The sequence below is a fragment of the Pseudidiomarina sp. PP-1MA genome (assembly GCF_041200125.1).
Lineage (GTDB): Bacteria > Pseudomonadota > Gammaproteobacteria > Enterobacterales > Alteromonadaceae > Pseudidiomarina > Pseudidiomarina fusca.
This window is the reverse complement of the sequence record NZ_CP165718.1, coordinates 1,146,668-1,203,376: the sequence shown is the minus strand read 5'-3', so window position 1 is coordinate 1,203,376 and position 56,709 is coordinate 1,146,668. Positions and strand designations below refer to the sequence as shown.

53 protein-coding genes, 1 tRNA gene and 9 pseudogenes (2 of these 63 only partly in view) are annotated in these 56,709 nt (G+C 49.8%); 22 read left to right on the top strand and 41 right to left on the bottom strand.

Translation table 11 applies throughout. The features are described 5' to 3' along the window. The 7 genes from AB8S08_RS05805 to thrS all read right to left on the bottom strand — a co-directional run. Window positions 1–73: the 5' portion of an integration host factor subunit alpha gene (locus tag AB8S08_RS05805; protein ID WP_110074962.1), read on the bottom strand. Its footprint begins 224 nt before the window's first position; 73 of the gene's 297 nt are visible here — the first part of the coding sequence; its start codon is at window positions 71–73; its stop codon lies off the left edge, out of view. Window positions 74–77: 4 nt separating this feature from the next. Then, window positions 78–2,465 (bottom strand): phenylalanine--tRNA ligase subunit beta, encoded by a 2,388-nt coding sequence (gene pheT, locus AB8S08_RS05800; protein WP_369744077.1) that lies wholly within the window; start codon window positions 2,463–2,465, stop codon window positions 78–80. A 13-nt stretch (window positions 2,466–2,478) separates the two neighbouring features. Continuing rightward, window positions 2,479–3,459 (bottom strand): phenylalanine--tRNA ligase subunit alpha, encoded by a 981-nt coding sequence (gene pheS / locus AB8S08_RS05795; protein ID WP_110074960.1) that lies wholly within the window; start codon window positions 3,457–3,459, stop codon window positions 2,479–2,481. 115 nt (window positions 3,460–3,574) lie between these two features. Continuing rightward, complete coding sequence (gene rplT, locus AB8S08_RS05790) at window positions 3,575–3,928, bottom strand: 50S ribosomal protein L20 (RefSeq protein ID WP_110074959.1); 354 nt, start codon at window positions 3,926–3,928, stop codon at window positions 3,575–3,577. 18 nt (window positions 3,929–3,946) lie between these two features. Then, window positions 3,947–4,144 (bottom strand): 50S ribosomal protein L35, encoded by a 198-nt coding sequence (gene rpmI / locus AB8S08_RS05785; protein WP_110074958.1) that lies wholly within the window; start codon window positions 4,142–4,144, stop codon window positions 3,947–3,949. 90 nt (window positions 4,145–4,234) lie between these two features. Then, window positions 4,235–4,777 carry a translation initiation factor IF-3 gene (infC, locus tag AB8S08_RS05780; protein WP_110074957.1) on the bottom strand — a complete coding sequence of 181 codons (543 nt, stop codon included), beginning with the start codon at window positions 4,775–4,777 and terminating at the stop codon, window positions 4,235–4,237. A gap of 19 nt (window positions 4,778–4,796) precedes the next feature. Next, window positions 4,797–6,713: a threonine--tRNA ligase gene (gene thrS / locus AB8S08_RS05775; RefSeq protein ID WP_369744076.1), complete on the bottom strand. Its 1,917-nt coding sequence runs from the start codon at window positions 6,711–6,713 to the stop codon at window positions 4,797–4,799. Window positions 6,714–6,857: 144 nt separating this feature from the next. Between thrS and AB8S08_RS05770 the strand changes: the two genes are divergently transcribed. Continuing rightward, entirely contained in the window at window positions 6,858–7,760 is a 903-nt protein-coding gene (locus AB8S08_RS05770) for an EamA family transporter (RefSeq protein ID WP_369744075.1), read from the top strand. A 102-nt stretch (window positions 7,761–7,862) separates the two neighbouring features. Next, window positions 7,863–8,072, top strand: coding sequence for a CPXCG motif-containing cysteine-rich protein (locus tag AB8S08_RS05765; protein WP_369744074.1), 210 nt, complete (start codon window positions 7,863–7,865; stop codon window positions 8,070–8,072). A 32-nt stretch (window positions 8,073–8,104) separates the two neighbouring features. Here AB8S08_RS05765 and AB8S08_RS05760 read toward each other — a convergent pair whose 3' ends face one another. Next, window positions 8,105–8,707, bottom strand: coding sequence for a riboflavin synthase subunit alpha (locus AB8S08_RS05760; RefSeq protein WP_369744073.1), 603 nt, complete (start codon window positions 8,705–8,707; stop codon window positions 8,105–8,107). Window positions 8,708–8,820: 113 nt separating this feature from the next. On the opposite strand from AB8S08_RS05760, the gene AB8S08_RS05755 reads away from it, so the two are divergent. The 4 genes from AB8S08_RS05755 to AB8S08_RS05740 all read left to right on the top strand — a co-directional run bounded on the left by AB8S08_RS05755 (window position 8,821) and on the right by AB8S08_RS05740 (window position 12,440). Continuing rightward, on the top strand, window positions 8,821–9,927 hold the full coding sequence (locus tag AB8S08_RS05755; RefSeq protein WP_369744072.1) for a DUF3080 family protein: 1,107 nt from the start codon (window positions 8,821–8,823) through the stop codon (window positions 9,925–9,927). A 107-nt stretch (window positions 9,928–10,034) separates the two neighbouring features. After that, window positions 10,035–10,427: a DUF6746 family protein gene (locus AB8S08_RS05750; RefSeq protein ID WP_313932378.1), complete on the top strand. Its 393-nt coding sequence runs from the start codon at window positions 10,035–10,037 to the stop codon at window positions 10,425–10,427. 1 nt (window position 10,428) lies between these two features. Next, window positions 10,429–11,262: a MoxR family ATPase gene (locus AB8S08_RS05745; protein WP_110076897.1), complete on the top strand. Its 834-nt coding sequence runs from the start codon at window positions 10,429–10,431 to the stop codon at window positions 11,260–11,262. Then, window positions 11,262–12,440, top strand: coding sequence for a VWA domain-containing protein (locus tag AB8S08_RS05740; protein ID WP_369744071.1), 1,179 nt, complete (start codon window positions 11,262–11,264; stop codon window positions 12,438–12,440). The genes AB8S08_RS05745 and AB8S08_RS05740 overlap by 1 nt, the downstream gene beginning before the upstream one ends. Before the next feature lie 67 nt (window positions 12,441–12,507). Here AB8S08_RS05740 and AB8S08_RS05735 read toward each other — a convergent pair whose 3' ends face one another. Continuing rightward, window positions 12,508–16,632, bottom strand: a complete 4,125-nt coding sequence (locus tag AB8S08_RS05735) for a S8 family serine peptidase (RefSeq protein ID WP_369744070.1) — start codon at window positions 16,630–16,632, stop codon at window positions 12,508–12,510. A 325-nt stretch (window positions 16,633–16,957) separates the two neighbouring features. On the opposite strand from AB8S08_RS05735, the gene AB8S08_RS05730 reads away from it, so the two are divergent. The 4 genes from AB8S08_RS05730 (at window position 16,958) to AB8S08_RS05715 (ending at window position 22,543) form a co-directional block, all read left to right on the top strand. Beyond that, a complete protein-coding gene (locus tag AB8S08_RS05730; RefSeq protein WP_369744069.1) occupies window positions 16,958–17,605 on the top strand; it encodes a TetR/AcrR family transcriptional regulator in 648 nt (215 codons plus the stop codon). Window positions 17,606–17,627: 22 nt separating this feature from the next. After that, window positions 17,628–19,292: an isovaleryl-CoA dehydrogenase gene (locus AB8S08_RS05725; RefSeq protein ID WP_369744068.1), complete on the top strand. Its 1,665-nt coding sequence runs from the start codon at window positions 17,628–17,630 to the stop codon at window positions 19,290–19,292. A 10-nt stretch (window positions 19,293–19,302) separates the two neighbouring features. Continuing rightward, window positions 19,303–20,826: a class I adenylate-forming enzyme family protein gene (locus tag AB8S08_RS05720; RefSeq protein ID WP_369744067.1), complete on the top strand. Its 1,524-nt coding sequence runs from the start codon at window positions 19,303–19,305 to the stop codon at window positions 20,824–20,826. Window positions 20,827–20,989: 163 nt separating this feature from the next. Continuing rightward, window positions 20,990–22,543 (top strand): AbgT family transporter, encoded by a 1,554-nt coding sequence (locus AB8S08_RS05715; protein ID WP_110076903.1) that lies wholly within the window; start codon window positions 20,990–20,992, stop codon window positions 22,541–22,543. Between the two features lie 28 nt (window positions 22,544–22,571). On the opposite strand, the gene AB8S08_RS05710 is transcribed toward AB8S08_RS05715, so the two are convergent. Then, entirely contained in the window at window positions 22,572–23,027 is a 456-nt protein-coding gene (locus AB8S08_RS05710) for an Rrf2 family transcriptional regulator (protein ID WP_110076904.1), read from the bottom strand. 137 nt (window positions 23,028–23,164) lie between these two features. Between AB8S08_RS05710 and AB8S08_RS05705 the strand changes: the two genes are divergently transcribed. Continuing rightward, entirely contained in the window at window positions 23,165–23,482 is a 318-nt protein-coding gene (locus tag AB8S08_RS05705; RefSeq protein WP_110076905.1) for a hypothetical protein, read from the top strand. 630 nt (window positions 23,483–24,112) lie between these two features. Here the strand turns inward: AB8S08_RS05705 and AB8S08_RS05700 are convergent. The 9 genes and pseudogenes from AB8S08_RS05700 to AB8S08_RS05660 form a co-directional block, all read right to left on the bottom strand. After that, window positions 24,113–24,364, bottom strand: a complete 252-nt coding sequence (locus AB8S08_RS05700; RefSeq protein WP_313933513.1) for an Imm31 family immunity protein — start codon at window positions 24,362–24,364, stop codon at window positions 24,113–24,115. 13 nt (window positions 24,365–24,377) lie between these two features. Then, a pseudogene (locus AB8S08_RS05695) lies at window positions 24,378–24,485 on the bottom strand (polymorphic toxin type 17 domain-containing protein); the annotation flags it as partial. 404 nt (window positions 24,486–24,889) lie between these two features. Next, window positions 24,890–25,156, bottom strand: a complete 267-nt coding sequence (locus AB8S08_RS05690) for a hypothetical protein (RefSeq protein WP_369744066.1) — start codon at window positions 25,154–25,156, stop codon at window positions 24,890–24,892. A 408-nt stretch (window positions 25,157–25,564) separates the two neighbouring features. Beyond that, entirely contained in the window at window positions 25,565–26,020 is a 456-nt protein-coding gene (locus AB8S08_RS05685; protein ID WP_313933466.1) for a hypothetical protein, read from the bottom strand. Further along, window positions 26,020–26,535 (bottom strand): hypothetical protein, encoded by a 516-nt coding sequence (locus AB8S08_RS05680; RefSeq protein WP_313933465.1) that lies wholly within the window; start codon window positions 26,533–26,535, stop codon window positions 26,020–26,022. Before AB8S08_RS05680 ends, AB8S08_RS05685 begins: the two co-directional genes overlap by 1 nt. Window positions 26,536–26,546: 11 nt before the next feature. Continuing rightward, complete coding sequence (locus AB8S08_RS05675; protein WP_369744065.1) at window positions 26,547–27,338, bottom strand: RHS repeat domain-containing protein; 792 nt, start codon at window positions 27,336–27,338, stop codon at window positions 26,547–26,549. 17 nt (window positions 27,339–27,355) lie between these two features. Next, on the bottom strand, window positions 27,356–27,640 hold the full coding sequence (locus AB8S08_RS05670; protein ID WP_110076907.1) for a hypothetical protein: 285 nt from the start codon (window positions 27,638–27,640) through the stop codon (window positions 27,356–27,358). Window positions 27,641–27,715: 75 nt separating this feature from the next. After that, window positions 27,716–28,096, bottom strand: coding sequence for a hypothetical protein (locus AB8S08_RS05665; RefSeq protein ID WP_110076908.1), 381 nt, complete (start codon window positions 28,094–28,096; stop codon window positions 27,716–27,718). Then, on the bottom strand, window positions 28,093–29,112 hold the full coding sequence (locus AB8S08_RS05660; RefSeq protein WP_369744064.1) for an RHS repeat domain-containing protein: 1,020 nt from the start codon (window positions 29,110–29,112) through the stop codon (window positions 28,093–28,095). The genes AB8S08_RS05665 and AB8S08_RS05660 overlap by 4 nt, the downstream gene beginning before the upstream one ends. On the opposite strand from AB8S08_RS05660, the gene AB8S08_RS05655 reads away from it, so the two are divergent. Then, a complete protein-coding gene (locus AB8S08_RS05655) occupies window positions 29,014–29,367 on the top strand; it encodes an MBL fold metallo-hydrolase RNA specificity domain-containing protein (protein WP_369744062.1) in 354 nt (117 codons plus the stop codon). The genes AB8S08_RS05660 and AB8S08_RS05655 overlap by 99 nt on opposite strands. 45 nt (window positions 29,368–29,412) lie before the next feature. Here the strand turns inward: AB8S08_RS05655 and AB8S08_RS05650 are convergent, their stop codons facing one another. Then, window positions 29,413–29,925: a hypothetical protein gene (locus AB8S08_RS05650; RefSeq protein ID WP_153825494.1), complete on the bottom strand. Its 513-nt coding sequence runs from the start codon at window positions 29,923–29,925 to the stop codon at window positions 29,413–29,415. Between the two features lie 766 nt (window positions 29,926–30,691). Then, a pseudogene (locus tag AB8S08_RS05645) lies at window positions 30,692–30,889 on the bottom strand (RHS repeat-associated core domain-containing protein); the annotation flags it as partial. Between the two features lie 370 nt (window positions 30,890–31,259). Here AB8S08_RS05645 and AB8S08_RS05640 point away from each other — a divergent pair. Further along, window positions 31,260–31,336, top strand: a tRNA-Val gene (locus AB8S08_RS05640). 290 nt (window positions 31,337–31,626) lie between these two features. Next, complete coding sequence (locus tag AB8S08_RS05635; RefSeq protein ID WP_276567244.1) at window positions 31,627–31,755, top strand: hypothetical protein; 129 nt, start codon at window positions 31,627–31,629, stop codon at window positions 31,753–31,755. A 318-nt stretch (window positions 31,756–32,073) separates the two neighbouring features. Here AB8S08_RS05635 and cadR (AB8S08_RS05630) read toward each other — a convergent pair whose 3' ends face one another. Further along, entirely contained in the window at window positions 32,074–32,481 is a 408-nt protein-coding gene (gene cadR / locus AB8S08_RS05630) for a Cd(II)/Pb(II)-responsive transcriptional regulator (RefSeq protein WP_126758675.1), read from the bottom strand. A gap of 95 nt (window positions 32,482–32,576) precedes the next feature. On the opposite strand from cadR (AB8S08_RS05630), the gene AB8S08_RS05625 reads away from it, so the two are divergent. Together AB8S08_RS05625 and lspA (AB8S08_RS05620) are read left to right on the top strand one after the other, a co-directional pair. Continuing rightward, window positions 32,577–33,473, top strand: coding sequence for a cation transporter (locus tag AB8S08_RS05625; RefSeq protein ID WP_064130583.1), 897 nt, complete (start codon window positions 32,577–32,579; stop codon window positions 33,471–33,473). A gap of 3 nt (window positions 33,474–33,476) precedes the next feature. Continuing rightward, window positions 33,477–34,022, top strand: coding sequence for a signal peptidase II (gene lspA / locus AB8S08_RS05620; RefSeq protein WP_369744060.1), 546 nt, complete (start codon window positions 33,477–33,479; stop codon window positions 34,020–34,022). A gap of 18 nt (window positions 34,023–34,040) precedes the next feature. Here the strand turns inward: lspA (AB8S08_RS05620) and AB8S08_RS05615 are convergent, their stop codons facing one another. The 5 genes and pseudogenes from AB8S08_RS05615 to aadA1 form a co-directional block, all read right to left on the bottom strand. Beyond that, the gene (locus AB8S08_RS05615) at window positions 34,041–34,805 is read right to left on the bottom strand and encodes an IS6-like element IS6100 family transposase (protein WP_369744059.1); all 765 of its coding nucleotides are present in this window, start codon (window positions 34,803–34,805) and stop codon (window positions 34,041–34,043) included. Window positions 34,806–35,311: 506 nt separating this feature from the next. Further along, the gene (locus tag AB8S08_RS05610; RefSeq protein WP_000376623.1) at window positions 35,312–35,812 is read right to left on the bottom strand and encodes a GNAT family N-acetyltransferase; all 501 of its coding nucleotides are present in this window, start codon (window positions 35,810–35,812) and stop codon (window positions 35,312–35,314) included. 127 nt (window positions 35,813–35,939) lie between these two features. Beyond that, on the bottom strand, window positions 35,940–36,779 hold the full coding sequence (sul1, locus tag AB8S08_RS05605; protein ID WP_000259031.1) for a sulfonamide-resistant dihydropteroate synthase Sul1: 840 nt from the start codon (window positions 36,777–36,779) through the stop codon (window positions 35,940–35,942). Beyond that, on the bottom strand, window positions 36,773–37,120 hold the full coding sequence (locus AB8S08_RS05600; RefSeq protein ID WP_000679427.1) for a quaternary ammonium compound efflux SMR transporter QacE delta 1: 348 nt from the start codon (window positions 37,118–37,120) through the stop codon (window positions 36,773–36,775). Before AB8S08_RS05600 ends, sul1 begins: the two co-directional genes overlap by 7 nt. A gap of 116 nt (window positions 37,121–37,236) precedes the next feature. Further along, window positions 37,237–38,075 (bottom strand): annotated as a pseudogene (aadA1, locus tag AB8S08_RS05595) (ANT(3'')-Ia family aminoglycoside nucleotidyltransferase AadA1). A 145-nt stretch (window positions 38,076–38,220) separates the two neighbouring features. Between aadA1 and intI1 the strand changes: the two are divergent. Continuing rightward, window positions 38,221–39,234, top strand: a complete 1,014-nt coding sequence (intI1, locus tag AB8S08_RS05590; RefSeq protein ID WP_000845039.1) for a class 1 integron integrase IntI1 — start codon at window positions 38,221–38,223, stop codon at window positions 39,232–39,234. A 454-nt stretch (window positions 39,235–39,688) separates the two neighbouring features. Here the strand turns inward: intI1 and cadR (AB8S08_RS05585) are convergent, their stop codons facing one another. Continuing rightward, window positions 39,689–40,096 (bottom strand): Cd(II)/Pb(II)-responsive transcriptional regulator, encoded by a 408-nt coding sequence (gene cadR / locus AB8S08_RS05585; protein WP_009403731.1) that lies wholly within the window; start codon window positions 40,094–40,096, stop codon window positions 39,689–39,691. Window positions 40,097–40,191: 95 nt separating this feature from the next. Here cadR (AB8S08_RS05585) and AB8S08_RS05580 point away from each other — a divergent pair. Next, window positions 40,192–40,674, top strand: a pseudogene (locus tag AB8S08_RS05580) (sodium:proton antiporter); the annotation flags it as partial. Between the two features lie 42 nt (window positions 40,675–40,716). Here AB8S08_RS05580 and AB8S08_RS05575 read toward each other — a convergent pair. After that, window positions 40,717–41,804 (bottom strand): IS3 family transposase gene (locus AB8S08_RS05575; RefSeq protein ID WP_153950439.1). Its coding sequence is split into 2 segments (ribosomal slippage): window positions 40,717–41,552 and window positions 41,552–41,804, totalling 1,089 coding nucleotides; the frame shifts between segments, so codons are not numbered across the junction. 64 nt (window positions 41,805–41,868) lie between these two features. On the opposite strand from AB8S08_RS05575, the pseudogene AB8S08_RS05570 reads away from it, so the two are divergent. The 3 genes and pseudogenes from AB8S08_RS05570 to AB8S08_RS05560 all read left to right on the top strand — a co-directional run. Next, a pseudogene (locus AB8S08_RS05570) lies at window positions 41,869–42,285 on the top strand (cation transporter); the annotation flags it as partial. Between the two features lie 3 nt (window positions 42,286–42,288). Beyond that, entirely contained in the window at window positions 42,289–42,801 is a 513-nt protein-coding gene (gene lspA, locus AB8S08_RS05565) for a signal peptidase II (protein WP_369744054.1), read from the top strand. Beyond that, window positions 42,788–43,465: pseudogene (locus AB8S08_RS05560) on the top strand (transposase); the annotation flags it as partial. The gene lspA (AB8S08_RS05565) and the pseudogene AB8S08_RS05560, both read left to right, overlap by 14 nt. Window positions 43,466–43,737: 272 nt before the next feature. Here the strand turns inward: AB8S08_RS05560 and AB8S08_RS05555 are convergent. Genes AB8S08_RS05555 through AB8S08_RS05540 form a run of 4 tightly spaced genes read right to left on the bottom strand, consistent with a single transcriptional unit; the run spans window position 43,738 to window position 49,388 of the window. After that, complete coding sequence (locus tag AB8S08_RS05555; protein ID WP_369744053.1) at window positions 43,738–46,857, bottom strand: efflux RND transporter permease subunit; 3,120 nt, start codon at window positions 46,855–46,857, stop codon at window positions 43,738–43,740. Between the two features lie 12 nt (window positions 46,858–46,869). Next, on the bottom strand, window positions 46,870–47,775 hold the full coding sequence (locus tag AB8S08_RS05550) for an efflux RND transporter periplasmic adaptor subunit (protein ID WP_126758673.1): 906 nt from the start codon (window positions 47,773–47,775) through the stop codon (window positions 46,870–46,872). Then, on the bottom strand, window positions 47,772–49,019 hold the full coding sequence (locus tag AB8S08_RS05545) for a TolC family protein (protein ID WP_369744052.1): 1,248 nt from the start codon (window positions 49,017–49,019) through the stop codon (window positions 47,772–47,774). The genes AB8S08_RS05550 and AB8S08_RS05545 overlap by 4 nt, the downstream gene beginning before the upstream one ends. A 45-nt stretch (window positions 49,020–49,064) precedes the next feature. Beyond that, window positions 49,065–49,388 (bottom strand): hypothetical protein, encoded by a 324-nt coding sequence (locus AB8S08_RS05540; RefSeq protein WP_369744050.1) that lies wholly within the window; start codon window positions 49,386–49,388, stop codon window positions 49,065–49,067. Between the two features lie 180 nt (window positions 49,389–49,568). On the opposite strand from AB8S08_RS05540, the pseudogene AB8S08_RS05535 reads away from it, so the two are divergent. Further along, a pseudogene (locus tag AB8S08_RS05535) lies at window positions 49,569–50,644 on the top strand (IS3 family transposase). A gap of 217 nt (window positions 50,645–50,861) precedes the next feature. Here AB8S08_RS05535 and AB8S08_RS05530 read toward each other — a convergent pair. The 8 genes and pseudogenes from AB8S08_RS05530 to AB8S08_RS05495 form a co-directional block, all read right to left on the bottom strand. Beyond that, window positions 50,862–53,195: a heavy metal translocating P-type ATPase gene (locus AB8S08_RS05530; protein ID WP_369744049.1), complete on the bottom strand. Its 2,334-nt coding sequence runs from the start codon at window positions 53,193–53,195 to the stop codon at window positions 50,862–50,864. 113 nt (window positions 53,196–53,308) lie between these two features. Next, window positions 53,309–54,145 (bottom strand): annotated as a pseudogene (locus tag AB8S08_RS05525) (IS3 family transposase); the annotation flags it as partial. A 1-nt stretch (window position 54,146) separates the two neighbouring features. After that, a pseudogene (locus AB8S08_RS05520) lies at window positions 54,147–54,341 on the bottom strand (transposase); the annotation flags it as partial. A gap of 45 nt (window positions 54,342–54,386) precedes the next feature. After that, window positions 54,387–54,845: an ATPase gene (locus tag AB8S08_RS05515; RefSeq protein WP_126758670.1), complete on the bottom strand. Its 459-nt coding sequence runs from the start codon at window positions 54,843–54,845 to the stop codon at window positions 54,387–54,389. Between the two features lie 27 nt (window positions 54,846–54,872). Continuing rightward, entirely contained in the window at window positions 54,873–55,244 is a 372-nt protein-coding gene (locus AB8S08_RS05510; protein WP_369744047.1) for a cation transporter, read from the bottom strand. A gap of 57 nt (window positions 55,245–55,301) precedes the next feature. Then, window positions 55,302–55,640 (bottom strand): P-II family nitrogen regulator, encoded by a 339-nt coding sequence (locus AB8S08_RS05505; RefSeq protein ID WP_369744045.1) that lies wholly within the window; start codon window positions 55,638–55,640, stop codon window positions 55,302–55,304. A 96-nt stretch (window positions 55,641–55,736) separates the two neighbouring features. Continuing rightward, a complete protein-coding gene (locus AB8S08_RS05500; protein ID WP_369744043.1) occupies window positions 55,737–56,105 on the bottom strand; it encodes a hypothetical protein in 369 nt (122 codons plus the stop codon). 99 nt (window positions 56,106–56,204) lie between these two features. Further along, window positions 56,205–56,709: the final stretch of an efflux RND transporter permease subunit gene (locus AB8S08_RS05495; protein WP_369744041.1), read on the bottom strand. The gene runs 2,621 nt beyond the window's last position; the window shows 505 of its 3,126 coding nt (coding positions 2,622–3,126); the start codon falls outside the window, past its right edge; its stop codon occupies window positions 56,205–56,207.

Here is a 56,709-nt window from a genome sequence, read left to right as displayed (position 1 = left end):
CTTTTGCATCACGTTTGTGCATGCCAAACTTTTCATTTAATTGTTCAGCTAATTCAGCCTTGGTCAGCGCCATAGCATCACTCCCTTAGGGTTGCCCCAAATTCAGATGTCAGCATGTCAACCACTGCCGCCACGGCAGCGTTGATTTCTTGTTCTTCGAGCGTGCGCTCAGCGTGCTGTAACGTCATCGATAAAGCTAAACTGCGATGACCTTCGGCAACACCAGCACCTTGGTACACGTCAAACAAGTTTAGGCCAACTAAATGATTTACGCCAATATTTTCAATTGCAGCCAAAATCTCACCGGCGGCAATGCTCTGTTTCACCACAATCGCCAAATCACGACGAATGGATGGGTATTTAGAGACTGCTTGAGCTTCTGGTACCGCACGGTTTACCAAACCGTCTAGCTCTAGCTCAAATACGTAGGTGCGACCGTTCAAGCCCAGTTTTTTCTCAAACTGCGGATGAATCGCGCCCAAGTAACCGATGCGCTTATCCCCGCGGAACACAGCTGCAGTTTGCCCTGGATGCAAGGCTGGATGCTGATCCGCCACAAAGCGAAACTCGCCCGCCGCGCCGGTCATGGCTAACAAAGCTTCCACATCACCTTTAAGGTCATAAAAATCGACCGCACGTTCCCCATCACTCCAATGCTCTGGATGCGCTTTACCAGCCCGAATACCAGCAATCATCGGCTGTTGGCGAACGCCATTTTCAGCATCCTCCGCAGGAATGAAACGTAACCCAGTTTCACAGAAAGCTAACGATTGTTGCTGGCGTTTCTGGTTGTGCGCCACGGCACCTACTAAGCCTGGCCACAAACTCACACGCATCGATGACATCTCTACCGAAATCGGGTGCGGCAGCGTCAACGCAGCCACGTCATCAAATAGCATCGCTTGATGTTTAGGATCAACAAAGCTGTAAGTGATAGCTTCTTGATAGCCACGGTCAATCAAAGTGCGCTTTAATGAAACAGCACTAAGCTTGCCTTCTTGGCGGGCAATCATGCGCAATTGTGCTGCTGGAGCAGCAGCTTGAATGCGATGATAGCCATAGATGCGGGCCACTTCTTCAATCAGATCTTCTTCAATGGCCATATCAAAGCGGAAGGTTGGTACAGTCACCTGCCAAGCATCTGCATCTTCTTCAACAGCAAAACCTAAGCGGGTTAAGATGTCAGTTACTTCTGCTGCAGCAATGCTAATCCCCAACACTTTGGCTAAGCGAGCTTTACGTAACACAATCTGTGCTGCTTGCGGCAGATGTTCAGGGCTTAATGCCTCAACAATCGGACCTGCTTCACCACCGCAAATCTCGATCAACAACGCAGTGGCTCGCTCCATCGCCGTACGTTGGAGTTCAGGATCAACCCCACGCTCGTAACGATGCGATGCATCTGTATGCAAACCAAACCGACGTGCCCGACCAGCGATCGCCGCTGGTGCAAAAAACGCACTCTCTAAGAAGACATCCGTGGTGGTATTGGTCACACCGCTATCGGCACCACCAAAAATACCTGCCATGGCCAGTGCTTTTGCTTCATCAGCAATAACCAACACGTCATCAGTTAAGGTCACTTGGTTACCATCTAACAAAGTTAGTTGCTCGCCAGCGGTTGCCATTCGTACCTGCACGGCACCTTCTAACTTAGCGTTATCAAAGGCGTGCATAGGGTGACCCAGCTCTAACAACACGTAATTTGTCACGTCCACCACAGGATCAATACTACGCACACCACTGCGACGCAGACGTTCACGCAACCACAATGGTGATTCGGCTTGCACGTTAAGATCACGTACAATTCGACCCAAATAACGAGGACAAGCTGCCGGTGCTGCTAAGATTACCGCGCGCTCTTGGTCATGGGTTACCGTAACTGGAGCCATAGCTGGTTCAGTTACTGTTAATCGATTCAACACACCCACTTCGCGAGCAATACCACGAATGCCTAAGCAATCAGCGCGGTTTGGGGTTAAATCTACATCTAAAGTTACATCATTAAGTTCAAGATAATCGCGATAATCCATGCCTACCGGCGCATCGGCTGGCAATTCAATAATGCCATCGTGATCATCACTTAAACCAAGCTCAGAGTTCGAACATAACATGCCGTGCGAAGGCTGACCGCGTAATTTGGCTTTCTTGATTTTAAAATCACCTGGTAGCACAGCACCCACAGTGGCTACCGCTACTTTTAAACCCAATCGACAGTTCGGCGCACCACAGACGATATCAACCGGCTCATCAGCACCGATATCAACCTTAGTGACTTGTAATTTATCGGCATCAGGATGCGGACCACAGGCAATAACTTCGCCCACCACGACGGCACTAAAATCTTCCGCTACCGCATCAATACTGTCTACTTCCAGGCCCGCCATGCTTAATTGCTCTGACAACGCCACACTATCTAAGGCCGGGTTAACCCAGCTACGTAACCACTTTTCACTAAATTTCATCTGCGTACCCGGCTTAGTTAAATTGTTTTAAGAAGCGTACGTCATTTTCGAAGAACGCACGTAAATCGTTCACGCCGTAGCGGAGCATAGTTAAACGCTCAACGCCCATACCAAACGCAAACCCGGTGTATTTTTCGCTATCAATGCCAACTGCTTGCAACACACTTGGATGCACCATGCCGCAACCTAGTACTTCTAACCATTGACCATTTTTACGACGCACGTCCACTTCTGCGGACGGCTCGGTAAATGGGAAGTAAGAAGGACGGAAACGTACTTCTAGCTCTTCTTCAAAGAAGTTCACCAAAAAGTCTTCTAGAATGCCTTTAAGCTGGGTAAAACTCACATCCGTATCTACCATCAAGCCTTCAACCTGATGGAACATCGGCGTATGGGTCTGATCGTAGTCATTACGATACACGCGCCCTGGCGAAATAATCCGCAGCGGTGGCTGTTCCTGTTCCATGGTGCGGATCTGCACCCCTGAAGTTTGGGTGCGCAACATGGTCTTTGGGGTAAAATAAAAGGTATCGTGGTCGGCTCGAGCTGGGTGATTCGCAGGAATATTGAGCGCATCAAAGTTATGAAAGTCATCTTCCACTTCCGGGCCTTCGACAGTACGAAAACCTAAATCACCAAAAAACGCTTCAATTCGTGCAATGGTCTGACTGACCGGATGCATGCCGCCACGCTCAGCACGCCGACCCGGTAAACTAACATCAATCCGTTCAGCCGCTAACTTAGCCGCCAATTCTGCTTGTTTTAGTTCATCGTTACGCGCGTTAATCACAGCTTGCACTTGCTGCTTGGCTTCGTTAATCGCTTGTCCGGCAGCTGGACGCTCTTCAGCACTTAGTTTGCCGAGGCTTTTCAGCTGCTCGGTAAGAGCCCCTTTCTTACCCAAGTAATCAACTCGTACTTGGTCCAATTGTTGCGCGGTAGTGGCCGCCGCAACCGCCGCTTCAGCTGCAGCTACAATGTCAGATAACGCCATGAGTTTCCTCGGTTATGACTAAAACATAAAAGTGAATAGTTAATTGCGCCTATGATAACGAAAAAGCATAAAAAAAGGGAGCTAGAAAGCCCCCTTTTTATGTATTTCAACTAGCTTACAGAGCGCTTTTAGCTTTCTCTACCAGCGCAGCAAAACCAGCTTGGTCATGAACTGCGATGTCGGCCAGGATTTTACGATCGATTTCTACCGATGCTTTTTTCAAGCCATTGATAAAACGGCTGTACGACAAACCACTTTGACGCGCTGCAGCATTGATACGAACGATCCATAATTGACGGAACGTACGTTTCTTAGCTTTGCGGTCACGGTATGCGTATTGACCCGCTTTGATAACGGCTTGCTTCGCTACGCGATAAACGCGTGAACGAGCACCATAATAACCTTTCGCCTGCTTCAGGACTTTCTTGTGACGCGCTCGCGCGATCACACCACGTTTTACTCGTGCCATTTGCTATCTCCTTTCCTTTTACGCGAACGGTAACATGCGCGCGACTAACGCTACATCAGACTCGTGCACCATGCTTTTCGCACGTAAGTGACGTTTCCGCTTTGAGCTTTTCTTAGTCAGAATGTGACGCAAATGTGATTGCTTGCATTTAAAGCCGCCTGAAGCGGTTTTCTTAAAGCGCTTTGAGGCGCCTTTTTTGGATTTCATTTTCGGCATGAAAATTACTCCGCATTGTTAGTTAACAGTGTAACAGGGTGAGTTTGGTGAACTTCAATTGAAGCCCGCCGCCCTACTTGAAAACCACAGCTACTTCTTAGTAGGTGCCAGAACCATAATCATCTGACGACCTTCAGCCCGTCTTGGGAACGACTCGCAAGTTGAGATCTCTTCTAAATCGGTTTTGATCCGGTTTAGTAGGTCAATACCCAACTCTTGGTGCGCCATTTCTCGGCCACGGAAACGAACGGTGACTTTAGTTTTGTCACCTCCCTCCAGAAAACGAGTCAGGTTGCGTAGTTTTACCTGATAATCGCCTTCATCAGTTCCAGGACGGAATTTAACTTCCTTCACCTGGATCTGCTTCTGGTTTTTCTTTTGCTCTTTAGCGTTCTTAGCTTTCTCGTAGACAAACTTCCCGTAATCCATCAAACGACAGACTGGCGGCTCAGCGTTAGGGCTGATTTCAACCAGATCAACGCCCGCTTCTTCAGCTGCATTAATTGCATCCTGAATAGCGACAACACCGATTTGTTCACCTTCAACACCGATTAATCGTACTTCTTTGACACGAATTTCTTCGTTAATCCGATTCTTATCACCAGCTTTCTGAGTTTTTTTTCCGCCTTTAATGGGTCATTCCTCCAATCAATTAACTAATCTTGCGACTACGTACTTCTTCGTTAAGCTCAGCAATAAACTGCTGTAGCCCTTTAACACCGTGGTCTTCACCACGTCGAGTACGTACCGCAACCGCTTGGTTCTCGACTTCTTTATCGCCAACAACCAACAAATATGGAACACGTTTTAAAGTGTGCTCGCGAATTTTAAAGCCTATTTTCTCATTTCTCAAGTCGGCTGTCGCCCTAAATCCGAGTTTATTCAACTCTTTTACGATTTCTTTTGCATAATCAGCCTGATTATCGGTGATATTCATCACCACAACTTGATTTGGTGCCAACCATAATGGGAAGTAACCCGCATATTCTTCAATGATAATTCCCATAAAGCGCTCTAACGAGCCCAAAATAGCACGGTGAATCATCACGGGCGTATGGCGTTCATTATCTTCGCCCACATAAGTAGCACCTAAACGGCCCGGTAACGCGAAATCTAACTGTACCGTACCACATTGCCATGCCCGACCTAAACAGTCGTGCAGGGTAAATTCAATTTTCGGACCGTAGAAAGCGCCCTCACCCGGCAAGTATTCAAACTCAATGCCGTGATTCTTTAACGCATCGGCCAAGGCTTGTTCAGCATGGTCCCAAGTTGCGTCATCGCCTAGACGATGTTCTGGACGAGTTGACAGTTTCACTACGATATCTTCAAAACCAAAAGTTTTGTAGGTTTCGTAAACCATCTTAATGCAGCCACTAACTTCTTGCTGCACCTGTGCATCCGTACAGAAAATATGCGCATCGTCTTGGGTAAAGCCACGAACGCGCATTAGGCCATGCAAGGCACCTGACGGTTCGTTACGATGGCACGAGCCGAATTCAGCCATCCGCAACGGTAAATCACGGTAAGATTTTAAACCTTGATTAAAAATCTGCACATGACCCGGACAGTTCATGGGTTTAATAGCATATTCACGGTTTTCTGAAGCCGTAGTAAACATCAGCTCAGAAAACTTTTCCCAGTGCCCTGAACGTTCCCACAACACTCGGTCCATCATCAATGGGCCTTTTACTTCTTGGTATTTGTACTCGCGTAATTTTTCGCGAATGAAACGCTCAAGTTCTAGGAAAATGGTCCAGCCATTGTGGTGCCAAAATACCATACCTGGCGCTTCTTCTTGCCAGTGAAACAAATCTTGGGTTTTACCAATTTTACGGTGGTCACGCTTTTCTGCTTCTTCTAATCGTTGCAGATAAGCTTTTAACGCTTTTTTATCCGCCCAGGCCGTACCATAAATACGCTGTAGCATCTTATTATCTGAATTGCCACGCCAGTAAGCACCGGCTACCTTCATGATCTTGAAGTGTTGGCAAAAACGCATGTTCGGCACGTGCGGACCACGGCACATATCGATGTATTCTTCATGGTGATACAAGCCAGGCTGATCATCTTGGCTGATATCATCATCTAAAATCTCAACCTTATAAGGTTCATGACGGCTGACAAAAGTCTCGCGAGCTTGTTGCCAGCTTACCTTTTTCTTCACCACTGGATATTCAGTTTTTGCCAACTCTAGCATGCGTTTTTCTAACGCCTGCAAATCGTCTGCAGTGAGCGTATGCTCCATATCCACATCGTAGTAAAAGCCATTATCAATGACCGGACCAATAGCCATCTTCACATCAGGGAACATCTGCTTTAAGGCATGGCCGAGCAAGTGCGCACAAGAGTGACGAATAATATGCACACCATCATCGTCTTTTGGCGTGATGATCTGTACATGGGCGTCTTCAGTAATGAGGTCACACGCGTCGTGCAAATCACCGTTAATTCGTCCAGCTACCGTCGCTTTGGCTAAACCAGGGCCAATATCTTGGGCAACATCGAGAATGGAAACGGGGCCATCAAAGGCGCGTTGACTACCATCAGGAAGGGTTACTACAGGCATGACTGAATCCTTTTTTACAGTGGTGGCACCTACCAAGTGTCACTTGTGATTTTAGAAAGCAGCACTATAGCGTATGATGCCCCTCAAGGAAAGGCCTGCACCGCAATCGCACCTAAAACTTAGCCGTTACCAGAGACAGTAATCATGGAAAACCTCATTGGCCCACTAGCGGCTTTAACCGCAGCCTTATTTTGGACTCTTGCCACCTTACTTTATAGTCAAGCTGGCAGTTATTTGTCGGCCACCCAATTAAACTTGGTCAAAGGCATTGTGGCCTGTCCGCTACTGCTCATCGCCGGCTGGTTTACCGGGCAACTACTCACCTTAGAAGCTAACCCAGCCACCTACCTGCTGCTTGCCAGTGGCGTGATTGGTATTACCTTAGGCGATACCTTGTACTTCTCCGCACTGCGCCGACTTGGCCCATGGCATACCATGCTACTTGAATACCTAGCACCGCCTTTTGCCGCGCTGCTAGCTTGGGTGCTGTTGGCACAGGGCATGAGGCTACAAGAAGTAGTCGCTGCCGCCATTATTATCCTCGGCATTGTGGTGGTGATTAGCGAAAAACCAGCCGCGGCCAAGCGTGTTGAGCTTAGTAGCAGTGGGATTGCCGCTGGTGTAGGTGCGGCGCTGTGCCAAGCACTGGGGCTAGTGATGTCGTTTCATGCGTTGCAAGAGTTCAACATGAACCCGCTAAATGCAGCCTTACTACGGTTGCTTGCCGGTACCCTAGCGCTCACCATCGCGCTCTTAATTCTCAAACCAAGTTTGCTTGCCAGCACCCGTGCCGCATTGCGACACACTTCGCTCCCTTGGTTGTTGGTGGCTATCGTGATGGGTACTTTTTTAGCGATTTGGTTACAACAAACGGCTATTGCCTACATCAATCCGGGCCTCGCTCAAACCCTACTCGCAACGGCTCCGCTGTGGCTTATTCCGATTCAATGGCTGCGTAGTCAACCGCTATCACTCCGCAGTATTCTTGGTGCTTTGGTGGCCGTGGCAGGTATTGCTCTGTTGTTTGGTTTGGCTGATGTAAGCTAACTTGTTGAGCCATCGACTAAAATATTTTACGTAGTCAGCAGCAGGAAATTTTCGCAGAATCAGCCATACTAAAGTGACTCAAGTCACTGCAAGGAAGTAAGTATGAACGCTGATAAACTTTACGATGCCGGCCTCCGCTGCCCTCACTGCGGACACCGAATCCACGTTAGTATCGACCCCTCAGAAGGTGCTCAAGACTACCTCGATGAATGCGCCGCATGCGGTTCAGACATTCATTTGATAGTGAAGATAGATGAGGTAGCGGATAAAATATTTGTCCGTGTGGCCAGCGATGACGAAAATTTCTACTGAGTTTTAATCACTCGCTCGTCAGCTGCCATAGACTAATGCCCGCGCTGCGCTAAAACTCGCTCGACTGTGTTTACAATGGTCATGGTTTGTTGATCAAACTCAAGGTTAACCTGGTCTGCGGCTGCCAAATTAGTAAGCCGCAAGGTTTCCGGAATTAAATGCAAAGAAAATGTATTCCCCACCACTTGCCCTACGGTCAAGCTTGCACCATTGACACTGATAAAGCCCTTGGGCAAAACGTAAGGCGCAAATTCAGGCGCAAACTCAATCCACAAAGCTAGGTTATCAGGGCTCTGTTGCCGCTCAACAATGCGCCCCACCCCATGAATATGGCCCGAGACGTAATGGCCGCCCATTTCATCGCCCACCTTCAAACTACGCTCAAAGTTAACCTTGTCACCCACGCAGAGTGCGCCTAGATTAGTTAAGCGCAAGGTTTCATCAATGATATCAAAACTTACTGTGGTCTCGGTGAAACTCACCACCGTTAAACAACAACCATTAATCGCAATACTGGCACCTAGTGCCACCTGCTGCAAATACTCAGGGGCTACACTTAGGGTAAGTTGACGAAAGTTGTCACGGTCCTGTATTTTGGCCACTTGCGCTAGGGTTTGTACTATTCCGGTGAACATAAGAGGTCTCGTTTTGCTGAATCTCAGGTAAAATATTGTAACCACAATGATGATGAAGTGCCACGTAAAGTACGCGTAACACTGAGCGCAGATCACGAACATACAGGAACCCTATGACTCAGCCGCAGCATCCTAACCAACGTTGCTTAACCTACCGCTATCGCACATGGGCGTGGCTAGCAACCTTGCTGCTACTGGCAGCCTGTAACCCGGCACCCGTTGGATTAGAGCAAGTAGCTGATTACCGGCAGCGAGTCGCTAATACTCTCAAGAGTCCATTACCAGCACCCGTGCTAGCATCACCCACCTGGCAACTGCCGCCGTTGCGCGAACTACGCATCGAAGTACCAAGCCAGAGTCTGTCGTTGCTGGATGCGATACGTTTAGATCAATGCCAAGCGGGCAGTCTAATCGCTGAGCGCAACAGCAGTTTAGGCAAATTACAACAGGGCTTAGTGCGCTACTATCATGATTATCAGCTGCTGCAAGCGCTTTATATCTGTGCCGCTCAGCTAGAACAACAAGGTCAGCTTGAATTAGCGCAAAAGGTGAGCGACTTAAGCCGCAACAAAGCTGCCAATATGCCCCAACTCAAGCTCCAAGCCTTGGTAAGTGACCCTAGTATACGGCAAAGTTTACGCCTAGCAGATCGTCCTTTAGCCAAGGTCGACCCTGCCCAACTCGCGCCGCTTTTAACCGCCTTACAACAAGTCTACCTGCTACTGAATGCACCCTTGCCAGAGCCCTCTGCGGCTTTGAACAAAGAGCAGCAAAGCGAGTTATCGATAGCCCCGGTTGCGCTCGACCAGCTAGAGCAGGCATTGCAGCTCCTCGAACAGTCCCCTTACTTAAGCCAACTGTGGCGCGCTCTGTATGACCAGCAACAATACCTGCAGCAGCTAACGCCATTAGTACAAGACTTGAGTGCCGCAGCCGGTTGCCTAAGTGCCGGCACTCCCAGCCGGGCCCAGGTATTGCGCAATGTTTTTGTGCAATATTTCAGTGGCCCTGTGCAGCAGCATTTTGCCGGCCTAATTCGCCAAGCTCAGCAAGTAGCTCCGCTGTTAACCCTATTGGCCTCACCCGAGGCACCGCAAGCGTGGTTAACCCACCTGCGACTAATCAACGCATTACCTGATCAACTCACCGATACCACCCGTAATCATGTGCGTTATTGGCAACAGTTCTTCAGTGATTGTGGTTTTACCCCGGGGACATAACTCAAGTAAAACACTTGGCAGCCATGACAAATTAGAGTATTTTATGAGAACGATTCTCATTAAGCATTTGGCTTAAGTTGTCACTCAGTCTACCCAGGAGCTTATTCATGACCCTTTTTAAACAATTAACCAGTGCCTCTATTGCCGTTATCCTTGCCAGCGGCGTAGCTTTTGCACCAGCTAGCCAAGCTAGCGATGACCGTCCCGACCACTTTAAAGGCAAGCCATCAGAAAACCTTGAGCAAGCCTTAGATAACTTGCGCGAATACAATAAAAAATTAGCCGAAGTACTCAACGGTGAGTTAACGCCTCAGAAAATGGGTGAAATTCATCAATTAACCTACACCCTCGAAGTTGCACTGCAACGTCTAGAGACCGAAGTTGATGATTTACAAGACGTGCTAGAGGAAGTTCACAAAGGCTCAGAGCACATGGACTTTGACAAAGTGAAGAAAAACGGTAAACAATACCTGCAAACTTCAGGAAAAATAGTGGACTAACATGAGCTTTACCAGTACCAGTAATTATATTGTTGCCGATGATCTCGGCCTAGCCGTAAACGCCGCAGTAACTTTAGAAAAACCGCTCTTACTCAAAGGCGAACCTGGCACTGGTAAAACCCGACTGGCGGAAGAATTAGCCGCCAGTTTGGGCGTACCACTGATTCGTTGGCAAATAAAATCCACCACCAAAGCTCAGCAAGGTCTGTACGAATACGATGCTGTATCGCGCTTGCGTGATAGTCAGTTGGGCAGCGACAAAGTGCACGATATTGCCAATTACATTAAACCGGGCAAACTCTGGCAGGCTTTTAGCGCCACCACCCGACCGGTATTGTTGATCGATGAAATCGACAAGGCGGACATCGAGTTTCCCAACGATCTCTTACATGAACTGGATCAAATGGAGTTTCATGTGTATGAGACGGGCGAGCAAATCAGAGCTCAACAGCGCCCTATTGTTATCATCACCTCCAACAACGAAAAAGAACTGCCAGATGCCTTTCTGCGACGCTGTTTTTTTCACTACATCAAATTTCCGGATGCAGACACCTTAGCGAAAATCGTGCAGGTTCACTTTCCAGACATTCGACAACAGTTGTTGAGTACCGCACTCGAGGTTTTCTTTGACTTGCGCCAAGTGCCAAATCTGAAGAAAAAGCCATCCACGTCGGAACTTATCGACTGGCTAAAACTCTTGCTTGCGGAACAAATCCAGCCCGCTGACTTACAACAGAATACCGGCCTGATGCCGCTGTTCGGTGCCTTGTTAAAAAACGAGCAAGATGTGCAACTGGTTGAGAAACTCGCCTTTATGGCGCGTCGCCAGCGCTAATGCTAATAGAGTTTTTTTACTGCCTGCGTAAACATGGGCTTAGCACCAGTATTACCGAGCTATTAGATCTATTGGCTGGGTTAGAGCGCGGTGTGATCTTTGCTAACGTCGATGACTTTTATACGCTAGCAAGGCTGGTGCTCGTTAAAGACGAAAGCCAATACGATAAGTTTGACCAAGCCTTCGCTGAATATTTTACCGGCGTTGAGCAGGTTGATCTTGCTGCTAGCATTCCGCCTGAATGGCTAGAGCAGGCTCTGCAGCGCCAGCTCAGTGACGAAGATAAAGCTAAACTTCAAGCTTTGGGCGGCCTAGATGAACTCCTTAAAACCTTCCGCGAGCGCTTAGCCGAACAACAAAAGCGCCATGCTGGTGGCAACAAATGGATTGGCACCGGTGGCACCTCACCGTTCGGCGCATACGGCTATAACCCTGAAGGTATTCGAGTCGGCCAAGACCGCAGCAATGCGCGACGCGCAGTCAAAGTGTGGGATCAGCGCGAATTTAAAGATCTCGATGGTGGCCAACAACTCACCCAGCGCCATCTACAGCTCGCCCTGCGCAAATTACGCAAGTTTGCCCGATCTGGCGCAGCCACCGAACTAGACCTCCCCAACACCATTCGAGCCACCTCGCAAAAAGGCGGATTACTTGATTTGCAATGGCAGGCGGAACGTCACAACGCCATCAAAGTGTTGATCTTGTTTGATGTCGGTGGCTCTATGGATGACTATATCTATGAATGTGAACAGCTTTTTAGCGCTGCCCGCAGTGAGTTTAAACACCTCGAATTTTATTATTTTCATAACTGCGTGTATGAGCATGTGTGGCAACATAACAGCCGCCGTTTTACCGAAAAAACGCCCACGAAAGAGCTTATAAATAAATACGGCCGCGACTACAAACTGATTTTTGTCGGCGACGCCACCATGGGGCCCTACGAGATCGCTTATCCGGGGGGGAGTGTCGAGCACTGGAACGAAGAGCCAGGTTCAGTTTGGATGCAAAGATTACTGGGGCATTACCAGCATGCGGTTTGGCTTAATCCCCAGCCACAACAGCACTGGCATTATTACGCGTCCATCGACATGATGAACGAACTCATGGGGCACCGTATGTTTCCACTCACTCTAGATGGCTTAACCACAGCCATGAGTAGGTTGCTACAAAAAGGCTAAAAAAACCCATAAAAAAACCGCTCATAGCCAAAGCTACAAGCGGTTTTAACTCACTTAATGACGGGTATTACCGCTGCACTCCATCCATAGAGTCTCGCACAGGTGCTTGTTGCGCCTGCTCTGGCTGCCATTGCGGCTGCCGTAATTGCTGTAACAACTCAGCTGAGTCTGGATGCTCAACGCGACCACTCGCAATCGACGGATCCACCACTTCACTATAGCGGTCAACCACCCGCACATGGTCAATCACCCAACCACGGAAGCCATTGTATAAATGGTCTATCGTTGCGAACTGGAAGCGGATCTGAATCTGCGAACCTACGTACGCCGATAAGTCTAACAGTTCGTTGGTCCATACCGGTTTACGATTGTAGCCCGCTGATGAGAACGGCTTCGCAGCGCGTTGCGTATCATTCGGATCAACATACGGATTTAACGTACGCACCGTGACAAAATTATCACCGTTCATCGACACCTGAATCCGTAGCAAATCAAAACCACTACTATTAGGATTCACTGACTCGATTTCCCACCAGCTTTGTAGATCTAACATCGGCTGGTTGGTATTACTCAAGTCAATCACCGGTGAGGTTAGCATACCCATATTACTTGACGTAGAGCGACCACCACTTAACAGCGTATCTGAGCTGGCTTGCTCACCAATAAAGGTACCTGTATCGGCTTTGCCGTACCACCACACGTAATCGCCATCATAAGCCTGTGGCAGATATGCATGGTCAGCAACTTCATCTGGAGCAAACAGCACATACCCTTCATCAACCAACAGGTTGTACAAGCTATTCCCCGTCATTGATTCCAAGTGCCACATACCTACTGCAGACCATTCGCCGGGGCCATTTTCAAAGCTATCTGCAAAAATAACTTCTTCAGACTCTTCCAGCTCGTTCAAACGGAAGTTTTCTACCCGATCTAAGCCTGCCAATACGATCACTTCGTCACGTACCACTGTGGTATGCATCGATGCTGTCGCTTCCATGGTAAAGCTCTCAATCGGTTGGCCAGTGCTCGATACTTTGGAGATGTTAGAAATCACATACTCACCGGCACTATTGGTTACCGCCGAAGCAAAGTAGCCATTAGTGAGCTCACCACCAGAGATACGTACTGACGCGCCTGCTACCGGCTCATCATTTTGATTCACCACACGGCCGCTAATAGAGCCCACCGAACCGGCATCTAGTGTCGTCATATTGAGGTAAATCGTTTGCGGCTCATCAGTCGTTGCGGTAAAGCTCACCGCGCTGCTCTGATAATCCGTTGCCTCGGCATAAACCGAATAGCTACCCGGCTTCAACCATGCTGGGGTAATACCACTTTCAGATGAATAACCGGTAATGCTATACAATTGACCAGCTTCGTTAGCTATTTGCAACTCAGCACCACCAATGGCGTTCAGGCTGACCGTATCACGAGTATTGATGAATACTTGCGCTAGGCTAAAGGTATAGCTACGGCTCGCATTCACGATGGTGTCGCTTTGCGGATCATACAAATCAACGTTAACCGTTAACCGATGCTCCTGCGCAGTACCATCAAACATCCCCGCAAAAATACCCACATCACCGCTACCTGAATCCGTCACAGACCAGTTTTGCTCAGCAGATAAGCTCTCTAACTGCCAATCAAAAGACTGCACCGCTAAGTTGTTATCAATGCTAGTCATAATAAACTGCACTTGATTCATAAACGGATTCACCATGTAGTGGCTAATAGTCACTTTACTATTGATGATGTCTTGCGCCATCGCCACCGCGTTAGCCACATTCAATACCGGAATCGGGCTAGGTAATTCAACCGTTTCTAGCACGCCATTACAGCTCGCAGCATTGGCATGACGCTGAGTAACATAAGTATCAGCACTGTCGACCAAGATCTGCTTCACTTCAGCTGGGGTAAAGCCCGGATACATGCTGTAAATTAACGAAGCAGCACCAGCCACTACTGGCGACGCAGCCGAGGTACCATTAAAGCCGCCGCTGTAACAACTGCCATAACTATCGTCTTCGCTGGCATAGTATTCAGACACACCTGCGTTAACTGCACCTACCCCGAGATACTCACTAGGAGCTGCAATATCTACGCTGGTGCCATAGTTACTGTAAGGCAACAACAAGCCGTCGCTGCCGTGAGCCGCAACCACCATGATATTACTCAAAGGCGAGTAGCTACCGTTGTTATTTAAATGCAAGGCACCATTTTGATAAGTTGCTGAGCGCCCGTCATTACCGGCAGCCCATACGTGCAACACATCCTGATGGGTTAAAGCTAATTGCCGATAACTACGGCTGAAGTAAATACCCATGCTTATCGAGCTGGAGTTATTCCCCATCGGACCCCATGAGTTATTCACCACCTTAATTTTACGAAGATCATTGGCATCATCTTGCGCCAAAGCTTCAGCGTACGACTGCACGCCCCAGCGAGCTAACACTGCTTGCGAACTGTGATTGATACCAGTAACACCCACGCCATTGTTGCTAGCCCCGACAATCGCACCAGCGGTGCCGTTGCCATGCGCTGACTGGCTCGCCGTCAACAAGTGGCTATAACGACCTTGCAGCTCTTCATGCTCGGCATAAAACCCACCATCAACCACGGCAATTTGCACGTTTTCGTTACCGGTAACCGTATTCCAAGCCTCGACAAAGTTTGCCCCTTGCTCGGTTTCTAGGTGCCAGTTACTGCCGCCATCAGCCCAAGTGTCACCATCATCAGGTAATGCGGTACTGAAGCTGATTTCAGCATTCACACCTACATGCACACGCTGATTGACAGATGCGATATTCGGCTGCAACTTAAGCATTTCTAACTGCTCGCGTACCAAAATAGAGTCCGCATCGTACTGCACCAATAGGCCCTGCGTTGCATCATAAGCAACCGGGTTAAGGGTGCTGTAATCGCTGGTAATAAGCGAGGTAAGCTCAGCTTCCGTGAGCGTATCACTCACCACCCACGATTGGTTCAGTACCACCGCCACCACTTCATCTAATGCTGTGGTGCCATCGTAGTTTTCTAACGCGGCGGGGTCTGGTGCCGGCACACTAGAAGTCAGTACCGCCATCGACTGCATGCTATCACCACTGTGCGAGGTAGCCACTACATCATACAAGCCTACATCATCGACATTGAATTCAATGGCTGCGTTATCGTTGATAGCAGTAAAATCAACCGCGCTTGCATCAGCACGCTTAGTTACCTGCCAGTTGATAGAACGCAGATCTTCGCTGCTGTCTAAATAGACGGTTACTGTGCTACCTACCGCACGAGCATCGCCTGCAAACATAGCGACACCAGTAAGTTCCGGATACACTGGATACAGCGTAACTGTCACTTCATCCGTGGCAGTCTTGCCTTCGTTATCCGTAACTGTTAACCGAAATACCAACGTAGTGACCTCGGTCACGTCAGGGGCATCAAACTCAAGGGTTGGGCTAGCGGGATCAAGAATCACCACCTCAGGACCGCTTATCTGCTCCCATAACCAGCTCACAATCTCCATATCGTCTGAGCCAGTCCCTTCAATACTGACCCGATCACCGGCATTCGCGTCGGTGTCATCACCTGCATCACACTGCGGTGCTTCGTTAAACTGTAATTGCGCTTGTACCACACACGCAGCGGTAATCGGCCCGGTAGTATAAGTGTCATCAGCAAAACTACCCTCACAGCCCTCGGTGGTTAAAATACGATAATCTACCGGGTCCCAGGTCAGCACAAATGAGGTGCTATCACCGTGTTCAACAATCGCTTCGGTTGGTGACCAACTACCGCCCTCAGTTACATCTGTGGTAACTGTGTACGTCTTTTTAATAAAACTTGCGGTGACGGTACAGTCTTCAGTAATTGCACCGGTGGTGTAAGTCGTACCAGCTAAATCACCGCCACATCCGGTTACGCCATCAATGTCATAACCCGTATCAGCAGTCACCTCAATCGATGCTTGCTCGCCAGACTCTACTTCTTGTTCGGTTGGCGCCACGCTTCCTCCCTCACCGGCTTCAGCAGTTACCGTGTAACTTGCTGGCGGTGGCGGCGGAGGCGGTGGCGGAGTAATAGGCTCAGGATCATCAGAGCCACCACATGCAGTAAGCACGGTAGCAGCTGCAACCCCGGTTAAAATCAGTTTAAGGGAACGAGCTAAACCGCCCATTCGATAGGTACTTCTATCCATAGTTATTATCCCTGTACTGGTGTTGTTAAAACTCATTGCAGCTTAGTGTGCACCTAAGTGAGTGATTTGCCCCATAGGTATGTACGCATTTAGCTACAGATAAAGTGAGTGAAATATAGACGCAAATGTTATCAGTTTCAACAATTTTTCAACTATCTTTTAATAGTGTAAAGAGATAAATGCCATATCTGGCTGATTTTCAGACACAATCGCTTTGCAAATAAACCTTGATCTAAAAAATGAATCATGATTCACTTCTTGTATTGAGTGATTCGGTCGTACTCCCGAGCAACTACGAATAAGCAACAAGCAACGAGCAACCACCATGGCCTACCGCGAAACCAGTAAAATACGTGAACGCAAACAAGCAACCCACAGCACCATCGTAAGCCATGCATTAGCAATGCTTAACGAAGTAGGCTTCAACGGATTGCAAATGGCCGCATTAGCCAATCGTTGTGGCTTAGCTACCGGCACCTTGTATCGTTATTTTCCGTCTAAAGAAGATCTCTGCACGGTGCTCTTTGCCCATGCTACCGATATCGAAATCGCTCAAGTGGAACAACACCTTAGCAGTACCACAGATACTGCCAGTGAACGCATAGCTGCTGCCCTAAGCACTTTTGCTAAACGTGCCTTACGTGCACCTATCACCGCCTGGGCCCTTATCGCTGAACCGGTAGCTCCAGCAGTGGTTGCGGCACGTTTACATTACCGTGAACGCTACGCTCAACTCTTTGCCAACGCCATCGAGCAAGGCGTAGCTACGGGCGAACTCCCTGCGCAAGACAGCAGCTTGAGTAGTCGAGCGTTGGTAGGAGCTATAGCTGAAGCTTTAATTGGGCCGCTGGCCAAAACCGAACAACTTGATGCTCATGCCGCGGTGCAAACCAGCGTTGCTTTTTGTATGCAGGCCATCAGCGCCCGCCCATGGCCGTCAGCCCATCTCGAATCATCAATAACTCATAAATAACGATCAACACAGGACAACCATCATGCCGGCCGAACGCGACCCTACTTATCTAAGCAATACCCACCAAGTAGAAAACCAACCCCCAGCTTTAGAAGACTATAATCTTTATGCAGAAGATAGCGCCCTTCAAGAAGCAGTTAACCGCGAAGGCGGCGCGTGGGCGCAACAAGACTTAGCCCGGTTTGGTGCAGAGTGCGGTTTGCCCGAACGCATTGCATTGGGCTTTCACGCCAATGCAAATAAGCCACAACTACTTACCCACGACCGCTTTGGCCACCGTATCGATCACATCGATTTTCATCCTAGCTATCACCAATTGATGGACATCGCTATCAGCGAAGGTTTACATGCAAGCCCATGGACTGACCCGAAGCCTGGTGCCCACGTCGCCCGTGCCGCCAAGTATTATTTGCACACCCAAGTGGAAGCTGCCCACGGTTGCCCGATAACCATGACCTTTGCCGCCCTACCAGCCTTGCGTCATCAACCCAACTTGTTTGCGCAATTCGCCCCCAAAATTACCAGCACCATCTACGACGGCCGAAACCTACCTGATGGGCAAAAATTAGGCCTAACCATCGGCATGGCGATGACCGAAAAACAGGGTGGTTCTGACGTACGTAGCAACAGCACCCAAGCCTATGCGGTAGGTACGGAAGGTGCCGGCGAAGCCTATGAACTGGTGGGCCATAAGTGGTTTGTATCTGCTCCTATGAGTGATGCCTTCTTAGTCCTTGCGCAAACGCCAGCCGGCCTATCCTGCTTCTTAGTGCCCCGTTGGCGCCCTGATGGCAGTAAAAACGCGCTGCAGATCCAGCAACTGAAAAACAAAATGGGCAATATTGCCAACGCCTCCAGCGAGTGTGAGCTGCGCGGTGCACTTGGCTGGATGGTAGGTGAGCCGGGTCGCGGCGTGCCCACTATCATCGAGATGGTGGCCATGACTCGCTACGATTGCATGATTGGTTCTAGTTCTGGAATGCGTCAAGCAACCGTACAAGCCATTCATCATACCCGTCATCGCCAAGCCTTTGGTGCCCTCCTCTGTGATCAACCCTTGATGCAGAATGTGTTAGCCGATTTAGCTCTAGAAAGCGAAGCTGCGATGACACTTACCCTGCGCATGGCTCGCTCCATGGACCAACAAGATCAAGAACACGAGCGGCTGTTGGCCCGTATTGCTACTCCCATAGGTAAGTATTGGATTTGTAAACGCACCCCTAATCATGCATACGAAGCCATGGAGGTTATCGGTGGTATGGGCGTTATGGAAAACACCATCATGCCGCGCTTGTATCGAGAGGCCCCGGTTAACGCCATTTGGGAGGGCAGCGGAAACGTGCAATGTCTGGATATTCTGCGCGCCATAGCAAAAGAACCACAAGTACTCGAGGCCTATTTTAACGAACTGCAGCGAGCGAGCGGCTGTGACCGACGCTTTGATGAATTTGTCGCTGAACTACAACGCAATTTCAAACAAACGCCGCAACAGCAATGGCCCTACCATGCACGTTACTTTGCCGACCACATGGCGCTTGCCTTGCAGGCGGCCCTGCTCTTACAACACGCCCCCAATACCCTAGCTGATGCTTTTATCGCTGCACGTCTGGTTGCCCGCAGTCATGCCAATTACGGCTGTCTGCCCAGTGGGCTCGATCTTAACTCAATCATTAACCGCGCGTTTTAAGGAGCCTGCGATGATTATCCCAGCTTACGTAGCACGTAACGCCCGTAAATACCCAAACCAAGAAGCCGTGATTGATGGCCAACTTCGAGCAACATGGCAGCAACTCGATAACGATGTGGATCGCTGTGCACGCTACTTAGTTTGCCAGTACCAAATTAGCGCAGGCGACCGGGTCTGTTTGGTGTTACCCAATACCTACACTTTTGTGGTGGCGTATTTTGCCATCCAACGTATCGGTGCCATCGTCGCTCCGATTAACGTCAAACTCACCGCCAGTGAGCTTAACTACATCTTCACCGATGCAGATGCCCGTTTAGTGATCACCTGTGATTTAACCAGCACCCATGCACTAGCAGCCTGCCGCGACTTGGGTATAAACAGCCTGGTGATTAACCGGATGCCCGAATTTCTTGCCAGCCAGCCAATCGCCCACACCTTGCCGCCAGGGCCATCAGATAGCGCCCAAGACCCATTACAACCGTTGGCAACAGACGCCGTATTAACCGCCGCAACCTTGCTCTACACCTCAGGCACTACCGGCCGCCCTAAAGGGGTCTTGTTTCATCATCAAGCGTTACTCTTTGTTGGCATGATGTTCGCCACAGAAATGCATTACGGCCCCGATAGTCGGCTGTTATCGCTGATGCCATTTACTCATTCGGCGCCGCTAAACCTAACCTTAGTAGGCGGTACCATCATGGGCAGTACCCATGTTATCGCACCAACGTTTACCCCTGAACTGCTCCTGCGGCTAGTTGCGCAAGAACGCACCACCCATTTCTTTGGCGCACCCGTGGCCTACCTGATGACGGCACAGCACCCTGCTATTAAAACAACTGACTTAACCAGCATGAGTCACTGGATTTATGGTGGCGGCCCGTTAGCCGCAGAACATGCAAAACAAGTACAAGAAGCCTTTGGTAGCGATCAATTTTATTGCGTTTACGGCCTAACCGAGGCCGGTCCAACTGGCAGTTTTTTACGCCCAGAAGAGCATGCCAGCAAAGCTGGATCTGTTGGCAGGCGTGCCGCCGCCTTTACCGAGATGAGAATTATCAACAGCGATGGCAAGATCGCAGCAGTGAACGAACCGGGCGAAATTCACATTGGCGGAGAAGGCCTGATGCTAGAATATTGGCGTAATCCCAGCGCCACCGCAGATGTCTTCACCAGCGACGGTTGGATCCGAACTGGAGATATAGGTATTCGTGACCAAGACGGCTATTTCTGGGTCAAAGATCGCATCAAAGATCTCATTATCTGTGGCGGTGTAAATGTCTATCCGCGCGAGGTTGAAGACGCTTTAGCCCGGCACCCTGCGGTGCTAGAAGCCGCGGTTATTGGTATTCCGCACCCGCAGTGGGGCGAAACCGTAAAAGCCTGCGTGGTACTGAAAGCTGACGCCACTGAAGCTGACTTGCGTGCACACATGAGCAACTGCCTCGCCGATTATAAATGTCCCCGCATTTACGCCGTCATGGATGAACTCCCCCACAACGCGAACGGTAAGGTGTTGAAGCATCAATTAAGATAAACTTATTCTGGTCTGGCGCTTGTTACTTGGCTGCCGTACGCAAGGACAAGTGCCAGCCCCAGAACCACCTATATGTGCCAGCTAAAGCGTAGACACCCCGGAAAAATTCTCCTACCATGCCCATCATCACAATACCTAATAAAAACAACTAAGGAACCTAGCAGTGTCTTCACAACCAACAACCTCCAGCGATAAAGGCTTCATCGCTTTTGTTGAACGAGCTGGTAAACGCATCCCCGATCCCGTTATCATCTTCATTTACTTTCTAGTCGGCGCGCTGGTGTTAACCTGGGCCATCGGTGGCTTAACCTTCACAACCTACGGTGGCGATGGGCAACCCATAGCCTATGAAATCAAAAACATGCTGGCCAGCGACAATGTGGTATGGCTGTTTGATAATGCGTTATTAGCTAACTGGTTAGGTTTTGGTGGCGGCGTGCTTGGCGTTATCTTAATCGTCATGCTAGGGGTAGGCATTGCAGAACACTCTGGATTATTTGGCGCCATCTTAAAGAAAGTATCGCGCGGCTTACCCATTAATTGGTTACCCTTATTCCTCGTCTTTATTGGCATCATGAGTTCCATTGCTACCGATGCCGGTTACTTGATCTTGATCCCGCTGGCCGGGCTACTTTATGCAGGCTTAAACAAAAACCCGCTGATCGGCATGGCCGCAGCTTTTGCCGGAGTTTCCGCCGGCTTTAGTGCCAATTTAATTCCCGCAACCCCGATTGATGTCATTATTGGGGTCAACGCTCAAGTTTTTGCCGAAGCTCAGGGGATTCCTTTCACCAATCAAGCCGGAGAACCTTTAACGCCAGCCACCATGAATTACTACTTCATTTTGGCTTCAACTTTCGTGTTAGGTGCGGTAGGGGCTTGGGTGACGCTAAAATTTGTGCAGCCACGACTCGAGCAAAAGCCCTATACCATCCCAGCTGAATTAGAGCTCGGCGATTTTGATGTCACTGCGCAAGAACAAAAAGGTTTACGTGCCGCAGGCATTGCTCTAGTGGTAGCGTTACTGGCTGTTTATGGCTTAGCAGTGGGCCCCCTGGCACCCTATCAAAACGCCGAGGGCGCAACCATTACTCCCTACCTGAATAACGTGATCCTGCTTATTACTTTCGTCTTTACCGCCGTGGGTGTTGCTTTTGGTGTGGCAAGCGGACGTTTTACCTCGATGCAAGATGTCGTGAAAGCCATGGTGAAACAGATGGACACCATGGGCTACATCTTGGTACTTACTTTCTTTTGCTATAATTTTCTGGGCGTACTGAGTTACAGCGGACTTGGCGCCTACATCACCTATCTAGGCGCTACTTTACTCACTAACTTAGGGTTACAAAGCTTTCCGGTATTACTATTGATTGGCTTTATCCTAGTTACCGCCATCATTAATATTTTCGTCGGCGGGCTCACCTCTAAATGGATGCTGTTAGGCCCAATATTTATTCCGATGCTGTACTTGGTTAATAGCGAAATGACACCCGATTTAGTCGCCGCAGCCTTTCGCGTAGCCGATTCTTCAACCAATATCATCACTCCGATGATGAGTTACGCCGGTATTATCTTAGCCTTTATGCGCAAATATAATCCGCAACTCACCTTTGGTGAAATGATTGCCATGATGGTGCCCTATTCACTGGCCTTTATGCTGGTATGGACCGCGCTGTTAGTCGCGTTTTTCAGCTTTGGCATCCCGCTTGGGTTTTAATCAAACTTGAACAAAGGTGGCGTGCCGGTTAATTTAACTCACCGCGCGCCACCGTGAATATCTCACGTAATTGTGGCGCCTGCACCATCAAGCTGGCTAGCGAATATTGTTCAAGGTACTGGTAAAACAACTCTTTTCCACGTGCCACTATACCTTTTAGCTCACAAGCAGGCATCGCCACGCAGTAGGGATTTTCGCATTCAATCCACTTCTCATCACCCTCAAGCTGCCTTATCACAAAAGCCAACGAGATCTGCTCTGGCGCCTGCGCCAACAAAAACCCACCATGTTTGCCACGACGAGTTTCGATTAACTTTAGCCGTCCTAAATGATGCACCACCTTATTCACATGATTAGCTGACAAATCGAACGTAGCACAAATCTCTTTTATCGTTGCCAACTTAGCCCCCTCGCCCACCTGCTCGTAACTGGCCAAGTACATCAAGATGCGCAAACCGTAATCCGTATATTTTTTTAATTGCATAAGACCGCCGTAAAGGTGCATTTACAAAGCAGATATTAACCCAAAGCTTGATCCGCATCAAACATGCATGCATAATGCATTTTATTAAAACATACATTGAAGATGACTGTTTTGACGTACAGCAACCAAGGTGCCCTATGACTACCATTGATACTCGTTTCAGTAGCGCCGCTGCTACCGCTGTTGCAGCACACCAAGCACATCAGGCTAATCGCCCCAGCCCCGCTCAACAGCAAACAGCCCAGCGCCTCCTAACGGGTGCCAACTACGCCATGCTTATCTTTTTGGGAGCATTCTTAGTAGTAGCCTATCTTGCTTGGGGTCTCGAAGCCGAGTTCCCACTAATGACAGTGGCTGTGTTGCATTTTTTACAGATATTTCTAGCTGGTTTGTTCAAACTAAGCTACGTGGTACGCTTAATCGCTCAGCACCTCCTCGGTCAGCAGCTGCGCTAGCATTTATGGTGGTATGGACAGCTTAGTTGGTTAGCTTGTTCAGCTTCGGAATACCGCTAGGTTTCTAGAATAGGTCGAAACTTACGCGATCGAGCAACGACAGGGCAGAAACCACTTGCACCGTCGTGTGGCAGAATGACTAATATAGCCCCCGTTCACAATCGTGAACGCCTCAGAATGTGCGTCCGTAGCTCAGTTGGTTAGAGCACTACCTTGACATGGATGAAGATGAACAACACTTTTATAATTTTATCTGTCACACCGAGATGCAACAGCTTTCAGACATCCTCTATCAGAACGGACCAATCCCGGATAATTTCCGTGACTTAAAACACCTGATATTTGAGCGTACGTTGCTCCGAAAGTAACAGCAGACTGAGCAGCCTCAAACAGCAGAGCTGATCATCTCTGACCAGCAGAACAGATCAATCTGTCCAGCCCCACCAGTTGGTGGCACTGGCCCAGATTGCCAGGCCAGCTGGTCCACGCTGATCACTTCTACCGGCACACACTGCCCAGTCTGCTGGTGGTTTTGCTCATTTCAGATGATTCCCAACAACCAAAGATTGATTAGATATCACACCAAATCCGGTTATTTTTATCCTCGTGTGAATGGTATGAATGGGGCATTTAGCTATCGCAAAATTTCCTGTAATCAGAGCTTTGATATTCATCTTCTGTTAAAAAAATGCCCAAAGTTTCTAATTCAGACTCGCTAACCATCCAAGTTTCTTGTTCCTCAATAATCGTTACTGCATAGACATCACTCCCTGTGACATCATCAGTAGAATAACCAATTATCAATCCTTTCTTTTTATCGATGGTTCTCGTTTCAGCCAAACCACTATTCACCCTTACAGCTTCGTAATATTTATATTTCATATTGATCACTATATTAATGCGTTACTATGCCATCCAATGAAATGTTTAAATGCCTACCATCTCTGGACCACGTCCCCATTTGCTCTCGCCCCCTTGGTGAAAGCTGAACATCCCATTCGAAAGATTGCCCCCGAGAAAACTTTTATAATTTTATCTGTCACACCGAGATACAACTCCTATCAGACATCCTCTATCAAGATGGACCAATCCCGAACAACTTCCGTGATTTAAAACATCTGATATTTGAGCGTACCCTGCACCGAAAGTAACAGCAGACTGAGCAGCCTCAAACAGCAGAGCTGATCATCTCTGACCAGCAGAACAGATCAATCTGTCCAGCCCCACCAGTTGGTGGCACTGGACAAAACGGCGCAGCCTGCTGGTTACCCCTGATCACTTCTACCGGGAAGGCCTGCCCGGCTTGCTGGTTGTATTGCTCATTTTAAACCATCGCTGCCAACCGGCGATTGGTAAACCACCCAACCGAGTGAACGGTATGAGTGGGCACTGAACTAGTACACAAACTCATCTGTTCCACTTCTCTTCAAAAGCCCTCTGGATATCCCCTAAAGAGTGCATATATTCATCGGGAGAATCCTTTGAGTCAACACCATAAAGGTACTGTATAGCATTCCACAAAAACTCCTCATCAGATCCAGGTTCAAACTCAAGCAAGCCTGCATCGAATGCTTGAATTCTTTCATAGGCCCATCGATCAGCAGCTTCTCTTGATATTTCCCCAGCGATCAGTTCTGAAAATTTGCCTTTGATGTCGTCAATCGTCAGCAACATTACCAACTCCCCGTATAGTTTCCGTTCTTGTCAAATGTGTAATGGGTTTTGGTTCCATTATTAAACTCCGGTCGAACCTGCCGCACATTGCCATTGTGGTCCAGCATTTCATGCCATGTTCTCTTATCAAAACGGACCAATCCCGGATAATTTCCGTGACTTAAAACACCTGATATTTGAGCGTACGTTGCTCCGAAAGTAACAGCAGACTGAGCAGCCTCAAACAGCAGAGCTGATCACACCCGGCCAGCAGAACAGATCAGTCTGTCCAGCCCCACCAGCTAGTGGCACTGGACGAAACTGCCCAACCTGCTGGTCAACGCTGATCACTTCTACCGGCACACACTGCCCAGCTTGCTGTTAATTTGATCCTATTTATTCGACTTGAAGATCTGGTTAAAAAACTAATTATCCTTCGACCCAAACAGAAGGTCTGGGTAGTTTGCTGGAACACTTTTGACATTTGATAGTTGGCAACGCAAACCCTCTTTGTCTCGCATAAACAGGATCTGCGCTACCGTCATACAATTGCCCAACTACAGGATTAGCAGATCGTCCAGACCAACCACAGGATTCACATACTATTCGTTCGAGGTGAACTCGAATATATGATTGCTCTTGTTGTAAAAGGTATATAGGCCACCACCCTCCACGCAAAGGAAAGCCGCAATGAAGCCCTAGAAAAACTGGCGGCTCTATCCCTGAAATGAATTCTTTCCAGGTAATTATCTCTGCATTTCTTACTACTGGTTTAGCCTCAATCAAAGCACCTGCAGCAATAGCATTAACCTGGTCCATTGAAGAAAGCAGCACGAGTTCGCCATCGACTTCGATGTTTCTAAAATCTTTAATACTCAATTGCATTATTTCAACTCCTCAAACTTCCACATTCCACGGACGAAATACTCACTTTCATTAGATGAAGATAGAGGCTGCCTAACCAACATACCTTTTGGTATTGTGGCAGAGTAGACCTTACCGCCAGGGCCGTTTGCAAAACGCCTAGCTACACTTTCATTTGTTGTGACAGAAAACATAGATCGTGGGTACTCTTTACTTGTAAATGAACCATCAGATTGAGCAACTGCTAGCGCAGTCTCACCACCATATTTACGAAGCAGTTCTGAATGACAAACAAGATTTTCCCTGGAAGCAGCAAGTATGGCTTTCCCTGTATCACCGCTAATATACATTTCCTCGTTATAAGCTCTTCGTGCAGCCTCGCTCATAAGCAAACCCGTTTCATCATGCACTTGATGTTCATCTGTGAATGTCGTCCCCCTAAAGACCGTAATTTGTTCTTTATTTTCCTGAGGAGTATCGCCAGATAATGTCAGGGCCGAAAAAATACCAAGTGCGGCTCGCCCTAATGTTGCCATTGATATTTGGCCTAAACCAGCCCCTGCAGCAGGTAGAGCGATAGCCCCCCATTAGACACGTTCTCTTTTGTTGAATTACTTTGCGCCATCAAATCTGTAGTGCTTCCATTTGAGAATGAGGCAGAAACTCCCGTAATCTGCGCCCCATTCCCCAGCTTGCTGGCCGCAAAGCTGGACACATCACTGGCAAAATGGCCACTGCGGCTATTTATTGATGTACTTCCCAGCGTCTTTCCGGTGTCACTGTCCGTTACATCAACCTTAACGCAGCTTTTTATCCGTGTTCCGGTTTCTGCCGCGCAGTACCCAGTAGGGTCCGTCCCAGCCAACGGATTATTCATAATATATGAATAGGGGTTAAGTGATTGGCTATTCCCCGGCGACTGAATAATAGGGTCAACACTCAAGAACCTGCCGAGGTTATAATCATACGCCCGGCCGTTCATATGAATGAGTTCGACGTCATCCAAATGCAGGTGGTCGGTAAAGCCGCGACGGGTGATACCGATATTATTAACGCCCGCATAGTCAGTAAAGTTTTTAAGGCGCGGCCGTGCTCCGGGCTCCATCAAGGTGCCGTCAATCATTCGCGGTTTACCAAAGGCGTCATAGTGCCGGCGCCCGACGACCTGCCCATTCTCGTCACTGAAGGTCAAGCTCGTGCCCAGACGGTCCTTATGGTGGTAGCGGATGCGATGCCCATCGTCATTGCTGTAGCTGATAATGGCCATGGCGCTTAAATAGACCTTCCAGCTCCCATCCGGGCTGGCTTCATAGGCGTGGTCGACTTCATAGGTGGTCACCCCATCTCGAACGACTTTCACCCGCTCACGCTGCGCCCCATACGTAAAGCTATACTGGCTGCCGCCACGGGTGATGGTGCATATTTATCGCTATTGCTTTTTAGCATTCCAGTTGTAATAAATATCCAATCCTCTGGGGTTACCACGTCGATAGTGGTTTTAGCTCGTACAAAACAATTATCCATCATCTTAATTGCCTTATTTTTCAATTCTACATTCATTATTATGTGACTGCGCAATTCCATGAAACCAAATATTTGAGGAAAAGCATCAAGCTTCACTGTGAAAGGCTTATATGACATTTCATACGAACCGCTACTTACAGTTAGTTGAGTGACGTAGTCGGGTGCCTCTAGGGAGGCTCACTACGCCAACATTCAAAAATCTGAAAGATAAATTTTTATTGAATTTTTTTCGTCAAAATAGACATCGTCGATCTTTGTTGACCTAAATATTAAATTCAAAACCGAGTAATCAATGGACGCCTTTCTAATCCTCAATGATACTTCAGCGCCTTTTTTCGGCAACGGGAATATTACCCATTCACCTGTTTTAAAATTTGATAAAGTAATTTCTGAAATTTCAGAGCATTTACGGCTATTAGTATTGGAATCAATATTGACGACAAATTCTACAAACTCTCCATTTTTTCCATCGTACGATTTATCTATAGTAACGCCACATTCTTTCAATCTATTTGTGTCTGCATTGCATGCAGCAGTTAGGGTTAAAGCTGCAACTAGAAACAATATCTTCATTGTTTGCCTACTCCTTTTTGACGCCTGAATCGGTCAACTGCTTGTTGGGAAACCAGCGCAAACGCTCTCTGCTGTAACCTAGAGTTATGTGGACGTGCTTTACCTAGGTTAGCTGGATTGTAATGCCTAGACTCATGCGCCAATGTCGCAATAGCTCTTTCCACCCCTGTGAAACCCGGCCTAGAAAACGTTGCAGGTTTATAAATAGTTGATTTTCCCCCATAGTGGTACCCAAACACCCACACTTTCTCGTATCCAGCGCCGTAACTTTCACCTGCATATTCGTTTGCCTCTTCAAAGCTTTTAAATAATTTAGGGGCGTAAGTCTCATTATGGTCGGACACACTTCGAATAGAGATTGCGTATTCATCTTTAAACTCTACCTCTTCGCCCATGTTGCTTGCATCATCTTTGAAGAATTCATAAGCCTTATCAAATGTTTTTTGCGCACTACCTTCGTCTTTTCCAAGTTCAGATTTTTCTATTTTCCCAGTTAGCCCAGATGACTCTGCACTCCCATGCTTCCCACTGGTATCACCCTGACCACCCGCAGCCTCGGCTGGCGGCGCTAAATCGCTGGTTTCACCACGTCCGTGAGCGGTAGCAACTTTGTCACTCGCACCATTACCTACGGTATTGTTCGAACTGTCGTCTTGGCGCGGCTTCGATGAGGTGTCCGTGGTGGCATTTTCAAGGGCTGTCATATGGGGGCACATCGAGTCCGCCATCTGTGATACCCCACAGCCAATATAGCCCGTGGGGTCGGTTCCCGCCAGTGGGTTGTTCATGAGGTACGAATACGGGTTTAAGGATTGGCTGTTGCTCGGGCTTTGAATCACCGGGTCGACGCTTAAGAAGCGCCCTAGGTTGTAGTCGTACACCCGACCATTCATATGAATGAGCTCAACGTCATCCAAATGCAGGTGGTCGGTAAAGCCGCGGCGAGTGATGCCGATATTGCTGATACCCGCATAATCGGCAAAGTTCTTCAGGCGTGGCCGTGCTCCGGGCTCCATCAAGGTGCCGTCAATCATTCGCGGTTTACCAAAGGCATCATAGTGCCGGCGCCCGACGACCTGCCCCGCGTGGTCACTGAAGGTCAAGCTCGTGCCCGGTCGCGAAATTCGGCACACGCCGACCAAAAAGAGTTGTTGGAGTTTTTAGAAACTACCGAAAAGCCATTGCACGACGTACGCTTAGTTCACGGTGAGGCCGAGCCAAAGCGCGTACTGGCTGAAGCAATACGTCAAAGTGGGTTGATTACGGGGTAGTTACAATAACTCCGAGTCAAGCTGGAAATACAACTAAACATAAATTCAGTCGAATAATCGCCCAACAAAAACATCTTTACCGGGAGAGAATTCAACGGAGTATGATCTCCCTCCTGTTCCAAAAACTACAATTCTTACTTGTCCGTCGAGACCGAGGTGAAACTCCTTGACTTTATAATCACTACAAAAATCTCGATCGCTATTGTCACACCAGCTTTTCAACTTTGAAAGTTTAGTATTGTAAATTTCGAAATTAATATCACCTAACTTGCCAAGATACAGAACTGCTTGTTCTCTATCTAACTCAGCACATTCGCTGCCAGCAATTTGGGCTTGAAACAATTGAATAGGCTTTGATGATGTAACTCTATTATTATATAACGTTAATATAACTCTATCCTTCATGCAAAGTCCTTTATGGCTAAAAGATGGGCCATCAACAACCAGACTTTTTTCATGAGAGCCTGTTCCAGAAAATTTAAAATGCTCAATACCTTCATCATATGAAGCTGCCAAATGAAATGGCATGAAAAATAAAAAAAGAAGATACTTATTCATAGCCGTCTTTCCTGTATTGCTGAAACAATCTTTGCAAGTCGTTATCTGTGAGCTTTCTTTCATGCCCTTCGACATGAGCATAACTTAATAGACTTTTCGTATCGTTATGCTGATGAAGAAGACCTAACATATGGCCAAACTCATGTTCAGCTGTATTTCTATCTGCGGCCGGTGCGCGCAGCTCTATTAAAGTCGATCCGAGAGAAGCGCGACCAGCATTTCTAAAAGAATTTGCAGTGCTGCACCATCCGGGGCACTCGTTTATGTAGAAGTCAGGATTCTCTTTGCTAAAAGATACGTCTGTTTTTAGAAGTATTTTATACCCATTTGAGTGAGTACCTTCAATATTGAAGTGTTCGTTAATACCGGCAATGTAATCTGACAAAAGCTCATGCTCAATATCATTTGTTCCAACTGAGAGCTTAATTTGTAATGTGTAAGCTTTATTTTTCACATCGACTGTTGTTTTTATTTTTCCTTTAAAATTTATATTAGTATAAACATCATTGGATATATCCGTTGGAGATTTGTCATTCTGACTGTCAGAAAGTACGTATCCCAGTGCTGGCGCTTGATTTTGACTGCCAATATCAGCAACTTGCATCCGTTGAACTAAATCCGTCAGTTCACTTGGTTGTGCACCATTACCTACGGTATTGCTCGCACTGTCGTTTTGCCGCGGCTTCGATGAGGTGTCCGTGGTGGCGTTTTCAAGCGCTGTCATATGAGGACACATCGAATCCGCCATTTGTGATACCCCACAGCCACTATAGCCCGTGGGGTCGGTTCCCGCCAGTGGGTTGTTCATCAGGTAGGAATACGGGTTTAAGGATTGGCTGTTGCCCGGGCTTTGAATCACCGGGTCGACGCTTAAGAAGCGACCTAGATTATAGTCGTACACCCGACCATTCATATGAATGAGCTCAACGTCATCCAAATGCAGGTGGTCGGTAAAGCCGCGCCGAGTGATACCGATATTGCTGATACCCGCATAATCGGCAAAGTTCTTCAGGCGTGGCCGTGCTCCGGGCTCCATCAAGGTGCCGTCAATCATTCGCGGTTTACCAAAGGCGTCGTAGTCTAGCTGGTTTGTTCAAACTAAGCTACGTGGTACGCTTAATCGCTCAGCACCTCCTCGGTCAGCAGCTGCGCTAGCATTTATGGTGGTATGGACAGCTTAGTTGGTTAGCTTGTTCAGCTTCGGAATACCGCTAGGTTTCTAGAATAGGTCGAAACTTACGCGATCGAGCAACGACAGGGCAGAAACCACTTGCACCGTCGTGGCAGAATGACTAATATAGCCCCCGTTCACACTCGTGAACGCCTCAAAACGTGCGTCCGTAGCTCAGTTGGTTAGAGCACTACCTTGACATGGTAGGGGTCGGTAGTTCGAGTCTACTCGGACGCACCATCTTCCTAAAGTTCCAAATCCCTTGATTTTATTGACTTGCAGCCGTTATGGTTGGCTTGATGCTATTTACTTTTTCTCGACCAATAAAACATAGCTAACCCGCCAACAATCATTATCAACGGAGCAATTAGCATCACTGTTGCCTGCGTATTCGTCATAACATCCCCCCCTGTTTTCGTGGCTTGCAAGTATTACACCATGGCTTCGAAGTTACTAGAATAACCAAACAGTTGCCAATTATTACGCCCCCTCTATAATCAGATCATGAATTGCTACCCGCTGGAGGTGCTATGAGCATAGTACAAATCATCTCACTTGTTATTTTGATTGGCGGCATTGCTGCTTTTTATGCACTGGGGATTTGGGGGATTAAGCGGATTAAAGCAAGAAGTCAAAAATCAAAGCAAATTACTGAATAAGTTAATCTATATTTGAATTTACTTCAGATTCAAGATGATTCATATCTTCAGAAGTACGTTCCTGATGTCATTCTTCATCCGTTATTAACTGCGGCGCCTCGCCGACCATTGGTAAGGCCTGATTTTTCCAGACACCTTCTACCCGTTTAAAATATTCACGCTTAAAGTTGTTTGGCGACACTCTGTTATTTTTTGTATGACGTCGAGTTGGATTGTAAACCATCTCAATAATGGGTAAGCGGATTAAATGGTTGATCTTACCTTTGCATGAGAGTGAGACAGACCGGCATCTCATCGGATTATCTGGTTGATGCTTCACTACTGCTGGTGCATGTTTCCTTCGCTAATTCCAGCAAGAACCCCACACGCCTCAACTTCCCGGTCATCGTTGCAACTCGCTCTCAGTGAAACGAGTTGTTTCTCAAGCACTTGTAGAGCGGTTATCTGCGACCGCACATGAGAGATGTGATCATCGAGCAAGGCGTTGACGGCGGTACAAGGCTGATGAGGGTCGTCCTGATAGCTCTGTAGTTCGTGAATCTCAGCCAGTGACAGGCCCAGGATTCTGCAGCGACGGATGAAGGCCAGCCCCTCACCATGCTTCTCGGTATAGACACGGTAACCGTTGTCCTGCCGATCAGGCGGCGGCAACAAGCCCTGCTGTTCATAGAAGCGGATCGTCTGTGTTTCGACCCCTACCAACTGCGCCAACTGACCAATGCGCATCAGCCTCCTCCCCAACGGATTCTTTACTCTATTGACCTTATAGTAGCTTTATAGTTTAAAATGGTACCACAACATTGTTCAAGTGGAGTCGTATCATGAGCAAATCCTGTGGTGGCGCCTGTGGCGGTGATGCAATGTCCGCAGCGGATACCGATATACAGGCCTCCTCCGAGGCGCCAGGGAGATGGGTCAGTGTTTATGCCGTACCGAAGATGGACTGTCCATCAGAAGAGCGAATGATTCGCCTAGCCCTGAACGGCTTTGAGGAGGTTCGGGCGCTGTCCTTCGACTTGTCGAACCGCCGGCTGAAGGTCGTGCATGACGGCGAGGTCGAGCCCGTCACCTCGAAACTGAAGACCTTGGGGCTAGGCGCCTCGCTTCAGGAAACCGTCGCTGCAAATCCGGAGACCATCAAGGCCGCCGAGTTTTCGGCAGCTTCTGCTAAGCAAGAATCCGGGACCCTGCGCTGGTTGCTCGGCATCAATGCACTTCTGTTCGTGGTGGAAATGACTGCCGGTCTGATCGCCCGGTCCACCGGCCTGATTGGAGAATCCCTGGACAATTTTGCCGATGCGGCGGTGTACGGGCTTGCCCTTTATGCGGTTGGACATAGCGTGAAAATGCAGGTACGTGCCGCGCATCTTGCTGGTGTACTGCAACTGATCTTGGCTGTGGGCGTGCTCGTAGAGGTGGTGAGACGCTTTGTATTCGGTAGTGAGCCTGAATCGCTGGTGATGATGGCTATCGCATTCGTCGCATTGATTGCCAATACCAGTTGTCTGCTGCTCATATCCAAACATCGGGAAGGCGGGGCGCACATGAAGGCAAGCTGGATATTCTCGGCCAACGACGTGGTGATCAACCTGGGGGTCATCACCGCCGGCGCCCTGGTCGCGTGGACCGGTTCCAATTATCCGGATCTGATTATCGGCACCATCGCGGGGGGCATTGTACTTAACGGTGCCAGACGCATTTTGGCGTTGAAGGGTTAAATAATGCTCATTATTGGCAAAAAGCTCTCGCCGTATGCCCTATTGTCCATATCGGGCCTGCTGGCAGCGTCTGATCAGGCTGTAAAGTGGCTGGTGCAGCAATCAATGGCCTATGGCGAGTATGTTTCGGTGACCCCGTTCTTTAACTGGGTGCACCTATGGAACACCGGTGCCGCATTCAGTCTTTTTGCGAATGGTGGAGGCTGGCAGCGCTACTTTTTTATCGGAATCGCGGTAGTGGTCTCGATTTTTCTGATCAAGCTGATCCTTGAAAATCGTCATAAAGGAGAAGCCATCGCTTACAGTCTTATCCTCGGTGGCGCCATGGGCAACCTGATTGACCGGGTCTTTCGCGGCTATGTTGTGGATTCCTTTGATTTCTATTGGCGAGACTGGCATTGGCCGGCCTTCAACCTGGCTGATATTGCAATTGTCCTCGGTGCCTTACTTTTCGTTTCCAGCAGCTTGTTGGGTAAAAAAGCAAACACCAATGCCGAGTCGGATGGATCTGACGGCTCTGTTGCAAAGATTGGCGGCAGTCAGAGGTAGGCTGTCGCTCTGCGCCGATCAGGCGGCTGCTGCGAAATGGTGGTTGAGCATGCCCATGGCCTCCGTCAGCGCCGAGGGCCCAATGCCAAAAGCTCTCTCCACAAGGCGCACCTCGCCCCTGATGCCGGGCTGCAGGCACCAGGGGCGAGCCTGTCCTTTGCGCAGGGCTCGCATGACTTCGAATCCCTTGATCGTGGCATAGGCCGTGGGGATCGATTTGAAACCGCGCACCGGCTTGATCAGTATCTTGAGCTTTCCGTGATCGGCCTCGATCACGTTATTGAGATACTTCACCTGCCGGTGGGCCGTCTCCCGGTACAGCTTTCCTTCGCGCTTCAATTCGGTGATCGCTGCACCATAGCTCGGCGCTTTGTCGGTATTGAGCGTGGCAGGCTTTTCCCAGTGCTTCAGGCCTCGCAGGGCCTTGCCCAGGAACCGCTTCGCTGCCTTGGCGCTGCGGGTCGGCGACAGGTAGAAATCGATCGTGTCGCCCCGCTTGTCGACTGCCCGGTACAGGTAGGTCCACTTGCCCCGCACCTTGACGTAGGTTTCATCCAGGCGCCAGCTCGGATCAAAGCCACGCCGCCAGAACCAGCGCAGCCGCTTCTCCATCTCCGGGGCGTAGCACTGGACCCAGCGATAGATCGTCGTATGGTCGACCGAAATGCCGCGTTCCGCCAGCATTTCCTCAAGGTCGCGATAGCTGATCGGATAGCGACAATACCAGCGCACCGCCCACAGGATCACATCACCCTGGAAATGGCGCCACTTGAAATCCGTCATCGTTCCGTCCGTCCAATCTCCGCCAAGCATGCTCAAGCTTCACGATTTTTGCAACAGAGCCCACACGAGTATTGAGCATAGTCGAGATTGGTGCAGATCACTTCTGATATTGAACTGTCAGGAGCTGGCTGCACAACAGCCATTACGCCCAATCAACTGGTGCAGTCGTCTTCTGAAAATGACATTTGGTATCTCTCATAAACGGATGTTTTTGAGAGAACTATCTTCGGCCTTCACACGCACGAAAGGCGGCGAAGCTCCGCCGTTAATCCGTCCGCCGGAGATCTCGCCCAGGCAGGCTGAAGGCCGAGCAAGCCTGACAGGCCCGAAAAGCCCGGCACGGGCGTCGGCGGCGATGACGGCGGCGGCATTATCCAGGGTTGATGATGGAAGTGGAGGATATCGACAACCTCTCGCGCAACCAAGACATCGCGGTCGGACTGCAAGTGATCTTGAAGCCACGGGCCCGTCCCACCCCGACATGGACCTCGATGCCCGAACGGACGTTAGATTTCGAGTTCTAGGCGTTCTGCGATGAAGGTTGGATCCCAGCCGGGATTGAAAGTGTCGACGTGGGTGAATCCGAGCCGCTCGTATAGGCCACGCAGGTTCGGGTGGCAGTCGAGCCGCAGCTTGGCGCACCCCTGCGTTCGCGCGGCATGGCGGCAAGCCTCGATCAGCGCGGAGCTGACACCCCGGCCCGCATGTGTCCGTCGCACCGCGAGCTTGTGCAGATATGCGGCCTCCCCCTTGAGGGCGTCGGGCCAGAACTCGGGATCCTCGGCCGACAAGGTGCAACAGCCGACGATGCCGTCGCTGCAACTCGCGACTAGGAGCTCGGATCTCAGGACGAAGGTCTCCGCGAATGTCCGGTCGATCCGCGCGACGTCCCAGGCGGGCGTTCCCTTGGCGGACATCCACGCCGCAGCGTCGTGCATCAGCCGCACAACCTCGTCGATATCACCCGAGCAGGCGACCCGAACGTTCGGAGGCTCCTCGCTGTCCATTCGCTCCCCTGGCGCGGTATGAACCGCCGCCTCATAGTGCAGTTTGATCCTGACGAGCCCAGCATGTCTGCGCCCACCTTCGCGGAACCTGACCAGGGTCCGCTAGCGGGCGGCCGGAAGGTGAATGCTAGGCATGATCTAACCCTCGGTCTCTGGCGTCGCGACTGCGAAATTTCGCGAGGGTTTCCGAGAAGGTGATTGCGCTTCGCAGATCTCCAGGCGCGTGGGTGCGGACGTAGTCAGCGCCATTGCCGATCGCGTGAAGTTCCGCCGCAAGGCTCGCTGGACCCAGATCCTTTACAGGAAGGCCAACGGTGGCGCCCAAGAAGGATTTCCGCGACACCGAGACCAATAGCGGAAGCCCCAACGCCGACTTCAGCTTTTGAAGGTTCGACAGCACGTGCAGCGATGTTTCCGGTGCGGGGCTCAAGAAAAATCCCATCCCCGGATCGAGGATGAGCCGGTCGGCAGCGACCCCGCTCCGTCGCAAGGCGGAAACCCGCGCCTCGAAGAACCGCACAATCTCGTCGAGCGCGTCTTCGGGTCGAAGGTGACCGGTGCGGGTGGCGATGCCATCCCGCTGCGCTGAGTGCATAACCACCAGCCTGCAGTCCGCCTCAGCAATATCGGGATAGAGCGCAGGGTCAGGAAATCCTTGGATATCGTTCAGGTAGCCCACGCCGCGCTTGAGCGCATAGCGCTGGGTTTCCGGTTGGAAGCTGTCGATTGAAACACGGTGCATCTGATCGGACAGGGCGTCTAAGAGCGGCGCAATACGTCTGATCTCATCGGCCGGCGATACAGGCCTCGCGTCCGGATGGCTGGCGGCCGGTCCGACATCCACGACGTCTGATCCGACTCGCAGCATTTCGATCGCCGCGGTGACAGCGCCGGCGGGGTCTAGCCGCCGGCTCTCATCGAAGAAGGAGTCCTCGGTGAGATTCAGAATGCCGAACACCGTCACCATGGCGTCGGCCTCCGCAGCGACTTCCACGATGGGGATCGGGCGAGCAAAAAGGCAGCAATTATGAGCCCCATACCTACAAAGCCCCACGCATCAAGCTTTTGCCCATGAAGCAACCAGGCAATGGCTGTAATTATGACGACGCCGAGTCCCGACCAGACTGCATAAGCAACACCGACAGGGATGGATTTCAGAACCAGAGAAAGAAAATAAAATGCGATGCCATAACCGATTATGACAACGGCGGAAGGGGCAAGCTTAGTAAAGCCCTCGCTAGATTTTAATGCGGATGTTGCGATTACTTCGCCAACTATTGCGATAACAAGAAAAAGCCAGCCTTTCATGATATATCTCCCAATTTGTGTAGGGCTTATTATGCACGCTTAAAAATAATAAAAGCAGACTTGACCTGATAGTTTGGCTGTGAGCAATTATGTGCTTAGTGCATCTAACGCTTGAGTTAAGCCGCGCCGCGAAGCGGCGTCGGCTTGAACGAATTGTTAGACATTATTTGCCGACTACCTTGGTGATCTCGCCTTTCACGTAGTGAACAAATTCTTCCAACTGATCTGCGCGCGAGGCCAAGCGATCTTCTTCTTGTCCAAGATAAGCCTGTCTAGCTTCAAGTATGACGGGCTGATACTGGGCCGGCAGGCGCTCCATTGCCCAGTCGGCAGCGACATCCTTCGGCGCGATTTTGCCGGTTACTGCGCTGTACCAAATGCGGGACAACGTAAGCACTACATTTCGCTCATCGCCAGCCCAGTCGGGCGGCGAGTTCCATAGCGTTAAGGTTTCATTTAGCGCCTCAAATAGATCCTGTTCAGGAACCGGATCAAAGAGTTCCTCCGCCGCTGGACCTACCAAGGCAACGCTATGTTCTCTTGCTTTTGTCAGCAAGATAGCCAGATCAATGTCGATCGTGGCTGGCTCGAAGATACCTGCAAGAATGTCATTGCGCTGCCATTCTCCAAATTGCAGTTCGCGCTTAGCTGGATAACGCCACGGAATGATGTCGTCGTGCACAACAATGGTGACTTCTACAGCGCGGAGAATCTCGCTCTCTCCAGGGGAAGCCGAAGTTTCCAAAAGGTCGTTGATCAAAGCTCGCCGCGTTGTTTCATCAAGCCTTACGGTCACCGTAACCAGCAAATCAATATCACTGTGTGGCTTCAGGCCGCCATCCACTGCGGAGCCGTACAAATGTACGGCCAGCAACGTCGGTTCGAGATGGCGCTCGATGACGCCAACTACCTCTGATAGTTGAGTCGATACTTCGGCGATCACCACTTCCCTCATGATGTTTAACTTTGTTTTAGGGCGACTGCCCTGCTGCGTAACATCGTTGCTGCTCCATAACATCAAACATCGACCCACGGCGTAACGCGCTTGCTGCTTGGATGCCCGAGGCATAGACTGTACAAAAAAACAGTCATAACAAGCCATGAAAACCGCCACTGCGCCGTTACCACCGCTGCGTTCGGTCAAGGTTCTGGACCAGTTGCGTGAGCGCATACGCTACTTGCATTACAGCTTACCAACCGAACAGGCTTATGTCCACTGGGTTCGTGCCTTCATCCGTTTCCACGGTGTGCGTCACCCGGCAACCTTGGGCAGCAGCGAAGTCGAGGCATTTCTGTCCTGGCTGGCGAACGAGCGCAAGGTTTCGGTCTCCACGCATCGTCAGGCATTGGCGGCCTTGCTGTTCTTCTACGGCAAGGTGCTGTGCACGGATCTGCCCTGGCTTCAGGAGATCGGAAGACCTCGGCCGTCGCGGCGCTTGCCGGTGGTGCTGACCCCGGATGAAGTGGTTCGCATCCTCGGTTTTCTGGAAGGCGAGCATCGTTTGTTCGCCCAGCTTCTGTATGGAACGGGCATGCGGATCAGTGAGGGTTTGCAACTGCGGGTCAAGGATCTGGATTTCGATCACGGCACGATCATCGTGCGGGAGGGCAAGGGCTCCAAGGATCGGGCCTTGATGTTACCCGAGAGCTTGGCACCCAGCCTGCGCGAGCAGCTGTCGCGTGCACGGGCATGGTGGCTGAAGGACCAGGCCGAGGGCCGCAGCGGCGTTGCGCTTCCCGACGCCCTTGAGCGGAAGTATCCGCGCGCCGGGCATTCCTGGCCGTGGTTCTGGGTTTTTGCGCAGCACACGCATTCGACCGATCCACGGAGCGGTGTCGTGCGTCGCCATCACATGTATGACCAGACCTTTCAGCGCGCCTTCAAACGTGCCGTAGAACAAGCAGGCATCACGAAGCCCGCCACACCGCACACCCTCCGCCACTCGTTCGCGACGGCCTTGCTCCGCAGCGGTTACGACATTCGAACCGTGCAGGATCTGCTCGGCCATTCCGACGTCTCTACGACGATGATTTACACGCATGTGCTGAAAGTTGGCGGTGCCGGAGTGCGCTCACCGCTTGATGCGCTGCCGCCCCTCACTAGTGAGAGGTAGGGCAGCGCAAGTCAATCCTGGCGGATTCACTACCCCTGCGCGAAGGCCATCGGTGCCGCATCGAACGGCCGGTTGCGGAAAGTCCTCCCTGCGTCCGCTGATGGCCGGCAGCAGCCCGTCGTTGCCTGATGGATCCAACCCCTCCGCTGCTATAGTGCAGTCGGCTTCTGACGTTCAGTGCAGCCGTCTTCTGAAAACGACAAAAAGCCCGCGATTAAGCGGGTTTTTCGTTCTCATAAACCTATCTCAAAACCTAATTCTCAATTAGACTGCTATTTATGACTTTTGAGAAAACAGGGGGGCTTATGGAAAACTGCGAACTTGAGCAACGGCGTTCGGATGCTGCTGGCCAGGACAAGTGTTATTCGGGTAAGCGGATTAAATGGTTGATCTTACCTTTGCATGAGAGTGAGACAGACCGGCATCTCATCGGATTATCTGGTTGATGCTTCACCTACTGCTGGTGCATGTTTCCTTCGCTAATTCCAGCAAGAACCCCACACGCCTCAACTTCCCGGTCATCGTTGCAACTCGCTCTCAGTGAAACGAGTTGTTTCTCAAGCGCTTGCAGAGCGGTTATCTGCGACCGCACATGAGAGATGTGATCATCGAGCAAGGCGTTGACGGCGGTACAAGGCTGATGAGGGTCGTCCTCATAGCTCTGTAGTTCGTGAATCTCAGCCAGTGACAGGCCCAGGATTCTGCAGCGACGGATGAAGGCCAGCCCCTCACCATGCTTCTCGGTATAGACACGGTAACCGTTGTCCTGCCGATCAGGCGGCGGCAACAAGCCCTGCTGTTCATAGAAGCGGATCGTCTGTGTTTCGACCCCTACCAACTGCGCCAACTGACCAATGCGCATCAGCCTCCTCCCCAACGGATTCTTTACTCTATTGACCTTATAGTAGCTTTATAGTTTTAAATGGTACCACAACATTGTTCAAGTGGAGTCGTATCATGAGCAAATCCTGTGGTGGCGCCTGTGGCGGTGATGCAACGTCCGCAGCGGATACCGATATACAGGCCTCCTCCGAGGCGCCAGGGAGATGGGTCAGTGTTTATGCCGTGCCGAAGATGGACTGTCCATCAGAAGAACGAATGATTCGCCTAGCCCTGAACGGCTTTGAGGAAATTCGGGCGCTGTCCTTCGACTTGTCGAACCGCCGGCTGAAGGTCGTGCATGACGGCGAGGTCGAGCCCGTCACCTCGAAACTGAAGACCTTGGGGCTAGGCGCCTCGCTTCAGGAAACCGTCGCTGCAAATCCGGAGACCATCAAGGCCGCCGAGTTTTCGGCAGCTTCTGCTAAGCAAGAATCCGGGACCCTGCGCTGGTTGCTCGGCATCAATGCACTTCTGTTCGTGGTGGAAATGACTGCCGGTCTGATCGCCCGGTCCACCGGCCTGATTGGAGAATCCCTGGACAATTTTGCCGATGCGGCGGGGTAATCCCCCCATTTATAGCAATTGCCAGAAGTAGGAAGGCTACGCGGCCATGGCGAGCCGCTGTTTTGGGGTAAATCCGCCCAGAGCCATATTTGGGCGCTCGTGATTGTAGGACCACATCCACTGCGTGGCGACGCGTTGTACATGGTCCAGATCGTCCCAATGATATTGGGACAGCCATTCGTAGCGCACGGTCCTGTTGAACCGTTCGACGTAGGCATTCTGTTGGGGCTTGCCCGGTTGGATGTATTCGAGCTTTATGCCCCATGCTCCGGCCCAATCGACAATTGCCGCGCTCAGGTATTCGGGACCGTTATCGCACCGAATGGCCAAGGGCTTTCCTCGCCAGCCAATGATCTGCTTGAGCGTGCGAATCACACGCTCCGAAGGCAGCGAGAAGTCGACCTCGATGCCCAGCGCCTCGCGGTTAAAGTCATCGATCACGTTCAGCACTCGGATGCTACGTCCATCGGCAAGTTGGTCATGCATGAAGTCCATCGACCACACCTGGTTGACCTGGGTCGGTACCGTCAACGGCTCGGGCGTCTGCCGAACCAGCCGTTTGCGCGGTTTGATACGCAGGTTCAGTTCGAGCTCGCGATAGATCCGGTACACGCGCTTGTGGTTCCACTGGAAGCCGCGGACATTCCGCAGGTACAGAAAGCACAGCCCAAAGCCCCAGGTGCGGTGGTTGTCCGTCAGGCGAAGCAGCCAGTTTGCGATCTCCTCGTTCTCGGCGTCGGTCTTGGCGACGTACCGATAGCAGGTCTGGCTAATGCTGAACGCCTCGCAAGCCATCCGGATCGATACGCCGCGATCTTGCACGGCATGTCGGGCCATCTCGCGGCGGCGAGATGGCCTCACCACTTTTTTTCTAGCGCCTCCGCCACGATCTCGGCCTTGAGCTTCTCTTCGACGTACATCTTGCGCAGCCGGGCGTTCTCGGCCTCCAGCTCCTTCATGCGCGCCATCAGCGATACGTCCATGCCGCCGTACTTCGATCGCCACTTGTAGAACGTCGCCGAGCTGATGCCCAGCTCTCGACACAGCTCAGGAACGGCAAGACCAGCCTCCACGCGCTTGATGGCTTCAATGATCTGGCTATCCGTAAATCTCGACTTCTTCATGCGGTAGAACTCCTCAACGAGAAAATTCTACTTCTGACCCCATCGCTTTTGCGGGGGGATTACCGCGGTGTACGGGCTTGCCCTTTATGCGGTTGGACATAGCGTGAAAATGCAGGCACGTGCCGCGCATCTTGCTGGTGTACTGCAACTGATCTTGGCTGTGGGCGTGCTCGTAGAGGTGGTGAGACGCTTTGTATTCGGTAGTGAGCCTGAATCGCTGGTGATGATGGCTATCGCATTCGTCGCATTGATTGCCAATACCAGTTGTCTGCTGCTCATATCCAAACATCGGGAAGGCGGGGCGCACATGAAGGCGAGCTGGATATTCTCGGCCAACGACGTGGTGATCAACCTGGGGGTCATCACCGCCGGCGCCCTGGTCGCGTGGACCGGTTCCAATTATCCGGATCTGATTATCGGCACCATCGCGGGGGGCATTGTACTTAACGGTGCCAGACGCATTTTGGCGTTGAAGGGTTAAATAATGCTCATTATTGGCAAAAAGCTCTCGCCGTATGCCCTATTGTCCATATCGGGCCTGCTGGCAGCGTCTGATCAGGCTGTAAAGTGGCTGGTGCAGCAATCAATGGCCTATGGCGAGTATGTTTCGGTGACCCCGTTCTTTAACTGGGTGCACCTATGGAACACCGGTGCCGTATTCAGTCTTTTTGCGAATGGTGGAGGCTGGCAGCGCTACTTTTTTATCGGAATCGCGGTAGTGGTCTCGATTTTTCTGATCAAGCTGATCCTTGAAAATCGTCATAAAGGAGAAGCCATCGCTTACAGTCTTATCCTCGGTGGCGCCATGGGCAACCTGATTGACCGGGTCTTTCGCGGCTATGTTGTGGATTCCTTTGATTTCTATTGGCGAGACTGGCATTGGCCAGCCTTCAACCTGGCTGATATTGCAATTGTCCTCGGTGCCTTACTTTTCGTTTCCAGCAGCTTGTTGGGTAAAAAAGCAAACACCAATGCCGAGCCGGATGGATCTGACTGACACCTACCGGGCAGCGGTCAAGGCTGTGCTGCCCCAGGCCCGTATCGTGGTCGATAAGTTCCATGTGGTGCGCATGGCCAACGATGCCCTAGAGAGAGTGCGCAAGGGCCTCAGAAAGGAGCTGAAACCCTCCCAGAGCCGAAACCTCAAGGGAGACCGGAAAATCCTGCTGAAACGCGCTCACGAAGTCTCAGACCGGGAGCGCCTCATCATGGAGACCTGGACAGGCGCGTTCCCGCAACTGCTGGCCGCCTACGAGCACAAGGAGCGCTTCTACGGCATCTGGGACGCCACCACACGGCTCCAGGCAGAAGCCGCCATGGACGAGTGGATAGCCACCATCCCGAAGGGCCAAAAGGAAGTCTGGAGCGATCTGGTCAGGGCAGTGGGAAACTGGCGCGAAGAGACCATGACCTACTTCGAGACGGACATGCCCGTCACCAACGCTTACACGGAGTCCATCAACCGACTGGCCAAGGACAAGAACCGTGAAGGGCGCGGTTACTCCTTCGAGGTGATGCGGGCACGAAAGCTCTACACCACGAAGCACAAGAAGAAGGCACCGACTGCGAAGGTCTCTCCTTTCTACAAGAAAACCATCGGTTACGGACTGCCGGACTTCGCAGAGGAACTCAACTACGGAGTCGATCTATCAACCATCTGAGGGTGGTATCAGATTGATGGGGTGAAGGTGCCCCATCAACCATTAAATCCGTATACCCAAAAACTAAAGCTGAAGATTTAGTAACAAGGTAAGTAACACGATTGAAGATTAACACTTTTTCGTTTCTGAGCAACGGATGTAACACGCTTAGTAACACAGGCCTACAACCTGACGTTACCGTCATCCAAAACCAGGGCGACTTTCGCATGGATTGAGGCAGTTAAAGCTCGCTCATAAAAGCGGGCTCTAACTGCGCTCAATGACCTAACTCTCTATTCTTTAAAACGCTGCACTAAATAATAAAGCGCTGGAAGCACCACCAACGTCAGCAATGTTGACGATACAATACCGCCAATAACCACTGTCGCTAACGGCCGCTGCACTTCGGCACCCACACCGCTATTAAACGCCATCGGAACAAAGCCCAGGCTCGCTACCAGCGCCGTCATTAGTACCGGACGTAACCGCTGTTGTGCACCTTCAAACACCGCATCTCTCAGGGGGAGCCCGTCACGTAATAGTTGCCGTATAAACGTCAGCATCACCACGCCGTTTAAGACAGCCACACCGGATAGCGCAATGAAGCCAACCGCAGCTGAAATGGATAACGGCATGTCACGCAGTGCCAGAGCGAATATGCCACCGGTTAGCGCCAGCGGCACACCAGTGAAGATCACTAAGGCGCTACTGATCGAGTTAAAGGCACTGTATAGCAAACCGATAATCAGTAATAATGCCAACGGAACAACCAGACTGAGCCGCTGCGACGCTGACTGCAGCTGTTCAAAAGTTCCGCCATAATTGACCCAGTAACCGGCCGGCAAGTTAACCTCAGCGTTTATCGCGTCTTGCACATCGGCAACAAACGACCCTAAATCCCGATCTTCGACATTTGCACTCACGATGACATTGCGCTTGCCACTCTCACGGTTAATTTGGTTTGGTCCGCTTTTTAAGCTCAACTCAGCTATCTCGCCTAACGGCACGTACTGCAGCTCCGGGTTATCCGCAGAAACATCCACCGGCAGCGACTTCAGCTGTTCAATGCTATCGCGCCAATCGTCATTCAGACGCACCATAAGCTTAAACCGCTTATCACCTTCGTAAATAATTCCAGCCTGAACACCGCCAACTGCGGCTTGTATTGCGCTTTGTACGTCCGCCACCGTTAAGCCAAGCAGGGCCAAATGATCACGTTTAGGATGGACAGAAAGCGTTGATAAGCCCGTCATTTGTTCGACGCGAACATCGGCGGCACCATCAACTTTTCGGATGACGGATGCAGCTGAATCGCCGAGCTGCTTTAATGTCTGCAAGTCGTCACCATAGATACGAACCCCCAAATCGGCTCTCACCCCAGCGATAAGTTCGTTAAAACGCATTTCAATGGGCTGCGTGAACTCGTACTTATTACCGGGCAGCTCTTGCACAGCGGTTCGTATTTCCGCAACCAATTGCTCTTTGGGTTTCTCTGGGTTTGGCCAGTCCTTGCGCTCCTTCAAAATAATAAAAGTATCCGCGACGCTCGGTGGCATCGGGTCAGTCGCAACATCCGGGGTACCAATTTTCGAGAACACCAATTTTACTTCATCAAACTCCGAGACCACAGACTCTACGTCTTTTTGCATGTCGATGGATTGTTGCAGTCCTGTCCCCGGAATACGCAGCGCATGCATTGCAATATCGCCTTCATCCAGTTGAGGTAAGAACTCAGTTCCCATGCGACTGGCCTGAAACATGGACACCGCAAATAGGCCAAAGCCAATCAAAATAATGACAACCGGAAGCTTCAGTGTCTGCCGTAAAACCGGCTGATACACTTTGCGCGCCGCCCGCATGATGCGGTTTTCACCGTGCTGAATGTTGCCACGCACAAATATTGCAATAGCCGCGGGTACAAAAGTCACCGAGAAAATAAGCGCCCCTAGCAATGCCGCTACCACTGTGAAAGCCATCGGGTGGAACATCTTTCCTTCGACCCCACTTAGGGCGAATATCGGCAAGTACACCAGCATAATAATAAGCACCCCAAATACCGCAGGGTTAAATACCTCACGAGTACTATGAGTGACTTCAATTAAACGCTCTTTAGTAGTCAGTACCCTGCCTAAGCGTTGCTGTGCATTTCCAAGCCGTCGCAACGCGTTTTCAACCACAATAACCGCACCATCGACAATAATGCCAAAGTCAATTGCCCCCAAGCTCATCAGGTTACCGGACACTTTGTTGGCAACCATACCGCTAACAGCAAATAGCATACTTAACGGAATGACACAGGCGGTAATTAGCGCTGCCCGGACATTCCCGAGTAGTATAAACAGCACAACAATGACCAGTACCGCCCCTTCAAACAAGTTTTTCTCGACCGTTGCAATGGTTTTATCAACGAGAGAAGTACGGTTATACACCGTTTCAATCAACACTCCGTCGGGTAAGCTTCGTTGCACTTCGTCAATTTTATCTGCAACATTCTGGGCAACAATACGACTGTTCTCACCAATCAACATCATGGCGGTGCCTAATACCACTTCGCTCTCGCCCGAGGTTGCCGCACCAGTGCGTAATTGCTCTCCCAGTTTGACCTCAGCAACATCGCTGACGCGCACTGGCGCATCATCACGCTTGGTTATGACCACATTTCGAATCTCATCAAGCGTTTTGAGCTGACCGGGCGAGCGCACAAGCCACTGTTCACCATTTTTCTCAATGTAACCAGCCCCCGCATTCCTGTTGTTCAGCTCTAACGCTTTGAACAAGTCCTGCATAGTCACTTTGTAAGCCAGCATGCGGCCCGGGATTGGTGCTACCTGGTATTGTTTTTCGTAACCACCAACGCTATTAATTTCCGTCACGCCCGGCACTTTGACCAGCTGTGGTTTAATGATCCAGTCTTGAATGGTACGTAACTGCTCTGGCGTATAAGGCTTGCCATTGGCGTTAGTCGCCCCCTCTTCAGCACGCACCACGTAATTCACGATCTCCCCCAGACCAGACGCAATAGGTCCCATAGTAGGCTCTATGCCTTGTGGTACTTCACCTCTGACCTTTTGTAATCGCTCACTGATTTGCTGTCTAGCCCAATAAATATCGGTACCTTCTTCGAATACTACGGTCACCTGCGACAGTCCATACCGTGAGATCGAGCGCGTATAGTCCAGTTTGGGTAAGCCCGCCATCGCTGTTTCTACCGGATACGAAATTCGTTGTTCCGTTTCTAAAGGTGAATAGCCTGGCGCTTCTGAATTTATCTGTACCTGAACATTGGTAATATCGGGCACGGCGTCTATAGGCAGCTTTAGCGTACTGTAGATACCAGCGGCAGCAACTAAAAGGGTTGCTGCGAGCACCAGCCACCGACGCTCAACCACAAAGCGAATGAGTGCATCTATCATTGTTGAATCTCCCTAGTGGCTGTGGCCAGCACCTTGTTTGAGAATGTCAGCTTTGATCAAATAGCTATTCTCAACGACATAACGTTCGCCGCCTTCTAAACCTGATAAAACCTCGGTAAATTCGCCATCCGTCCGGCCTAACTTAAGGCTACGGGCTTCAAAACGGTTACCTTCCTGAACAAACACCACCGGTTTATCTTCTAAGCGCTGAATCGCGTCGTTATCGACTGCTAAGCTTGCGGTAAAAATGTCGGTAACCGCGTCAGCTTTGACGTGCATGCCTGGCCGCCAATGGCCTGACTCATTCGGCAACTGCACACGCGCCCGAGCGATATGTCCGCCGCTCATTTTAGGGGATATATAAGACACAACACCCTCAACGGTCTTGTGATTATGCAGGTCGTAAACGAAGGCCGTTTGATTCTCTCGCAGAGACTCAATGTCTTCCGGAAACGCTGAGAGCTCCACCCAAACCGATGAAGAATCCAAGATTTCAAATAACGGCTTTTGCTCTACCACTTCGCCGATATTGGTATATCGCTCGGTGATTTCGCCGTTAATTGGGCTTTTCACCGCAAACGCCGTGCCGGTAGTAACATTCTCAACCACCGCAAGCGTTTGCCCTGATTTCACCACATCACCGATATTCACCGGTAGCGAAGTGACAAGACCTTTATACTTGGCGCCGACATGCACGATGTTATTGTTATTGGGTGCAATAACACCAAACATCGTTTGCTTTACGTTAATCTCCTGCGACCCAGCTTTGGCTATGGTTATTTCAGCATTTTTTATGGCCACATCGCTCAAGTTTGTATGAGGTGCTTCGTGTTCTGAATGTTGCTCTTGCGAGGCAACTGCAGACATTGAAAAAACAGCGACACTGATTATCGCAATCACTGACTGCTTAAGTTTCATGGTTGTACTCCTAAAAATGGCTGTCCTGTCATGCGCTCAAGTTGGATCATGTCACTGTAGATCGCATGCGCTCGGGATAATTTTTCATACTCAAGTTTGGCGAGCTCTGTCTGGGCATCTAGCACCTGAAGCAAGGAATGCGTACCTCGCGCGTAACCCTGTCGAGTTTGTTCCAATAGCTGTTCAGATAATGGCAGTAGGCGCTGTGTCACCTTTTGCAGGTAGTCTTGGTGAGTATGTAAGCTATGCACTAAAGAAAGCGCCACAGATTTCAGTTGTTGTCGGACCTGCTTCTGTTGTGCGAGGTTCGATTGATACAATATACGGCGTTGCTTAATACGGCCCACATTAGGATTGCTTAACTGCAATGGCATTGAGGCCTGAACGGTAAAACCGGCATCATTTAATTGGTTGTCATAACGGGCACCGATACCAACAGTCACATCCGCAACAGAATCTGCCTTTAACGCATTCGCTTGAGCTTGCAAAAGCTGCTCAGAGTCTAGCAACCGCAAGTATTCCGGAGCCCGATTAACGGCCGTGAGCACTTCCCCCCTTGCAGGTAACGCCAACGGGAATGCAAAACGTCCTGAGACCAAGTCAAAATCGATGTCGCCTGCCCACATTGACGCCAACTCGACTTTCTGCTGCTTGAGCTTACCCTTTAACTCATCAGAAAAGGCGTATTGGCGCTCTAATTCTAGCTGAATGCGGATAACCTCAGATTTCGGCACCGCTCCGGCTGATACCCGTTCTTTCGCTATGGTGAGTAGGCGTTCAGTTCGCTCTAACTGGCGAGCACTGATGAGCGCCAATTGCTGTAACTTCAAAACTTCATAGAAACGTTGTGTCGCTTCAGCTAACACTTCAACTCGGCGGTACTCATATTCCGCTTGCTGGGCTTTTTCATTCGCCGTGGCAGCATCCACTCGCAACTGCCTTTTATCCCCTAGCTCAATAAGCTGAGAAAAAGACACCGTCAACTGGGCGTTACTGATCCCCCCAAACTCACCAGAGCCCGCTAAGTTTTCAACTTCCGCTGACAAGGTCGGGTTGGGTGAAAACTCAGCCTGTTCAACCATCGCGGCGGCAGCACGTATTTTGTAATCGTATTCAAGTAATTCAGGGTTGTTTTTTAACGTTTTCTGTAACGCCTCTTCCAGCGTTAACTCGGTTGTAGCAGCATGTGCCTCTGACAATAGAACGCCAAGACATAAGGCTGCCACAAAGCTTAAGTACTTCATGTAGCTTCTCCATTAACTTAAAGATTTAGAAATTAAAGTTAACGGTTACACGTTTGGTGGAGGGACCGGTGGTTGATGAGTCAGGCTTTGACCAAATGTTGAAGATTTTGAATTAGAAGCCACGATGACTGGTGTTACGGAAACAAACACTCCGTAGCCAGTAATACAGCTTATATGGGCGTGAAATTGATGCTCGTGATCGATGTCCGCTTGCGCGTCGTTGGTCTGTTGATGTTCGGCAGCATGGTCTGCGTCAAAGACAATATCCACACTTTGATGATTGGTGTCTTCCACGTGCCCAGCCGCCGACGCACAGGTAAAAAAACTGTGTATCAATACGACGGTGATAAGCAACCAAGATAATTTCATGGTGGGCACTTTATCAAATCATTTTCCAAAAGACCAGTTGTCAGTTAACTAAGGATTGCATTCTTTAGAGAAGTTTATAAAGAGACTGTAAAAGATTTTGTGTAAATGGTGTAACTACCCCGCAAAATAATACAGCTCGCTCGTAGAATTTCTTTTAAACTAAAGCAAAGGAGTTTTACGATGAGCAAACGCATGACTGAAAGCCAAATTGTGGCGATTTAAAAGAAGCCGAAGCCGGGATGCCGGTGAAAGATATTTGCCGTAAGTACGGCATCGGTAATTCAACGTTTTACAAATGGCGCGAAAAATACGGTGGTATGGAAGCGTCTGATGTGCGCCGCTTAAAAGAACTGGAAGAAGAAAACCGCCGGCTTAAGCAGATGTATGCTGTGCTGAGCCTCAAGTCACAAATGCAAGAAGACATAATAAAAAAGCTCTAGCACCTGTGGCAGAACGGAAAACCTGGGCACGCGAGTTGCAGGTGCAGTATAACGCGAGCGTTGTAAAGTGCTGTGATGTAGTTGGCATTAGCCGTACCGCTTACTATTACGAGCCAAAATTGACCGATGATGACGAAATCATTGATGCCTTGAATGCTTTAATCGACAAGCACCATCGGTGGGGGGTTCCCGAAGTGCTTTAAACGCCTTCGAAAGCTAGGCCATCGATGGAACCACAAGCGTGTTTATCGCGTTTATACTGAGCTAAAACTGAACCTGCGACGCAAAGGCAAAAAGCGATTACCCAACCGCAACCCAGAGCCATTGGCTGCACCGAATGCATTGGGTAAGTCCTGGTCAATGGACTTTATGAGTGACAGCTTGCACAACAAAGTCAGGTTTCGCACATTTAATGCCATTGATGACTTTAATCGCGAAGTTTTAGGTATCGATATTGCGACCAGCATGCCGTCGTTGCGCGTCATACGCTATCTTGACCAACTTGCTGAGTGGCATGGTTACCCTGAGAAAATTCGGGTTGATAATGGCAGCGAATTCACCTCGGAAGTGTTTGTAAATTGGGTAAAAGCACATGACATTATGATTGATTACATTAAACCTGGTTGCCCATATCAAAACGCCTACATTGAACGATTTAACCGAACTTATCGTGATGATGTACTCGATTGCTACATCTTCAACAACCTGAACGAAGTGAAGCAAATAACCGAAGATTGGATTGAGCTATACAACAACGAACGACCGCACGATTCACTCAATGACATGACGCCATTTGAGTACCGAAATGCGGCATAAATACTCTACGAGATGACTGTGTTAGAAATGGGGTATTTACATTTCTTCCACTATCCTCACACTCATTGTCATCCCGGTATTCTATACGCTGGTGAAACAGCATCGATTAAGGCCTCGTTAATCAACGGATGGTGGATGAGGGGGCACAAGCTGCTGAAACATCTGTTCTTCAGCAGCTTGTGTTATCAGAGCATCATTCCGTGGGTTATCGCCCCATTCAATCGCGTGAGCCACGAAGCCGGAGAGCGTTGAAAACCACCGATGCCGAGCTGAGACTCATTGCGAGTGCGGCGAACATGGGTGAGAGCAGAATACCCGTGAGGGGATACAACACACCGGCTGCGATCGGGACGCCAAGCGCATTGTAGATAAACGCGAAACCCAGATTTTGCTTCATATTAGCGACGGTACTATCGGAAAGGTGCCGTGCGGTGGAGATTCCACGCAAGTCGCCTTTGACCAGGGTTACCTGAGCGCTGTTCATGGCAACGTCTGTACCCGTCCCCATGGCGATACCTACGTTAGCCTTTGCGAGAGCCGGGGCATCGTTAATCCCGTCCCCAGCCATAGCTACAATACAACCTTCAGCTTGAAGCTGTGTGACGAGGTCAAGCTTGTCAGCAGGTTTGACTTCGCCGTGCACTTCGTCGATTCCCAATTCCCTGGCAACAGCGTTAGCCGTTGCAATACCATCGCCGGTTGCCATGATGATACGAATCCCCGCTTGCTGGAGATCTCGCACTGCTTCCAGCGTGCTCTGTTTGATCGGGTCGGAGACAGCCAACAGGCCTGCAAGTTGGCCATCCGAGGCGAGATACATGACACTCGCACCTTTTTCGCGCAATGAGTCGGCGATGTTTGTCAGGTGGGTAACATCAATCCCGTCTTGCTGCATCAGAGCTGTATTGCCCAGGACCAGCGACTTACTATCGACTTGGCCACGAACGCCGATGCCGCTACCTGATTCAAAATCGTCGACTGCACTGAGTGTGAGGCCGCGCTCGCGCGCCGCGTTCACAATAGCTTCGGCAAGTGGATGTTCACTGCCTTGATCGAGGCTCGCTGCAAGACGTAGTACTTCATCGGCAGTTATGTCACCTGCCGGAATTGCTTGTTCAAAAGCCGGACGTCCTTCAGTCAATGTGCCGGTTTTATCAACAATCAGAGTATCGACTTTGCGGAAGTTCTCAATCGCGGCGGCATCGCGAAACAGCACGCCTTGCGTAGCGGCTTTGCCGGTTGCCACCATGATGGACATGGGTGTGGCCAGCCCCAACGCACACGGGCAAGCGATAATCAGCACCGCAACAGCATTTATCAAACCGTACACCCAGCTCGGTTGCGGACCGAAGAATCCCCAAACGAACAGAGTTGTTATGGCGATGACCACTACAGCCATAACGAAGTAACCGGCAACCAAGTCAGCCATGCGCTGCATGGGAGCGCGCGAACGCTGCGCCTGCGCTACGAGCTGCACAATCTGAGAGAGCACTGTGGCAGAACCCACTTTCTCTGCCCGAATCACAAGAGCGCCTGAAGTATTCATCGTCGCGCCAATCACCTTGTCTCCGGGCCGCTTGCTTACGGGGAGTGGCTCTCCGGTCAACATCGACTCATCCAATGAGCTATTACCTTCCTCTACCGTGCCGTCAACCGGGACTTTTTCACCAGGGCGAACGCGCAAGCGATCACCTTCATGTACGTGATTCAAAGGCACATCTTCCTCAGTGCCATCCTTGTTGATCCGCCGTGCTGTCTTAGGCGCCAGACCGAGCAAGGACTTGATGGCAGCTGATGTTTTCGAGCGTGCCCTCAACTCAAGCATTTGACCCAACAATGTCAGCGAAATAATGACAACTGCTGCTTCAAAATAGACTGAAACGCGGCCCATCGACATGAAAGTTTCAGGGAATATGCCCGGTGCTATCGTCGCGATAGTGCTATAGATAAACGCCGCTCCAGTACCAAGGCCTATCAGCGTCCACATGTTCGGGCTGCGGTTCACTACTGATTGCCAGCCCCGTACAAAAAATGGCTGCCCTGCCCACAACACTACCGGTATTGAAAGAACGAGTTCGATCCATGTTTGCACGCTCATGCTGAACCAGCCAAGCTGCGGGCCGAACATAGCAAGTATTGTCACGATGACAGTAAACGGCAGCGTCCACCAGAACCTGCGTGAAAAATCTTTCAACTCTGGATTGTTATCATCATCCAGACTGGGCATCAATGGCTCAAGAGCCATGCCACACTTTGGACAGGTTCCCGGGTGATCTTGCAGGATCTCCGGATGCATAGGGCAAGTGTACGTCGTGCCGGGCTCATGCGGCGTTGTATGTTCCTCCGACTTGGTGGGATCGAGGTACTTTTCCGGGTCATCACGGAATCTACCCAAACACTTGGTGCTGCAAAAATAGAAAGACTTACCCTCATGCTCCATGTGATGGGATGAATTCTCTGTAACTCGCATGCCGCACACGGGATCTGAGAGCGGCGCATCTGTGTGCGACGGATCCACGTGGTGTGGATGTTCTGATTGATTCTGCCTCATAACAACTAATCCTCTCGAGGTATGTGCCAAATTCCGTATATGCGTGCGTATAGCCTCATGACTGCATACATTTACTTCTTTTCAGCACCACTTTAATCCATTGGATGTACTGGTCAACTAAATCCGGACACATTTTTAAACAATAATTCATGGTTAACTGGCGACCTGCCGCCGTTGGCCGAATGTAGTCGCTCCAGGTGGTAGTAACGGATGTAAGCGGCCACATCCCTTTTCATATGTTCACGTGTCGGTTGTGACACTTTAAAGAGCCAATCATGTTTCAGGCTGCCAAAAAATCGTTCAACAACTGCGTTGTCCCAGCAGGCGCCAACGTCGCCCATACTCGCTCGCATACCAAAACGCTGAAGCTGCTTCCGGTACCGCTTGCTGGTGTACTGCGACCCGCGGTCGCTATGGAACACCAGCCCCTTGCTCGGCCTGCGCAGGTTGTAAGCCGTAATCAGAGCCCGCAGCACCAAACTGGTGGTCATCGTTTTATCAATTGCCCAGCCCACGATGCGCCGCGAATACAGGTCCATCACAACCACCAGATACATCCAGCCTTCGCCGGTGCGGCAGTAGGTCACATCGCCCGCCCAGATCTGATTCGGGCCCACTGGGTTGAAATTCTGATTCAGCAAATTGCCCGCTACGCTGTCGCTGTGTTTGCGCTTGGTGGTTACTTTGTAAGCCACGCGCTGCGTCACCTTCAAGCCTATTTGATCCATAAGCCGGCGAACCCGGTATCGGCCAATTTCAAAGCCTTCCGCGCGAAGTGCCTTCATCATTTTCCCGCTGCCCAAGCTGGATCTGCTCGCTTTGAACAGTTCCTTGAGCCGGCGGCGAAGCTGCAGCTCTTGAGCGCCAATCAGCTTGCCCGGGCGCTTGCACCAGTCATAGTAAGCCGACTTGCTGACCTTCATAACCCGACACAGAGCCCTGATTGGGTAGTTGCCATGGTGATTGGGGGTCGCAAAAGTAAACGGGTATACCAATTTCTTTTGTTAGATCAGCATGCTTAGCCAGTTCCATACCGCGATCCCAGGTGAGCGATTTCCGGTATTCTGCCGGCATCTGCTTAAATATTTTTAACAGTGCCCGGTAAACCGACTCCGCGTCTTTGCCAGCTAATTTCAATAGGATAGTTACAAGCTATTTCCCGTAAAGTACCAACGATAAAACCGTCACTCACTACATATCCGAAAATCGATTCGCAGTGTGCACCATTCGTTTAATTTCATTTTCTTCAACGTTTTTTACTGTTTCTAACAGCTCTTTTGCGCTGTCTATATCAACACGGGAATATAGGTGTTCATACAACTCAATGACTTGCTCATGATGGTTTACAATGTTCTCCATAATGTGATCAGTATCTAACTCTTTAAAAGGCGAATCACAGTGTCCATGCTCAACGATGGGATGTTTCCCAATATAGTCATAACACCAAGTGTCTAATGCATTTCGGTTTGCTGTACTCAAAAAACCTTCGACCATTCGCTCTAAGCTAGCCTCATGACCCGACACGTAGTTTAGAATCATCCGAGCTCGTTCATCTTGGTTTTGTTTAGAGCAGTGAGTAACACACTCCTTCAGGTTTTTGTGGAAATCAACGGTCCAACTCAGCACATCTTTGATTGTTTCTATTTGCATTTTTTACTCGTTACCTATAATTAATCGTTACTTTCGTTTGCTTTTGTTAACTGGCGGACTTCTGTGACAACTCCACGGTGTATGTTCCGAATTATCTTTAATATTTTGGTCAATAAACTTGTAGTACTCTTCTTTCAGATGAGTCCACCACCCACTATTTATTTCAACACCAAACTTCCTGAGCTTTTCCTCTATAACATTGAGATCCACTTTAGAGGCATCATAAGCTACCAATAACAAGTTACGCTCAGAGTCATAGGCAACTCTATCGAGACCAACCAAGCGATCGATTTCGTTAATCGCTTCGCCAATTTTTTTCACACTCTCAGTGTTTAGCTTTAATGTGCGATTGACTAAGTTAATTTCCCGCACTCCTGCTCTATGATCGTTATTTGACATCAATACTGTCCTGTTAATTAAAACTACCAATACGTTTCAGGCAACATTTGCTCGGTGTTAACTTTGTAACGAAAGCTCTTTATTAGTGGCTGCTCGTTTCTCGTGAACCCAGAACAATTCATCGATTGGCGAGATAGAAACTAATCCCTCGTTAGATACCCCAGTATGGGCCGCTTCAACTACCAAGAGGGCAACATCACGCGCATCATCACTGTTCACATAAACTTCAAGCTGTACGTGATCAACTAAGTGATCATCGTTATAGCTATCGAAGTAGTAACCCCGTCCTCGCACAGGAAACAGCGTAAAGCCGCTAACGCCACGGCCGATGAGAGCCTCTTCCACTGAGTCTTGTCGAAGTTGATCAAAAATAGCGGTAATTTTAGATAGGTTCATATACCCCCCTAAAAGCCCTAAAACATATAGCTTATGGACTGTGTTTAGTCTAGTTACTTAAATTTCGAGAAAATCTAGAGTTGTAATTTAGTAGTGCTATTTCGGAGGGTAGTAAATATCGAAGAGTATTTGCTTCACATCAGCTTTATAAGACAAGGGATGTGGCAAGTTTCTAGGAGAGTTTATCGAGGTGTCGAATTGAATAAATACTAGAGGTGAGTTCGCAGAGTTACACTCTTCATCCATAGAGCATTTATCAGCTACGCAGCAATAACAGTCGTCAATGATAGATTGCTCACTTTCATCGCAATGAAAGTTATCTTTGCTTTCGTTGCTAACATCCATATGGCTAACACTTTTTTCGTGCTGTACATTGGAAGCATTGTTATAAGGAGGAGCGGCTGGGAAGGATAGCTGTATCACTATTCCTAACATAAGCACAACTAAAAATTTTGCTTGAAACATATGTGCGCTCCTATTGCCATGCTATAAATTAGCATACTACCCCCTGCACATCATTGATCGAGATCAAAGATGCGCAGGTGATATTTACAGAGTAAGGTATCATCTAACCTTAACGTCTTTCTTTCGCCACAAATAGTAAACAGCAGGTAATACGAGCAAGGTTAAGATAACAGCGCTGATCATTCCTCCAACCATTGGCGCCGCTATTCTACTAACCACCTCAGCCCCAGTCCCTGTACTAAACATTATAGGCAATAAACCAGCAATTGTAGAAACGGCCGTCATCATGACTGGGCGAACACGAAGTCCTGCCCCTTCCATTACGGCAAGAGAGAGACCCTCTTTCGTTAATGCTTTACCATGCTCTAACTGACTTTTTTCATATTCATTATAGGACTGGTTTAGGTAAGTCAGCATTAGTATTCCTATTTCTACAGTGACACCTGCTAGAGCTATAAAACCAACCGCTACAGCAACTGAGAAATTATAATCTAAAAGATACATTAGCCAGATTGCCCCCACCAATGCGAGAGGCAAAGTTCCCAATATAATGGCTATTTCTGTAGCGTTTCGAAAGTTCATATATAAAAGAACGATAATAATC

What these genes read in the sequence shown, in the direction of transcription:
- pheT (WP_369744077.1), bottom strand. Translation starts at nt 2,465, where the DNA reads ATGAAATTTAGTGAAAAGTGGTTACGTAGCTGGGTTAACCCGGCCTTA.
- pheS (WP_110074960.1), bottom strand. Translation starts at nt 3,459, where the DNA reads ATGGCGTTATCTGACATTGTAGCTGCAGCTGAAGCGGCGGTTGCGGCG.
- rplT (WP_110074959.1), bottom strand. Translation starts at nt 3,928, where the DNA reads ATGGCACGAGTAAAACGTGGTGTGATCGCGCGAGCGCGTCACAAGAAA.
- rpmI (WP_110074958.1), bottom strand. Translation starts at nt 4,144, where the DNA reads ATGCCGAAAATGAAATCCAAAAAAGGCGCCTCAAAGCGCTTTAAGAAA.
- thrS (WP_369744076.1), bottom strand. Translation starts at nt 6,713, where the DNA reads ATGCCTGTAGTAACCCTTCCTGATGGTAGTCAACGCGCCTTTGATGGC.
- AB8S08_RS05770 (WP_369744075.1), top strand. Translation starts at nt 6,858, where the DNA reads ATGGAAAACCTCATTGGCCCACTAGCGGCTTTAACCGCAGCCTTATTT.
- AB8S08_RS05765 (WP_369744074.1), top strand. Translation starts at nt 7,863, where the DNA reads ATGAACGCTGATAAACTTTACGATGCCGGCCTCCGCTGCCCTCACTGC.
- AB8S08_RS05760 (WP_369744073.1), bottom strand. Translation starts at nt 8,707, where the DNA reads ATGTTCACCGGAATAGTACAAACCCTAGCGCAAGTGGCCAAAATACAG.
- AB8S08_RS05755 (WP_369744072.1), top strand. Translation starts at nt 8,821, where the DNA reads ATGACTCAGCCGCAGCATCCTAACCAACGTTGCTTAACCTACCGCTAT.
- AB8S08_RS05750 (WP_313932378.1), top strand. Translation starts at nt 10,035, where the DNA reads ATGACCCTTTTTAAACAATTAACCAGTGCCTCTATTGCCGTTATCCTT.
- AB8S08_RS05745 (WP_110076897.1), top strand. Translation starts at nt 10,429, where the DNA reads ATGAGCTTTACCAGTACCAGTAATTATATTGTTGCCGATGATCTCGGC.
- AB8S08_RS05740 (WP_369744071.1), top strand. Translation starts at nt 11,262, where the DNA reads ATGCTAATAGAGTTTTTTTACTGCCTGCGTAAACATGGGCTTAGCACC.
- AB8S08_RS05735 (WP_369744070.1), bottom strand. Translation starts at nt 16,632, where the DNA reads ATGGATAGAAGTACCTATCGAATGGGCGGTTTAGCTCGTTCCCTTAAA.
- AB8S08_RS05730 (WP_369744069.1), top strand. Translation starts at nt 16,958, where the DNA reads ATGGCCTACCGCGAAACCAGTAAAATACGTGAACGCAAACAAGCAACC.
- AB8S08_RS05725 (WP_369744068.1), top strand. Translation starts at nt 17,628, where the DNA reads ATGCCGGCCGAACGCGACCCTACTTATCTAAGCAATACCCACCAAGTA.
- AB8S08_RS05720 (WP_369744067.1), top strand. Translation starts at nt 19,303, where the DNA reads ATGATTATCCCAGCTTACGTAGCACGTAACGCCCGTAAATACCCAAAC.
- AB8S08_RS05710 (WP_110076904.1), bottom strand. Translation starts at nt 23,027, where the DNA reads ATGCAATTAAAAAAATATACGGATTACGGTTTGCGCATCTTGATGTAC.
- AB8S08_RS05705 (WP_110076905.1), top strand. Translation starts at nt 23,165, where the DNA reads ATGACTACCATTGATACTCGTTTCAGTAGCGCCGCTGCTACCGCTGTT.
- AB8S08_RS05700 (WP_313933513.1), bottom strand. Translation starts at nt 24,364, where the DNA reads ATGAAATATAAATATTACGAAGCTGTAAGGGTGAATAGTGGTTTGGCT.
- AB8S08_RS05690 (WP_369744066.1), bottom strand. Translation starts at nt 25,156, where the DNA reads ATGTTGCTGACGATTGACGACATCAAAGGCAAATTTTCAGAACTGATC.
- AB8S08_RS05685 (WP_313933466.1), bottom strand. Translation starts at nt 26,020, where the DNA reads ATGCAATTGAGTATTAAAGATTTTAGAAACATCGAAGTCGATGGCGAA.
- AB8S08_RS05680 (WP_313933465.1), bottom strand. Translation starts at nt 26,535, where the DNA reads ATGGCAACATTAGGGCGAGCCGCACTTGGTATTTTTTCGGCCCTGACA.
- AB8S08_RS05670 (WP_110076907.1), bottom strand. Translation starts at nt 27,640, where the DNA reads ATGTCATATAAGCCTTTCACAGTGAAGCTTGATGCTTTTCCTCAAATA.
- AB8S08_RS05665 (WP_110076908.1), bottom strand. Translation starts at nt 28,096, where the DNA reads ATGAAGATATTGTTTCTAGTTGCAGCTTTAACCCTAACTGCTGCATGC.
- AB8S08_RS05655 (WP_369744062.1), top strand. Translation starts at nt 29,014, where the DNA reads ATGCAGGTGGTCGGTAAAGCCGCGGCGAGTGATGCCGATATTGCTGAT.
- AB8S08_RS05660 (WP_369744064.1), bottom strand. Translation starts at nt 29,112, where the DNA reads ATGGAGCCCGGAGCACGGCCACGCCTGAAGAACTTTGCCGATTATGCG.
- AB8S08_RS05650 (WP_153825494.1), bottom strand. Translation starts at nt 29,925, where the DNA reads ATGAATAAGTATCTTCTTTTTTTATTTTTCATGCCATTTCATTTGGCA.
- AB8S08_RS05635 (WP_276567244.1), top strand. Translation starts at nt 31,627, where the DNA reads ATGAGCATAGTACAAATCATCTCACTTGTTATTTTGATTGGCGGCATT.
- cadR (WP_126758675.1), bottom strand. Translation starts at nt 32,481, where the DNA reads ATGCGCATTGGTCAGTTGGCGCAGTTGGTAGGGGTCGAAACACAGACG.
- AB8S08_RS05625 (WP_064130583.1), top strand. Translation starts at nt 32,577, where the DNA reads ATGAGCAAATCCTGTGGTGGCGCCTGTGGCGGTGATGCAATGTCCGCA.
- lspA (WP_369744060.1), top strand. Translation starts at nt 33,477, where the DNA reads ATGCTCATTATTGGCAAAAAGCTCTCGCCGTATGCCCTATTGTCCATA.
- AB8S08_RS05615 (WP_369744059.1), bottom strand. Translation starts at nt 34,805, where the DNA reads ATGACGGATTTCAAGTGGCGCCATTTCCAGGGTGATGTGATCCTGTGG.
- AB8S08_RS05610 (WP_000376623.1), bottom strand. Translation starts at nt 35,812, where the DNA reads ATGGACAGCGAGGAGCCTCCGAACGTTCGGGTCGCCTGCTCGGGTGAT.
- sul1 (WP_000259031.1), bottom strand. Translation starts at nt 36,779, where the DNA reads ATGGTGACGGTGTTCGGCATTCTGAATCTCACCGAGGACTCCTTCTTC.
- AB8S08_RS05600 (WP_000679427.1), bottom strand. Translation starts at nt 37,120, where the DNA reads ATGAAAGGCTGGCTTTTTCTTGTTATCGCAATAGTTGGCGAAGTAATC.
- intI1 (WP_000845039.1), top strand. Translation starts at nt 38,221, where the DNA reads ATGAAAACCGCCACTGCGCCGTTACCACCGCTGCGTTCGGTCAAGGTT.
- cadR (WP_009403731.1), bottom strand. Translation starts at nt 40,096, where the DNA reads ATGCGCATTGGTCAGTTGGCGCAGTTGGTAGGGGTCGAAACACAGACG.
- lspA (WP_369744054.1), top strand. Translation starts at nt 42,289, where the DNA reads ATGCTCATTATTGGCAAAAAGCTCTCGCCGTATGCCCTATTGTCCATA.
- AB8S08_RS05555 (WP_369744053.1), bottom strand. Translation starts at nt 46,857, where the DNA reads ATGATAGATGCACTCATTCGCTTTGTGGTTGAGCGTCGGTGGCTGGTG.
- AB8S08_RS05550 (WP_126758673.1), bottom strand. Translation starts at nt 47,775, where the DNA reads ATGAAACTTAAGCAGTCAGTGATTGCGATAATCAGTGTCGCTGTTTTT.
- AB8S08_RS05545 (WP_369744052.1), bottom strand. Translation starts at nt 49,019, where the DNA reads ATGAAGTACTTAAGCTTTGTGGCAGCCTTATGTCTTGGCGTTCTATTG.
- AB8S08_RS05540 (WP_369744050.1), bottom strand. Translation starts at nt 49,388, where the DNA reads ATGAAATTATCTTGGTTGCTTATCACCGTCGTATTGATACACAGTTTT.
- AB8S08_RS05530 (WP_369744049.1), bottom strand. Translation starts at nt 53,195, where the DNA reads ATGAGGCAGAATCAATCAGAACATCCACACCACGTGGATCCGTCGCAC.
- AB8S08_RS05515 (WP_126758670.1), bottom strand. Translation starts at nt 54,845, where the DNA reads ATGCAAATAGAAACAATCAAAGATGTGCTGAGTTGGACCGTTGATTTC.
- AB8S08_RS05510 (WP_369744047.1), bottom strand. Translation starts at nt 55,244, where the DNA reads ATGTCAAATAACGATCATAGAGCAGGAGTGCGGGAAATTAACTTAGTC.
- AB8S08_RS05505 (WP_369744045.1), bottom strand. Translation starts at nt 55,640, where the DNA reads ATGAACCTATCTAAAATTACCGCTATTTTTGATCAACTTCGACAAGAC.
- AB8S08_RS05500 (WP_369744043.1), bottom strand. Translation starts at nt 56,105, where the DNA reads ATGTTTCAAGCAAAATTTTTAGTTGTGCTTATGTTAGGAATAGTGATA.